Raw genomic sequence first — 56,233 nt, forward strand, 5'->3', positions numbered from 1 at the left:
CGGGGGGGCAGATTTCGTACCCTTCAATTCCGGCTGCGCGCGCCATTTCCGGCAGCGCGGCCAGCGCATTCTGCGCCGAGCCATGTTCGCGCAACAGGCGCCGAAACGTCGCCGGTCCAACTTTGCGCGAACGCAACAGACGGAGCCACGAAAACCGGTCCTCTTCCGTGGTGGGTGGGAGTGGGGGGTGGTTGGAAGAAAGCTGCTCTTCGGTCATCCGATGCTCCGCCTGATTGCAAAACTGGTTTACGGTGCAGCGGGTTAACAGCCTGTAAATCTTGGATAATTAGAACTGAATTATTCGGATTTTGAAATTAGATGTCACGCTATATATATGAAAATAAAGCAAAAATTTGCATGATTTTTTTTGCGCAAGTTACCGTTGATCGGCAACTTCTTCAACCGATGAGGCGCAGCGTTAACCCTGCGCCTCATTCGTCGCACTGAATTTCGACTCAAGCAGCAGAGCCGCCAACCGTCAGTCCGTCCATCAAGACGGTTGGTTGCCCCACTCCCACCGGCACCCATTGCCCGTCCTTGCCGCAGGTGCCCATACCCGGATCAAGCGCCATATCGTTCCCCAGGCCCCTAATACGCTTTAGCGCCGAGGGACCGTCACCAATGAGTGTCGCGCCTTTGACCGGAGCACCGATCTTACCATTTTCGACGCGATAGGCCTCGGTGCAGGAAAAGACGAACTTGCCATTGGTGATATCAACCTGACCGCCGCCAAAACCGACGGCCCAGATGCCGTCCTTGATGTCAGATACCAGCGAGGCTGGGTCTGAATCACCGGCCAACATGATCGTATTGGTCATACGAGGCATGGGTTTGTGGGCATAGCTCTGTCGCCGCCCGTTGCCGGTGGGTGAAACCCCCATCAGACGTGCGTTTTGGCGGTCCTGCATATATCCAGTCAGTATACCGTCTTCGATCAGGACCGTGCGCGAACTGGGGGTACCTTCGTCATCCACCGAAATCGAGCCGCGACGGTCCGCTATCGTGCCGTCATCAACGACGGTCACGCCTTTTGAGGCGATCTGCTGTCCCATCAGCCCGGCGAAGGCAGAGCTGCCCTTGCGGTTGAAATCGCCTTCCAGACCGTGCCCAATGGCCTCGTGCAATAGAATTCCGGGCCAGCCAGGCCCCAATGCGACCTCCATCACGCCCGCTGGGGCCGGTATGGCATCCAGATTAACCAGAGCGATCCGCAGCGATTCGCGCGCTTTATCTTGCCAATCGGCAGGATCAATCAGCCCATCCAGACCCACGCGCCCACCGCCCCCGGCTGAGCCGCTTTCGCGCCGTCCGTTCTGTTCTACAATGACCGAGACGTTCAGGCGGGTCATCGGGCGCACATCGCGCACCCGCACGCCGTCGGGGCGCAGAATCTCGATCTCCTGCACTGCGGCGGCAATCGTGGCGCTGACTTGCACGACCCGAGGGTCCAGATCGCGGGCAAAGGCGTCAATCTCGCGCAGTGTCTCGATCTTGACCGGAAAACTGGCGGATTCGATCGGGTCCTCATCGGTATAAAGCCGTGTGTTGGTGGCCTGTGGCGGTCCGGCGAGCGTCCCACCACCATCACCGACTGCCAGCCGTGCAGTTTCGGCGGCTCGTTTAAGTGAGGGAATCGAAACATCCGTCGAGTGTGCGTACCCCGCAACTTCACCCTGCACTGCACGCAGGCCGAATCCCTCGGATGCATCGTAGGAAGCCGTCCGCAGACGACCGTCATCGAACACCAGTGACTCGGACTTTCGCCGCTCGACAAACAGCTCTCCGTCCTCCGCGCCATTGGTTGCGGCCTGCAGCACAGCAAGCGCCTCGTCCTTCGGAAGAACGCTTTCAAAGGGGCGAAATGGGGCCTGAGACATAGGTTGCGACCTTTCGGGTTTGATCCAGATCAAAAATAGCGTCTGTTTGACGCAAGCATTTTGCTTTATCTACCCGACGGAATATGGTTTTTAACGCGGCCAAAGACAACGGGAGAGGTGCGACCGATTCACACCTTTTCGCCAGAGACGTAAAGATCAAACGATCAGGACAGAAAATGAAGAATGCTTTGATGCTTTCCGGGCTTGCAACAGCCCTCTCCAGCCTTCCCGCCATGGCTCAGGAGCTTGAGATTATTGGCAAGCCGGTGGCAGGCGGCGTTGGTTTCCAGCCTGCGACCACCAGTCTTGCCGAAGGAATTCAGAGTCTCGACAATATGATTCTGGTGATCATCACGGTCATCTGCCTGTTTGTCGCCGGTCTGCTGCTCTACTGCATCGTGCGATACAATCGGCGTGCGAATCCTGAGCCTGCGCGGTTTTCCCACTATACCCCGGTTGAGATAGCGTGGACCCTTGGGCCAATCCTAATTCTGGTTTTCATTGGCGCATTCTCGCTGCCGGTTCTGTTCAAGCAACAAGAGATCCCAGAGGGCGACATCACCATCAAGGTCGTGGGTAACCAGTGGTACTGGACTTACGAATATGTCGATCACGATTTCGCATTCGACAGCTACTTGCTGGGCCACCCGGCCACTTTGGATGAGGGCGCGCGCCCTGCGGATGCAGATGTAACGCCATTTGTGCTGGATGACGCAATGCGCGCCAAGCTGGCCGATGCGGGCTACAGCCAGGATGAGTGGCTGCTAGCGACGGACACGGCGGTAGTTGTTCCAGTTGGTAAGATCATTGTCATGCAGGTTACTGCGTCTGACGTGATCCACTCGTGGACCATCCCATCGTTTGGCGTAAAGCAAGACGGGGTGCCAGGGCGTCTGGCCGAACTGTGGTTCGAAGCAGAAAAAGAGGGCATCTATTTCGGCCAGTGCTCAGAGCTGTGTGGTAAGGACCATGCTTATATGCCGATCACTGTCAAAGTGGTCAGCGAAGAGGCCTACGAGCAGTGGTTGCAGGGCGCTCTGGAAGAGTACGCAGGTAAGCCTGTTTCCTATCAGGTGGCCTCGAACTAAGCCGACTAAGGCCTAGGTAAACATGTGCGGGCTGCGCGGGTTTCGCGCAGCTTTTGCCCCGAAAAGGACCAAAGATGAGCGACGCAAGCTTCAATGCCAGCACCGTTTCCGCGCAGACCCGCGCGGACGAGGCCAGCTTTGGCGATTATTTTGCCCTGCTGAAGCCACGCGTGATGTCGCTGGTGGTGTTTACGGCTTTGGTTGGATTGCTTGCGGCCCCGGTTCCAGTACATCCGTTTGTAGGATTCTGCGCCATCCTGTTTATCGCGATCGGCGGCGGTGCGTCTGGCGCGCTGAACATGTGGTGGGACGCGGATATCGACCGCGTGATGAAGCGCACCAAAGGCCGCCCGATCCCGTCCGGCAAGGTCGAGGAAGGCGAGGCATTGGCATTGGGACTGGCTCTGTCTGGCCTGTCCGTCATCATGCTGGGTCTGGCAACCAACTGGTTCGCCGGCACGTTTCTGGCCTTTACCATCTTCTTCTATGTCGTCGTCTACACGATGTGGCTAAAGCGTTCGACACCGCAGAATATCGTGATCGGTGGTGCCGCAGGGGCGTTCCCTCCGGTGATCGGATGGGTCGCGGCCACAGGTTCGATGACGCTTGAGCCGTGGTTGATGTTCGCCCTGACCTTTATGTGGACGCCGCCGCATTTCTGGGCATTGGCGCTGTTTATGCGCTCGGACTATGACGACGCAGGCGTGCCGATGCTGACCGTTACGCACGGCCGCCGCGCCACACGCTGGCACATTCTGGTCTATACCGCACTGCTTGCGGTGCTGGCGGTGGGCACCGCGTTCTCGGATATCGGAGGCCCGATCTATCTGGTGGTCGCACTGGTTCTGAACGGCTTGTTCCTGCGGGGCGCCTGGCAGATTTCCCGCCGAAACGAAGACGATGCCGCATCCGACAATTTCAAAGTCGAGCGCAGCTTCTTCAAGCTGTCGTTGCTGTATCTCTTCCTGCATTTTGGCGCGATTCTGGCTGAGGCGCTGCTGAAACCCTATGGGCTGGGAGGCTGGTCATGAGCCTGCGCAAAAGCCACGAGCTGCATCAGCGTCGGTTCAGCCGCAATCTGGGCGTGGGCCTAACACTGGCCGCGTTCATCGTGATCATCTTTGGACTGACGATCGTGAAGGTCTCGGGCACTGATTTCAACATGGCACCACAAGAGGTGCAGAACTGATGGCGTTGACCGGTCCTCAGAAAACCGTTGCACAAACGGTTGGCGTGGTTGTCCTGATGGGCAGCCTCGCTTGGGCAGCTGTGCCGTTTTATGACTGGTTTTGCCGGGTCACCGGCTTTGGTGGGACCACCGGCGTGGCCGAAGTGGCACCAGACGAGATTCTGGACCGCACCGTCACCGTGCGTTTTGACGCATCAAAAGCCAAAGACATGGCCTGGGAATTCAAGCCGGTCGAGCGCGAGATGGAAGTCCGCATTGGTGAGACCGGGCTGGCCTTCTACGAAGCCTATAACCCAACTGATCGCCCGATTGCGGGACAGGCGTCATACAATGTCGCCCCGTATTCTGCCGGTGGATATTTCCAGAAGATTGCCTGTTTCTGCTTTGAAGAGCAGGTTCTGCAACCCGGAGAGCGGGTTGAGATGCCGGTGACTTTCTTCGTCGATCCAGAGATGGTCGAAGATTTGGAAGCCAAGTATGTGCATACGATTACTCTGTCGTATACATTCTATGAAATTGACCTGCCCGAGGGCTATGCAGCCCTGGACGTGCAGGCAGAAACAAACAAGAACTAACGCCTGTAGGTGAGGGACGCTGATGGCACACGCAAAAGACCATGATTATCACATTCTGAACCCGTCGATCTGGCCACTGATCGGCGCGGTATCTGGCTTTGTGATGTTGTTCGGGGCTGTTCTGTGGATGCACGGAGTTACTCCGTGGATCTTCTGGATGGGACTGATCGGTGTTCTTTACACCATGTTCGCATGGTGGTCCGAAGTGGTGGTCGAAAGCCGTCAGGGCGACCATACGCCGGTTGTGCGTATTGGTCTGCGCTATGGCTTCATCCTGTTCGTGATGTCCGAAGTGATGTTCTTCTTTGCCTGGTTCTGGTCGTTCTTCAAGCATCGCATGTACCCGATGTACGACTATGCTGGCACCGAGTACATCCAGCCCGACATTCACGCGGTTGACCCGTTCCACCTACCGCTTATCAACACTCTGGTGCTGCTGCTGTCGGGTTGTGCGATCACTTGGGCACACCATGCTCTGGTGCATGACAATGACCGCAAGGCACTGATCAATGGCCTGGCCATTGGCATCGTTCTGGGTATCGCGTTTACTGCATTGCAGGGCTTTGAGTACTATGAGTTGCTGGCCCACGAAGGCTGGAAGTTTGGCGATGACCAGTTCTACTCGAACTTCTTCATGGCAACCGGCTTCCACGGTTTCCACGTCATCATTGGAACCATCTTCCTGTCGGTCTGCTTGATCCGCGCCCTGAAAGGCGATTTTACGCCTGAGAAACACGTCGGGTTCGAAGCGGCAGCCTGGTACTGGCACTTCGTTGACGTCGTCTGGCTGTTCCTGTTCTTCGCCGTTTACATCTGGGGTCAAGCTCCGCTGATGTGACGCCGGTCAGGTGATCCAATTGCAAAAGCCGCCCCAAGGGGCGGCTTTTTCTCTATAAGGTGCGCAAGATTGCGCCCCATACAATTGCGTGGTTGCAATTAGACCAACACGCGCCGTAACAAGACGCCGATTTCTGCAACAAGGTTTGGCCCCGCCATGCGCCGCATTCTGTTTCTGCTGATTTTCGGCCTCGCGGGCTTGGGCGTGCTGATATCGCTCGGCGTGTGGCAAATGCAGCGTCTGGCTTGGAAACAGGGCATTTTGGCCGAGATCGAAGCGCGCATTGCGGCTGATGCGGTTGATCTCCCCGAGACCGTCACGGAAGCAGATGACAAGTATCTTCCTGTCACACTCTTCGGAGAAATGAAGCCAGAGGAAATCCACGTTCTGGTCTCGGTCAAGCAGGTTGGGGCTGGGTACCGGATCATTCAGCCCTTCAGCACCGCGGATCGGACTATTCTTGTGGATCGGGGCTTTGTGACGACGACCGCCAAGAAAGCCGACCGTGTGACCGGTCCGATGGAGGTCTCAGGCAATCTGCACTGGCCTGATGAAATCGACAGCTACACGCCCGAGCCAGATATCGATGGCAACATCTGGTTTGCACGTGACGTGCCCACTCTGGCTGCGGCACTAGGTACAGAGCCTGTGCTGTTGATCGCCCGGTCCAAAACGGACCCTGACATAAAACCTCTTCCGGTGGACACGGCGGGTATCCCGAACGACCACCTTCAATATGCAATCACATGGTTTGGTTTGGCTCTGGTTTGGGCCGCAATGACCGGATACTTCCTGTGGCGCCACCGCGCCCCTTCTGAGAGAGAAGAGCAATGAGATACATCTCGACCCGTGGCCAAGCGCCGGAACTAAGCTTTGAAGAAGCGATGCTGACCGGGCTGGCACGTGATGGTGGGCTGTACCTTCCCGCCGAGATCCCTGTGATGTCGCAGGACGAAATTGCTGCGTTGGCTGGCTTGCCCTACGAAGAAATCGCATTCCGCGTGATGTGGCCCTATGTCAGCGGCTCGTTCGCCGAGGATGAGTTCAAGGCTATCATCGCCCGCGCTTACGATGGTTTTGGACACGACGCCCGCGCGCCGTTGAAGCAGCTGAACGAGAACCATTTTCTGCTGGAGCTGTTTCACGGACCCACGCTGGCCTTCAAAGATTTCGCCATGCAGCTAATCGGCCAGCTGTTTCAGGTAGCGCTGAAACGGCGCGGTGATCGCGTAACTATCGTCGGTGCGACAAGCGGCGATACTGGTTCAGCTGCCATCGAGGCGTTTCGAGGGCTGGACGCGGTGGATGTGTTCATCCTGTTCCCGCATGGCCGTGTTTCGGAAGTGCAGCGCCGTCAGATGACCACGCCCGCCGATAGTAATGTGCACGCGCTGGCCGTTGATGGCGATTTTGATGATTGTCAGGCTGCACTGAAGGATATGTTCAACGATTTCGACTTCCGCGATAGCGTTAAGCTCGCGGGTGTGAACTCGATCAACTTCGCGCGTGTTCTGGCACAGATCGTGTACTATTTCTCGGCAGCTGTCAGTGTGGGCGCGCCGCATCGCAAGGTCAGCTTTACCGTGCCGACTGGCAACTTTGGCGACATCTTCGCAGGCTATCTGGCCAAGCGTATGGGATTGCCCATCGACCGTCTGGTCGTGGCAACCAACCAGAACGACATTCTGCATCGCTGTCTGTCGGGCGAGGGGTATTTCAAGGGCGACACGATCCCCTCGATCAGCCCGTCGATGGATATTCAGGTCAGTTCCAACTTTGAGCGCGCACTGTACTTTGCCTATGGTGAGGATGGTGGTGCCGTTGCACAATTGATGGACGAACTGAAGAACGGTGGCTTCAACGTCAGCCAAGGCGCGATGGAAGCGCTACGGGAAAGCTTCGACTCGGGTCGTGTATCTGAGGATGAGACACTGGCCACAATCAAACACACTCTGAACCACAGCGTTGAACTGGTTTGTCCGCACACTGCCGTTGGTATCAAGGTCGCTGAAGAACATCGCTCTGCCGACGTTCCGATGATCACTCTGGCGACCGCACACCCCGCGAAATTTCCGGCAGCGGTTGAGAAGGCAAGCGGCGAACATCCGCCTCTTCCATCCCGCATGTCTGATCTGTATGAACGTCCGGAACGGGTGACACGGATTGCCAACGATCTGGGTGCCCTTGAGGATCATATCAGAAGGCATATTGCTGAGTGACAGTCAGACAGGACCAACTGAAGAACGGCTTTCGTATCGTCAGTGAACATATGCCGGGGCTGCAATCTGCAGCGATTGGCATCTGGGTAACCGCCGGTGGGCGGCATGAGCGGATCGAACAGAACGGCATCGCGCATTTCCTTGAGCATATGGCATTCAAGGGAACCGAGCGGCGATCCGCGCTGCAAATCGCCGAGGCGATCGAGGATGTGGGCGGCTATATCAATGCCTATACCTCGCGCGAAGTGACGGCCTATTACGCACGTGTTCTTAAAGATGATGTGGCGTTGGCGATGGACGTGATCGGCGACATCGTTCTGAACCCGGTCTTTGATCCGCGCGAGATCGAGGTCGAGCGCGGCGTGATCCTGCAAGAGATTGGTCAGGCTTATGACACGCCCGATGATGTTATCTTCGATTGGTTGCAAGAACAGAGCTACCACGACCAGCCTCTGGGCCGCACCATTCTGGGGCCGACTGAGCGGGTAAGTGCATTCTCGCGTGAAGACCTGTCGGGTTTCGTGGCCGAGCATTACGGGCCGGAACAAATGATCCTGTCCGCTGCGGGTGCGGTGGATCATGACGCCCTGATGAAGATGGCGGAAGAAATGTTCGGCCATCTGCAGCCGCGCAAAGGTCTGACCCCTGAAATTGCCCGCTTTACCGGTGGTGAGGCACGGCAGGAAAAAGATCTGGAACAGGCCCATTTCGCGCTGGCCCTGGAGAGCCCAGGCTATCGCGATGATGCGATCTATACCGCACAGATTTATTCGACGGCTTTAGGCGGCGGCATGTCTTCGCGCCTGTTTCAGGAAGTGCGCGAAACGCGTGGTCTCTGCTACACGATATTTGCACAGACGGGCGCCTATGCCGACACCGGTACGACCACGATCTATGCGGGCACCTCCGCCGATCAAGTTGCCGAACTGGCCACGATCACCATCGACGAGATGAAGCGCGCCGCCGGCGACATGAATGACGAAGAAGTGGCCCGTGCCCGCGCACAGATGAAGGCTGGAATGCTGATGGGGCTGGAAAGCCCCTCGAACCGGGCCGAACGTCTGGCGCGTCTGGTGCAGATTTGGGGGCGGGTGCCGTCGCTTGAGGATACGGTTGCCAAGATCGACGCGGTCAGTACCGAGAATGTGCGCGCCTTTGCTGAAAAGATGGCCATGCAGGCCCCGGCGGCGCTGGCGCTGTACGGGCCGGTTTCGAGTGCGCCATCGCTGGCTGAGCTGCAGGAGAGGCGTGCGGCGTGATGCTACTGGGCAGACGCAAGCTTAAACTCGAAACCGAGCGGCTGAGCCTGCGCCCGCCTGTCCATTCCGATTTCAATGATTGGGCGGCGCTGCGGCGCGCGTCAAAAGAATACCTGATCCCGTGGGAGCCGGTTTGGGCGAAGGATCACCTGAGTCGCAAATCTTTTACCAACCGGGTTTACTGGGCACAGCGCTCGGTTGCCGGCGGTACGGCGATTCCGCTATTTCTGTTTCGCCGTACGGATAATGTCCTGCTGGGGGCCATCACGCTGGATAATATCCGCCGTGGCCCAGCGCAGGCCGGAACGCTGGGATACTGGACCGGGCAATCCTTTGCCCGTCAGGGCTTCATGCGCGAAGCGATTGGAGCGGTGGTTCATCACGCTTTTACCCGTCTGGACCTCAGCCGGATCGAAGCCGCCTGTTTGCCGGAAAACAAGGCCTCGCGCGGGTTGCTGGAAAGCTCGGGCTTCAAATATGAAGGCGTGGCGCAATCCTATCTGCAGATCAACGGGCGGTGGCGGACCCATGTTCTGTATGCGTCTTTGCGGTCTGATCGGCGCGGGAAGACCGACGTAGGTTAGGGGGCGCTGCCCCGTCGCGGCGGGCCACGCCTCCCCCGGAGTATTTTGGCCAGATGAACAAGGGGCATGACTTGCGGGCGTTCTGCGCTACACTCGACGCATGTGGCGGGTTGTTGCGGTATTGATGATGATCTCGGGCGGGGCTGTGGCGCAGGAGCGGCGGCCTAGTCACTGTATCGCTATTGCAGATGCAGCGCCGGGGATTGAATATCTTCACAAAGCGGCCTGGCAGGATCCCGTGCCAGAGTTTTCGGTTCGGATCAGCTATGTCGCGCATGCATCGTTTTTGATCCAGACACAGGGTGGATTGAACGCGGTGACTGATTTCACCGGCTTTATCGGCGGCGCAGCGCTGATTCCAGACGTAGTCACGATGAACCATGCGCACAGCACCCACTGGACCGCCCATCCCGATCCGGCCATCCCGTACGTCCTGCCCGGCTGGGGTGAGTTCGGGCAGGGCATTGAACATCATCTCGATCTGGGAGAGCTGCTTGTGCGTAATGTGTCGACCGATATTCGATCGGCCTACAGTGGGGTGGAAGAGCGCGGGAACTCGATCTTTGTGTTCGAAGTAGAGGGGTTGTGCATCGGTCATCTGGGACATCTGCATCATATACCCTCGGACGAACAATTCGCGGCATTGGGTCGGCTTGATGTGGTCATGGCCGCAGTGGATGGTGGGACGACCATGCCTCTGCCCGAAATGATCCAAGTTCTGAAGCGGCTGAAAAGCTCGATCATTATTCCAATGCACTGGTTTTCAGACTTCTCGCTTGAACGATTTCTAGTGGATATACGTGAGGATTTTCCAGTTGAGCGAGATGGAGTTTCGGAACTCATCGTATCATTGCGGACTTTGCCAGACCGACCGACGGTCGTCGTGTTGGAACCCCAGTATCTGATTGAGCAGGAATAGGGCTTGCCGCTGCCGTTGGCCTTTGGCAGGGAGTGGGTATGACTCTGTACCCCGCCGATGACCGCTTTGCCGAAGCAGTACGCGCCCAGCTGGGCGATGATGTACTGAGGCCCGTTTCCGAACGCTATCTTGAAGAGCCACGTCAGCGGTTTGTGGGGCAGGGCGGGTTGCTGGCCTTGCCTAAGACCGTAGAAGAGGTATCGGCCCTGGTCCGGTTGGCTGCTGACGCGTGCGTGCCCGTTGTTCCATATGGCGGCGGCACCGGTCTGGTGGGTGGGCAGGTTGCGCCGGATGGCCCTACGCCGTTGATCATCTCGCTAGAGCGGATGTCAGCAATCCGTGCGATCTACCCGACCGAAAACATTCTCGTTGCTGAAGCGGGTGCCATTCTGGCTGATGTACAGGCGGCAGCCGAGGATGCCGAACGGTTGTTTCCTCTGTCGCTGGCGGCTCAGGGGTCTTGTCGGATCGGGGGCAATCTGGCCACCAATGCCGGCGGCGTGAATGTGCTGCGCTATGGTAATGCACGCGATCTATGTTTGGGGCTTGAGGTGGTATTGCCAAGCGGTGATATCTGGCATGGGCTTAGTCGTTTGCGCAAAGACAACACCGGTTATGACCTGCGCGACCTGACGATCGGGTCCGAAGGGACGCTGGGGATCATCACTGCGGCGGCACTGAAGCTGTTCCCGCAACCCAAAGGGGTCGGAACGGCGATGCTAGAGGTTGCCTCGCCTGAGGCCGCAATTGATCTGTTATCATTGGCGCGGGATCAGGTGGGCGAGGCGATCAGCACGTTTGAGCTAATCCACAGGCAAGGGCTGCAGTTTCTGACCGAGGTTCTGCCAAACATTCGGCAACCCTTTGCGAAGCCACCGGAATGGAGCGTCCTGATCGAGTTGGGCCTGTCTGCCGGTCAAGACCCTTCGGACATGCTCGAGGAAATCTATGTTGCGGCCGATGAACGCGGTCTGGTGGGGGATGCCGTCATTGCTCAGAGCGAGGCTCAAAGAGCCGAATTATGGGCAGTGCGCGAGCAGATTCCCGAGGCCAACCGCTTGATCGGGTCTGTCTCAAGTCATGATATCTCGGTTCCAATCTCACGAATCCCCGAATTTATCCAGCGCGGCGCGCGTGTGGTTGCCAAACAGGGGCCGTTCCGGGTGAATTGCTTTGGCCATTTGGGTGATGGGAACCTGCACTACAACGTGTTTCCGCCTGCCGGTCACGACAAGGCCGAGTTTGATCCGCAACGCAGTGCCGTTAAACGTGCCGTGCATGATCTGGTACATGAATTTGAAGGATCGGTAAGTGCGGAACATGGTGTTGGTAGGCTCAAGACTGACGATCTTGAAGACTATGGCGATCCGGTAAGATTGCAGGCCATGCGTGCCATCAAGATGGCGCTTGATCCAAAGGGGATCATGAACCCCGGTGCGGTTCTTAAAAACTAAGCGCGACCCGGTCGACTACCGGGCCGCGCCACAAGTTCATGACGCAGGCAGAATAACTTTGTCGATCACATGGATCACGCCGTTCTCGGCCTCAATATCGGCTTGCACCACGTTGGCATCATTTACCATGACGCCATTGTCCAGATCGATAGTAATATCCCCGCCTTGTACGGTTGCGGCGGTCATGTCATCGGACAAATCACCCGACATCACTTTGCCAGGCACAACATGATAGGTAAGGATCGCGACAAGTTGGTCTTTGTTTTCAGGCTTTAGCAGATTTTCTACCGTGCCTTCGGGCAGCGCTGCAAACGCCTCATCCGTGGGCGCGAACACAGTGAACGGCCCGTCACCCTTTAACGTTTCAACCAGTTCGGCGGCCTGTACCGCAGCGACGAGCGTTGCGAAGCTGCCCGCGCCCACTGCAGTATCGACGATATCTTTAGAATGCCCGTCTGCTAGGGCAGAAGTGGTCAACAGAAGACTTGCAACTCCAGCAACAGCGAATTTGCGAAACATGACGTGATTTCCCTTGTTAAGAATGCCTTAGGTGGCATCATTTGGGGTACGCAGTATGTTCACAAAGAGATCAGAGATATTAAGCGTCGCAGTTTCTTGAAATCCGCCTTACCCGGGCTAAGCCTGCGGGTTGCACGAATTCCAGTCACGAGTCCGTGAATCGTGTGATGGTCAGAGCCCTTCGAACTCGCACAGAACGTGCACATCCATACCCAGATCTTCCAGCGCTTTGCGACCACCTAGTTCGGGCAAGTCGATGATGAATGCGCAAGAGATAATCTCGCCCCCCAGTCGTTCGATCAACTTGATGCCAGCGGCAGCGGTGCCGCCTGTAGCGAGCAGGTCGTCAACGACCAGAATTTTTTCACCCGGCTGGATGGCATCATCATGAATCTCAACGATGGCTTCGCCATATTCCAGCTTATAGTCTTGGCTGATCGTAGTGCCGGGCAGCTTGCCTTTCTTGCGAATTGGCACAAATCCAACGCTCAACTGATGTGCTATGGCACCGCCCAGAATGAAGCCGCGTGCCTCAAGACCCACGACCTTATCGATCCGCTCGCCCGCATAGGGGTGCAGCATCTGGTCGATTGCCATACGAAACCCGCGCGGATCAGCAAACAGGGTAGTGACGTCCCGGAACATGATCCCATCATGCGGGAAATCGACAATGGTCCGAATGTAATCCTTGACCGTTTTGTTTCTGGACATGGGCCACCCCTTTGGCATCAAACACGCAGGGGTGTTTGGCCCATCAAAGTCGGTCATGCAAGAAAACTTTGGCGCCTGCGGCTACTTGCGGCGGCGGCCGATGGCATTTGGCAGGCCATGGTAACGAAACTGAGCATTCGAGAGCCACGAGTTGCGCGGTTTACGTCAGCCACGCACAATCCGCCGGTTCATCCGGGCGTTAATGAAGGAAAATGCCAAAGACTGACCTTAGGCAGGGCGGCGCAATACAGCTGTAGCGACGCCCATCCCGATCAGAGTCAGCCCTCCGAACCGGGTCATGGCAGTGATGACGTTTGTACGTCCGATCATGCGGCGCAGCCGATCCGCCAGCAGCGCATAGGCGAGTGCGTTTAGCCCGGCGAGACCGACGAAGGTGGCGATCAGTATTGCGAATTGCGGCCCCAGCGGATCAGTCGGGCGCAGGAACTGCGGTACAAACGCGATGAAGAAAGCGATTGATTTCGGGTTCAGCGCGGTGACGGCGGCGGCATGGCCAAAGACGCTGCGGGCGGTGACATTTCGTTCAGTCTCAATAGCCTGTAAACCACCAGAAGGTGCGCTGCGAAGAAGTTTGATGCCCAGCCAAATCAGATAAACAGCACCCACCCATTTCAGCACAGTGAACAGGGTAGCCGAGGCCAATACCAACGCGCCCAGCCCCAACAGCGATGCAGTCATCGCCACCAGATCTCCCAAAGCCACACCAGTTGCCGAGGCAACCGCAACGCTGCGCCCTTTCGACAGCGCATAGCTGAGAACCAGCAGAACCGTCGGCCCGGGGATCAGCAGCAGAGCGGTCGATGCGGCCACAAAGGCGAGCCAGAGTTCAAGTGACATTGGAAATCCTATCGATGCTTCGCCCACACCAAGCCTCGCCGCAACGGCGAGGTCAAGCCTTTGCGTGTTCTGTTAGGCGGCGCATCACCGTCTCTAATGGTCCGTGCTTGAATTTACTGAACCAAAGCAGGGCAATTAGTGACGACAAGACTCAGAAGAACAGGGCGTACATCGCGATTTGCGGCGCGCTCAGCGATCCGTTTAGCAGTCCGAGTTCTTCCAGCAGCCCCATTCCAATCAGGATATGGGCCATATAAAGCGTCAGGCTTTGTCGTCCCGGCGCGGTCAGAAACGTCGCGATCCCACTCCGCTCGATCATTGGCCAGAGCTTCAATAACAACCCGATCACCATACAGGCGGTCCCAGTCCCCGCCATTATGTAGAATGGCCCGGGCGGGATCGACTCGGTCCCCAAATAGACTGCCAATTCCGGGTCTGATGTTAACATCTGCGGAAACAGAGCCAGCACCGCTGCGCCAAAGCCCCACATGATCAACCGATGCTGAATGCAAAGGGTATGAATGTCGGACCGCCCGATCGCCATTCCGATCAATAGGAATGCTGCCCATGGCAAGACCGGATGCCAGCCGTTGAAAAGTGCGTTGCGAATAAATCCGGGCAAGCTCCAGATATCGGTATACACCAGCGTTTCCCAATCCCAGCCCTGATCATAGTTGAAGATCAGGTTGGCGAATACTGTGAGGATCAGGATTCCCAGCGCTCCCAGCCACAGCCCGCGTTTCGAAGCCGTCAGAAACGCGGCACCGACTACAAAGTAAAGCGCATAAAAATGCAGGATATCGGCGTCGAATATGGTCATATTTATGAGACCGATCACAAACAGAAACGCAGCTCTGCGTAGCAATAATCCTGCTGAGATACGTGACAATCCGATACCAATCCCGGCGAGAACTACGAATAAAGCAGCTGCGCGCCCTTCCAGCGCATCAATCAAAACAGAGGCCCAATCAGTGTCCGGAGCGACTTCGGCTGCGATACGGAAGTTAACCAACACCATACCGCAAAAGGCTAAAAAGCGGGCAGCATCCAGCGCGTCCAATCGTTTCATAACGCCTCTCTATGCTCGGGCTGGGTTGGCTAAGTGTATGCCTTTACATCGATAATTGGCTTCAACATGGCGTGGCATCAGGGCATTTCAACTGCTTCTATCTCAAACGCTAGGGGTTCTTGCATTGCGGCAACAGATTTAAGATTGGATGAAGCTTGGCTCATGCATCTTGAAACGCGCTTAAGACTTCCCACACTCGCAGTGCGACCAAAGGAGGGGGCAATGGTTCAAACACAACATGCAGATACTAAGGCAGGTTCCAGCCACTTTGGCGTTGAACGCGTAAAAAACATTCTGGTTGGGCTGCTGCTGACCGGTGCGATCATCTATGCAGGCATCGTCGGTTACATGTTTCTTAACCAGCAATCCCTGCTTTACAAACCCGATGGTGAATTGCCCGACCCGTCCAGCGTTGGATTGGCAGATGTTGAGATGCAATCGGTCCCGATGACCGATGGCACAGTACTGACAGTCTGGTCCGCGCCGGCTGCGGTGCAGGATGCACCGACAGTCCTGTTTTTCCACGGCCAAAGCGGCAATCTGGGTGATCGCGCTGATCGTTTGCGCGAAATTCTCAACTCAGGCTATGGCTTGCTGGCCCCCAGCTATCGTGGCTTTCCGGGCAGCGAGGGTGAGCCTTCGGAATTAGCCTTGATCTCTGATGGCGTGCAACTGTTCGACCGGCTGACCGGAAAGGGTGAAGCCGTTGTTTTGCACGGGCAAAGCCTTGGCACCGGCATCGCGGCAGCCGTTGCTGCTGAGCGCCCCGAGGCGGAATTGCTTGTGCTCGAAGCCCCATTCACTGCAACCGTCGATGTCGCTGCGGAACGCTATCCGTTTCTTCCTATCTCTGTCCTGATGAAGGATCAGTTTGCTACCCGCGACCTGATCCAACAGATCACGGTGCCGACGTTGATCTTTCACGGCACCGAGGATGAAACCATCCCGCTGCACCACGGACAGGCTCTGGCCGAGATGTCTGATATCGCGCAGCTTTACGTGATCCCGGACGGAACCCACAACGATCTGTGGTCATATGGCCTGTGGGACGAGGTGCAAAAGAACCTGTCTCAGAACTGAGATCATAGGACCCGCCCAGCCACCGCATCCAGCTTGGCCAACAAGGCCGGGTCACGCTTTTCTGGCGCAGTCAGGATGGCATATTCCAGCGCCCGGTCGCAGCCATGAGGGCAGGGTGCGCGCTCTGCCCCCAGCACAGCGGGCAGACCTTTGACCAATGCCCGGCCTTTTTCCGCATTACCGGTCAGCGTGGCGATGATTGCGGTTACGTCGACCTCGCCGTGGTCCGGGTGCCAGCTGTCATAATCGGTGACCATGGCGATCGAGGCATAACAAAGCTCGGCCTCGCGGGCGAGTTTCGCTTCCGGCATATTGGTCATGCCGATCACATCACAGCCCCAGTGCTCGCGGTACATCTTGGATTCCGCCAACGAGGAAAACTGCGGCCCTTCCATCGCCAGATAAGTGCCGCCCCGGTGGATCGTGATGCCTGCCGTCTTGCCGGCGGTCTCGCAAGCGTCCGATAGGCGTGGGCAGGTTGGATGGGCAACGCTCACATGAGCAACGCAGCCGGTTCCGAAAAAGCTCTTTTCGCGGGCAAATGTCCGGTCGATGAACTGATCCACGATCACGAAATCACCCGGCGCCATATGTTCGCGGAATGACCCACAGGCCGAAACCGAAATCACATCCGTTACGCCCAGCCGCTTCAACGCGTCGATATTGGCGCGATAGGGCACTTCGGTCGGTGAATGCACATGACCGCGCCCATGACGCGGTAGAAAGGCCATCTCAATACCGTCCAGTGACCCGGTCAGAATCTGATCTGAGGGATCGCCCCATGGTGTCTCCACAGTGACCCATTCGGCATTTTCCAGACCATCGATGTCATAGATACCCGATCCTCCGATGACGGCGATTTTTGTTTGGGTCACGTTTGCTCTCCATTGAAAATATCTTCTTGGTGAGTTCTGCGGGCCACGGCCTCTTTTGACAAGTAGGTTCAACGGTTTGTGTGCACCTGCGTCAAGCTATGCGCCGGGCGCATATCAGGGTCCCGCTTAGCGCAGTATCTCGAGGCTGGTTTGACCGCTAGAAGGCCCCTTTCGCGCGAACAAAACCGACCAACAGGACCGATCCATGCCCCGAGCCATGCTGGCAAGCTTTGCCAATCGTATAGCCAAACCCGATTTGCGCTGGGTCCCGGACGAAGGGCTAACCTTTTCCCGCCTGCGGATCGAGTTGCTGTCCGGTCTCACCGTCGCCTTGGCGCTGGTCCCCGAAGCCGTGGCCTTTGCCTTTGTCGCCGGGGTGCACCCTCTGGTCGGGCTTTACGCGGCGTTTCTGGTCGGTCTGATCACTGCTTTGATCGGCGGTCGCCCCGGCATGATTTCGGGCGCAACCGGGGCACTAGCGGTTGTCATGGTCGCTCTGGTCGCGGAACACGGGGTCGAATACCTGTTCGCGACCGTTGTCCTGATGGGGATCATGCAGATCATCGCGGGGGCGATGCATTGGGGCCGGTTTATCCGCCTAGTGCCGCATCCGGTCATGCTGGGCTTTGTGAACGGTCTGGCGATTGTGATCTTTCTGGCGCAGCTGGGCCAGTTCAAAGTACCTGGCACCATGGAAAACACCGGCCACGGAATGAGTGGTGGTGAGTGGTTGTCAGGCCTGCAGCTTTATACAATGCTTGGCTTGGTCGGACTGACCATGGCTGTGATTTGGGTCATGCCCCGCATCACTCGCATCATTCCTGCACCTCTGGCCGGGATTTTTGTTGTCGCCGTTCTGGTCATTGGCATTGGGCTAGACGTCCCGCGTGTCGGCGATCTGGCATCGATCGAAGGCGGCTTGCCTAAATTCCATATCCCGATGGTTCCACTGAACTGGGAAACCTTTGAAATCATCCTGCCCTATGCGCTGATCCTTGCGGCAATCGGCCTGATCGAATCTCTGCTGACACTGAACCTTGTGGGTGAAATCACCGGCAAACGCGGCGGTGCTTCGCAGGAGTGCATCGCGCAAGGAACCGCCAACGTGGTCACCGGCTTTTTTGGCGGTATGGGCGGCTGTGCCATGATCGGCCAGTCGATGATCAACGTGAAATCCGGTGGGCGTACGCGTATTGCAGGCATCGCCGCGGCGCTGTTCCTGTTACTGTTTATCCTCGTCGGCTCTCCGCTGATTGAACAAATACCGCTGGCTGCACTGGTGGGCGTGATGTTCATGGTGGTGATCGGCACCTTCGCCTGGAACTCGCTGAAGATCATGCGCAAGGTGCCTTTGATGGACGCGTTCGTGATCGTACTGGTGACAGTCGTGACCGTAATGGAAGACCTTGCAGTGGCTGTTGTGGTCGGGGTGATCGTCTCGGCATTGGCATACGCTTGGAACAACGCGAAACGCATCCATGCGGTCACGCGCGACTCGGAAACGGAAGAGGGCGCGAAGGTCTATGAGATTCAGGGCCCGCTGTTCTTTGGATCGTCCGAAGGATTCGTGGAACTGTTCGAGGTACAAAACGACCCCGAGACCGTCATTATCGATTTCGCCGCCAGCCGTGTGGTGGACCAATCCGCGCTGCAGGCCATCGAAAACATTGCTTCCAAATACGAGACGGCGGGCAAACGGGTTATGCTGCGGCACCTCAGCCGCGACTGTCACACGCTACTGAACAAGGCCGGCCACCTGATGGTCGATAGCGATGATGACCCGGATTACGAACTGGCTGTCGATTATTCAGTTCGGACCGGTATTCTGGGCGGGCATTGATCACGCGAAAAGGCGGCCTACTGGGCCGCCTTATTTCTGCAAAGCGATCTGCTCCAATGCGTTGATATCACCCGAGAGCAGCGCTTCTTCGGCCTGTGCGATGGTATCAGCGGACCAATCCCACCAGCGCAATACTTGCAACCGCTCGATAACATGGCGATCAAAACGGTAGCGTCGGATTTCCGCTGGATTACCGGTAACAATCGCATAGGGTGGAACCTCACCGCGCACGACCGAGCCTGCGCCGATGATTGCGCCATTTCCGATCCGTGCGCCGGGCAGGATTAGCGCCCCGAAACCGATCCAGACATCGTGCCCAATCACCGTGTCACGTGTGTCAGGTTGGTAGCCCGTCATGCGATCCGGATTGAAGATCGGAAACGGAAAGCAGGTCAACCCATCGGTCGCGTGGTTTGCTGAAGCTGTGATAAACCTTACCCCATGAGCGATCTGGCAGAACTTGCCGAGCACCAGTTTTTCTTCCGAGAAGGGAAACAGATACGGTGCAAGCCGCTGCGCCCAGTCCTGCGGCGCATCAAAATCTGAAGCATACGTGTAAGCTCCGGCCTCGAACCGGGGATGATCCACGGCCTGAGATAAGAATACCGTTCCCTTGTGGCTAGAGCCGTCGGGTAGAGAGATCGGATATCTGCGAAGAGGATCGGGCAGCGGCATCAGTCATCCGGTCGTGAAAGGCTGAACAATTCTGTCACTACAGAATAGTCCCGATATCCCAGCCGCGCGAGGGGATTGAACGAGGTCACGTCAAACTTGCCATCGCGAATATGGTCGTCCTGCAGGTGAATGCCGGTGACCTCTCCGAATACCACTCGATTTGCCTCACCCGGTAGGGTCACGATCCGCGTCAGTTTGCATTCCAGCGCTGCGGGTGCGCCTTCGACCCGCGAGCAGGCGATCGTTTCGCATTCAATCGGGGTCAACCCGGCATGGGCGAACTCGTCAATGTGCTTTGCCAGACCTTCCGAGCTGGCATTCATCTCGTCACGATGCGCATGGGCTACGACGTTCACGCAGAACACGCCGGTTGCCTCGATATTGGCGATGCTGTCCTTGCCGCCGTCCTGATCGTGCTTTGTGCCCGTTGTGGCAAACATCACCTGGGGCGGCGTGTAGGCGACGCCGTTAAAGAAGGAATAGGGGGCCAGATTGTTAATTCCATCCGCATCACGCGTTGAAATCCAGCCAATCGGGCGCGGCGTGATGATGGCGTTGAAGGGATTGTGCGGCAGGCCGTGGCCGTCTTCGGGGCGATAGAACATAAGATCTCCAAGCGTTTGCCCAAGGCGTATCGAAGTGCTAGGGCGAATTCCAGCAAGGAAAAGAGGGTGCGCGTGCAGCAATTCAGGATCAGGCCGGAAGAGCCAGAGGACTGGTGGGAGGTCGAGGCACTATATGACCTGTGCTTTGCACCGGGGCGCGAGGCGCTGTCGTCCTATCGGCTGCGCGATGACGTGCCTCCGGTTGCCGGGCTATCGCAGGTTGCGCGCGATGGGCAGGGTATTTTGGCGGGTGCGATCCGGTTTTGGCCCGTGCACATCGAAGATCACGACGCATTGCTGCTAGGTCCGGTGGCTGTGCATCCAACCCATCAGGGAGAGGGGTTGGGCGGCTATCTGATCCATCAAGGCGTTGAAGCCGGGCGCGCCAAAGGCTGGAATCGTGTCATGTTGGTGGGAGATGCGCCCTATTATGCGCGATTTGGTTTCAATCGGCTCACCGGTGTTGAGATGCCTCCACCCACCAACCCAGATCGCGTGCTTGGGTTAGAGCTAATTCCTGGAGTTTGGTCTGGAATCCAAGGAGTTGTCACCCGCTGGACGCGCTGACCCATTGAAAACCCGCCGCAAAGTGCCGATGTTTTCAGAACAGGAGGGCACAGATGCAGGACGTTGTTCTTGTCGAAAAACTCGATCCCGAGGCCGAACTTGACCGGCTGGCGCAACTTTATGGCTCGGCAGGTGGTGCGGGGGTAAACCTGTTGAACAAATTGGGCGGGTCTGCAGAATCCCTACTGGATCAGCTGCCAAAACCGGTGCGGGAAGGCCTGACCGAAGCCACCGAACAGGCGCTTTGGTTGGCCATGCATGCCGCCGAAGGCACGCGCCGGGCGGTGCCGGATCAGAAACCTTGGGTCAATACGGCGCTGACTACCGCCATGGGCGCAGCCGGAGGCCTGGGCGGCGTGTCAACAGCTTTGGTTGAACTGCCCGCGACCACAGCAATGATGCTACGTGCCATCCAAGGCGCGGCAGCACGCGAAGGGTTCGATCCGAAGGCTGAAAACGTGAAATTCGACTCGATCCGGGTGCTGTCAGCCGCAGGACCGCTGGCCGAGGATGATGGGGCTGATCTGGGCTTTTTCTCGATGCGTTTGACCCTGACGGGGCCAACCATGCAGCGCCTGATTGCGCTGGTTGCTCCGCGATTGTCGGTCGTGCTGGGCCAGAAACTCGCGGCGCAGTCCGTACCGCTGCTTGGTGCGCTTGCCGGGGGTGGCACGAACTTTATTTATACCCGCTACTACCAGCAGATCGCGCAGGTGCATTTCGGGCTCCGTCGATTGGCAATTGACGCCGACATCCCTCATGACGAGTTGGTGCGCCGATTGTCGGGACGGATGGCCCTTAGGCAAGGAACTTTCCCGTAATGCTTGGCAGATTCCACCAGATATGATAAATATCACTTTATAAACCGCAACATAAGCGGAGCGAGCAGTAGGAATGAACCGTGTTTGACGGGCGCAGCGGCGTGGCTGGCAGGCTTTCGGCAGAGGGGCTTTCTCTGTCCGGGGCGCTGCCTGTGTTTACCCAATCTGCTGCACTTTGTTATCGCATCAAATGTGGTGCGCCTGAAATTTTGTTGATCACGACCCGTCGGGCGCAACGCTGGATCATTCCAAAAGGGTGGCTGATCAACGGGCTATCTGCGCCAGAAACTGCCGCGCGGGAGGCCTGGGAAGAGGCGGGCGTGCTTGGAAAATGTGGAACTGAAAGCCTGGGCCGATTTGCATACGTAAAGAAGAGATCTAACAATGCCTCTGCGTTGTGTCTGGTCGATGTTTTTCCGCTGTATGTACAGCAAATGGAAACTCGTTTCCCCGAAGCCGGTAAACGCAGAAGGAAGTGGTATTCGCCTGAAAAAGCATCGGCGAAGGTGTCATTCCCTGAGCTTGCTGCACTTTTGGACGGATTCGGCGGCCATTCGCACTAGTGGGTCAAGATCAAGACTTGATATTGCCATGTTGGTCGGTATCTATTCGCCAACCGTAAACTGGAAACACCATGATTCAATACGCATTGAAATGTAGCCAAGGCCACAGCTTTGATAGCTGGTTCCAATCAGCCGCTGCGTTTGACAAGTTGGCAAACACCGGGTTGGTCACCTGCGCCGTTTGTGGTTGCGATCAGGTGGAAAAGGCGATCATGACACCGCGGGTTCGGCCTGCACGAGATACCGTTGCCAAGACAACTCCGGCGCCGACGCCAGCGCCAGCAGATGAGATCAATATGGCAAAACCATCGCCCGAGATCCAAGAAGTGTTGAGCGAACTGCGTCGCAAGGTCGAAGAAAACTCTGACTATGTCGGCAAGGATTTCGCCAGCGAGGCGCGCAAAATACATTTGGGTGATGCGCCCGAGCGCGCCATCTATGGTGAGGCACAGCCCGAAGAGGCGCAGTCGCTGATCGAAGATGGCGTGCCCGTCGCGCCACTGCCGTTTCTCCCCAGCCGTAAGACCAACTGATAAATGCATATCGTTATTACTGGCGCGAACCGGGGGATCGGAAAAACCCTGGCGGATCAATACCGTGCCGCAGGCCAAGATGTGATAGGGACGTCGCGAGACGGTAGTGCCGACATCGTATTAGATGTCACAGATCCGGCCCATCACGCGGCGATGGCGGAGCAATTACAAGGTCGCCCGATCGATCTTCTGATCTGCAATGCGGGTGTGTATTTGGATAAAGGTCACGACCTTAACGGTTATCCTGCTGAGATGTGGGCGCAGAGCTTCGCCACCAATGTGACCGGCGTGTTCCTGACTATTCAATCACTATTGCCGAACCTGCGTGCGGGGCGGGGACGAATTGCGATTCTCTCTTCTCAGATGGCATCACATACGCGCGCACCCGGTGGCAGCTATATCTATCGCGCTTCAAAAGCAGCGGTTCTGAACCTGGGTCGCAACCTTGCGTCGGATCTACAGGCAGATGGAATCGCGGTCGGAATCTATCATCCGGGTTGGGTGCAGACCGATATGGGCGGAACCAGCGCAGAGATCAGCGTAGATCAAGCGGCGGATGGCCTGATCGAGCGCTTTGCGGCGCTTTCGCTCGACACCACCGGTTGTTTTGAAACCTGGGACGGTCGCGCACACCCTTACTGAGTGTTCAAGGCCGCTTTGGGGAGTTCGTAGACTTCTCCGGGCTCGATGAAAATCACCATAATGTCGCCGCGTGTTTCATATGTCAGATTCGATGTCGAACTGCTGGAATCAGGCACGCCCTTGGTAAAATAGATCCGCCGCACCTCGCCGGTGTTCAACTGTACCGCCAGCGTCGCGGTTCCATCTTCACGCTTGCGTAATTCGGCAGGACAGCTGGCCAGTGTGTCACCCGCCAAAGCCGCGCAAGGTACCGTGCCCAGTGAATTCTCACCGTCCGTTCCCGACAGGGTGGCCACTTGGGCATTGGCAGCGGTTGAGATCAGAGTCAGGGCAAGGGCAAAGCGGAACATGGAAATCCTCTTGGAATAAGATGTTGATGGAACGCTTACATCACGTGCGATCAAAGTAAAGCACTGCTGCGCAGACTTTGCCCACTTGCCCTTACGCCCCCCCTCGCATAAGACGCACGGGATCAGAAATTCAAGGCGCGGAGACTTTGGCCTCATGCCCGTACTCGTGATGAAATTCGGCGGCACGTCGGTCGCCAATCTGGACCGGATCCGCCGCGCTGCAAAACGGGTCGGTGTCGAGGTCGCCAAGGGCTATGACGTGATCGTCATCGTTTCGGCCATGTCGGGTAAAACCAACGAGCTGGTAGGTTGGGTCGATGAAATCTCGCCCCTCTATGATGCGCGAGAATACGATGCCGTTGTCTCTTCGGGTGAAAATGTTACCGCAGGCCTGATGGCGTTGACGCTGCAAGAAATGGAAATCCCGGCGCGCAGTTGGCAGGGCTGGCAGGTGCCTCTGATCACGAACGGCGCCCATTCGGCTGCCCGGATCGAAGAGATCCCGCCGGAGAACATTACTCAGAAGTTTGACGAAGGCATGCGTGTTGCGGTGGTGGCAGGCTTTCAGGGCATTAGCCCCGAAGGACGGATCACCACATTGGGCCGCGGTGGGTCTGATACCACCGCCGTGGCATTCGCTGCAGCGTTCGACGCCGAGCGCTGCGATATCTACACAGATGTGGACGGCGTCTACACCACCGACCCGCGCATCTGCGAGAAAGCGCGCAAGCTGGATCGGATCTCGTTTGAGGAAATGCTCGAACTGGCCTCTCTTGGGGCCAAGGTGCTGCAGACCCGCTCGGTCGAGCTGGCGATGCGCTACAAGGTGAAACTGCGCGTTCTCTCAAGCTTTGAGGAACAATCCGACGAGGCTGGTACGCTGGTCGTCGACGAGGAGGAAATCATGGAATCCAATGTAGTCTCGGGCGTGGCCTATTCACGGGATGAGGCAAAGATGACCGTTGTCTCGGTTGCCGACCGTCCCGGAATTGCCTCGATCATCTTCACGGCGCTCAGCGATGAAGGCATCAACGTTGACATGATCGTCCAGAATATCTCGGACGAAGGGCGTACCGACATGACGTTCTCCTGCCCGACCAATCAGGTTGCGCGTGCCGAAAAGGCACTGCTGGCGATCAAGGAACAGGGTGAGCTGAACTATGCCGAACTGGTTGCGGACGAAGACGTCTGCAAGGTGTCGGTTGTGGGGATCGGCATGCGCTCGCAATCCGGTGTTGCGGCCAAGATGTTCAAGATTCTCTCGGATGAGGGGATCAACATCAAGGTCATTACAACCTCCGAGATAAAAATTTCCGTCCTGATCGACAGGAAATACATGGAACTTGCGGTTCAGGCACTGCATGATGCCTTTGAACTGGACAAGGCGGCCTGAGTTTTCAGCCACGTGTCCCGTCTGAAACCGTAACGTGGGTGGGCCATGGCGGAAGGCACGGAAACAGAATCTCGCAAGCTGCTGGGGCGGCTGCGCGAAGAAATGGCCAGCGAGGCCGCCGGTCAGGAACGTCTTGACCGGATCACGCATCTGATCGCAGACAGTACCGAACGCGAAGTGTGCTCGATCTATCTGTTCCGCGATGAAGACACGCTGGAGCTTTGCGCCACAGAAGGTTTATCACCCGAAGCCGTGCACCAGACCCGGATGCGTATGGGGGAGGGGCTGGTTGGACGCGTCGCCAAGTACGGCAAGGTGGTCAACACCGCCGATGCACCGTCAGCCAAGGGGTTTCGGTACATGCCGGAAACCGGCGAGGAACGGTATTCGTCGTTCCTGGGTGTTCCGGTGCAGCGTCTGGGGCAGAAGCTTGGCGTACTGGTTGTGCAGTCACGGGACGCGCGTGAGTTTTCTGCGGATGAGGTCTATGCGCTGGAAGTGGTCGCTATGGTTCTGGCCGAAATGGCCGAGTTGGGCGCATTCGTGGGTGAAGGCGCAGCCTTGTCACCGCTTCATCAGCAGTCGGTGCAATTGAACGGGGGACCTGCGCAGGAAGGGTCTGCTGAAGGTCATGTTTGGCTGCACGAGCCACGCGTCGTCGTCACCAACCCAATCGCCGAAGATCCACACCGCGAGCGTGAGCGGCTGACCGAGGCAGTTGAAGAGCTACGCGTTGGCGTAGACAAGATGCTCGAGATTTCTCAGGGCGGCGACAAGGAGCAGTTGCAGGTTCTGGAAGCTTACCGGATGTTTGCCAACTCCAAGGGCTGGATGCGCCGGATGGAGGAAGACATCGCCCTTGGCCTCAGCGCCGAGGCGGCGGTTGAGAAAGAGCAATCCCAGGCCCGCGCCCGCATGGGGCAGGTCACCGATCCGTATTTGCGTGAACGGCTGGCAGATCTGGATGACCTCAGCAACCGGTTACTGCGGATTCTGACCGGTCAGGGCAATGGCAACGGGGCTGATCTACCGCCCGATCCGATTCTGATCGCCCGCAACATCGGCCCTGGAGACTTGCTGGAATATGGCCGATCGCTCAAAGGCATCGTGTTGGAAGAAGGCTCGGTTGGCAGCCATGCAACCATCGTGGCACGCGCTCTGGCGATCCCGCTAGTGGTGCATGTGGGCCGTATCACAACCGAAGCACTGAATGGTGATCACATTCTGGTTGATGGGATAGCGGCGTTGTGCATCTGCGACCCGAAGACACCGTGGTCAGTGCCTTCCGCGACAAGATCGCTATGGAGGCTAAGGCGCAAGAACGCTACGCGTCGATCCGCGAAACGCCGACAGTGACGCAGGATGGTGCGCGTATCAACATGGTGATGAACGCGGGTTTGATGGCCGATTTGCCATCACTGAATAACTCGGGTGCCGAAGGCGTGGGTCTGTTCCGCACCGAGCTGCAATTCCTGATCCGCAATCAGATGCCGAAACGATCCGAGCTTGTAACGCAATACAAGCGGGTTCTGGATGCGGCGGGTGATAAACGCGTGGTGTTCCGGACACTGGATATCGGGTCAGACAAGGTTCTGCCCTACATGAAGCACGTGGAAGAACCGAATCCGGCGCTGGGCTGGCGCGCGATTCGCGTCGGACTGGACAAACGCGGCGTGATGCGGATGCAGCTACAGGCGCTGATCCGTGCCGCCGATGGAAGACCCCTGACGGTCATGTTCCCGTTTGTCGCGCAGGCAGATGAATTCAGGGAAGCGCGCTGGGAGGTCAAGAAAACCATCGAACGTGAACGTCGGCTGGGTCACGTCTTGCCCGAAACACTCGAGGTTGGGGCGATGCTGGAAACGCCCTCGCTCGCCTTTGCGCCACAGAAGTTCTTTGACGAGGTGGGCTTTATCTCGATCGGTGGCAACGACTTGAAACAATTCTTCTTCGCCGCCGACCGCGAGAATGAGCTGGTGCGTCGTCGTTATGATACGTTGAACGTCAGCTTTCTGAGTTTTATCGAACGTATTGTGGAACGATGCGCGATTTCCGAAACTCCGCTTAGCTTCTGTGGTGAAGATGCCGGTCGCCCGGTCGAGGCGCTGTGCCTCGCTGCGATGGGTATTCGGACGCTGTCGATGCGCCCCGCTTCAATCGGGCCGGTCAAAAGCCTGATGCTGCGATCGAACCTTCAGGAAGTGCGCAAGATTATCGCCGATGCGCGCCATCGCGGCGAACAATCCGTGCGACCTGCGGTGATGGATTGGCTGCGGACACAATCCTGACCGGCCTTCTGCGATGTTGATTGTAAATCCGAGCTTGATTTTTGCGTTCGGGTTTCTTATTCAGCCGATGAATGTTAGCGATAACATGAATTATGACGCACATGCGTTAAGTCCCGGACTGAATCCTTGCCTAATCTGGCGGGGAAGTCGAAAGGAGCCTTGCAATGGTCTCACGCGTAATTCCGGTTGATCCGTTCGACCTTGTTTTGTTCGGCGCGACGGGCGATCTGGCGCAACGCAAGATCCTGCCGGGCCTGTATCACCGGTTCGAGGTCGGCCAGATGCCGGAGGATGCGCGCATCATCGGAACCGCCCGATCCGACATGGACAGTGATGGGTTCCGCGAACAGCTGCGTACTTCGATGCAAGAGTTTGCGCCAGGTTTCAAAAAAGACACGCTTGATCGCTTTCTCTCTCGCGTCGATTATGTTCCGGTTGATGCACTGGGTGATGCGGGTTGGCCCGATTTGGCTAAGGCACTGCGTCCGGATGTGGTGCGCGCATTTTATTTGTCCGTCGGCCCAAGTCTCTTCTCAGGTATCGCACAACGTCTGAACGATAACGGACTGGCCACGCTGGACAGTCGTATCGTAGTCGAGAAACCTTTTGGTCACGATCTTGCATCAGCCAAAGCATTGAATGAGGGCCTGCGCGCCTGTTTCGAAGAGCATCAGATTTACCGTATCGACCATTATCTGGGTAAGGAAACCGTGCAGAACCTGATGGCCCTGCGCTTTGCCAACTCTCTATTCGAACCGCTCTGGAACGCCACCCATGTTGATCACGTCCAGATCACCGTGGCCGAAACCGTAGGCGTCGAAGGGCGCGGTGCTTATTACGATCAGTCCGGAGCAATGCGTGACATGATCCAGAACCATCTGGTTCAATTGCTGTGCCTGACGGCGATGGAGCCGCCTTCGAAATTCTCACCCAACGCTGTGCGCGATGAGAAGGTCAAAGTGATCGAAGCGCTGGAGCCGGTGGAACCCAAGGATATCGCTCGTGGCCAATACCGCACCGAAAAAGGGGGCGATGGGTACCTTGATCACGTTGGTAATCCTGCCAGCCGTACCGAAAGCTTTATTGCGCTCAAGGCCCATATTGGCAATTGGCGTTGGGCCGGAGTGCCATTCTATCTGCGCACGGGCAAGCGCCTGCGGGCGCGCGAATCCGAGATCGCGGTGTTTTTCCGCGACCCACCGCACACGATCTTCCCGAATGTTGGACCTTTGCACGGCAACGTGCTGGTAATCCGCCTGCAACCGGACGAGGGCATAACTCTGCGCACCACGATCAAAGAACCGGGTCAGGGTGGGTTCCGCCTGTCCGATGTGGCGCTGGACATGAGCTTTGCCGACGCGCTGGGCGATGATGGACAATCGCCCGACGCGTACGAACGCCTGATCATGGATGTAATCCGCGGCGACCAGACCCTGTTCATGCGTGGTGACGAGGCCGAGGCCGCCTGGGCTTGGGTTGATCCCATCATTCACGGCTGGGAAGAGCGTGGCGGCAAGCCCGCGAAATACGATCAGGGCAGCTCGGGGCCAGAAGAAGCATTGATGCTGATGCATCGCGATGGGCGCCGCTGGCGTCAGATCGGAGGATAATCATGGTCAACACAGTTATATCCGACGTCACCAAACGCATCATCGACCGCAGCGCTGACCTGCGCGGCCCGCATCTTGAGAGGATGGAACAGGCCCGGTCAAAAGGCCCGGCGCGGGCGCACCTGTCCTGTAGCGGTCAGGCCCACGCCTATGCGGGGGCGGGTGAGGATCAGCAATCGATGGCCACCGGCACGGTGGGCAATCTGGGCATCGTAACCGCCTACAACGATATGCTCTCGGCGCATCAGCCATTCGAACGTTACCCCGGCTTGATCCGTGACGCGATCCGCGCGGCGGGTGGCACTGCGCAGGTTGCAGGTGGGGTGCCTGCCATGTGTGACGGCGTCACTCAGGGTGAGGCGGGGATGGAACTGTCCCTGTTCTCGCGTGACGTGATCGCGCTGGCGACCGGTGTATCGCTCAGCCACAACACCTATGACGCAGCTGTGTTCCTTGGCGTCTGTGACAAGATTGTCCCCGGCCTGATCATCGGCGCGCAGGCGTTTGGCCATTTGCCAGCCGTCTTCCTACCCGCCGGTCCCATGACCAGCGGCCTGCCGAATGACGAAAAGGCCAAGATCCGCCAGAAATTCGCTGCCGGAGAAGTGGGCCGCGAGGAACTTATGAAGGCCGAAATGGCTGCCTATCATGGCCCTGGAACCTGTACGTTTTACGGCACCGCGAACACCAACCAGATGCTGATGGAGTTCATGGGCCTGCACCTGCCGGGCTCCAGCTTTATCAACCCCAACACGCCCCTGCGCGATGCGCTGACCGAAGAAGGCGCGCGCCGCGCCCTTTCCCTCAGTGCGTTGGGCAATCACTACACGCCCGTCTGCCAGATCCTTGATGAGCGTGCTTTCGTCAATGGCATCGTTGGCCTGATGGCCACCGGCGGTTCCACCAACCTACTGATCCACCTGATCGCCATGGCGCGTGCCGGTGGTATCGTGCTAGACTGGGAGGATTTTTCGGACATCTCAGCCGTCGTGCCTCTGGTCGCGCGGGTCTATCCCAACGGTTTGGCTGATGTGAACCATTTCCACGCCGCTGGCGGGTTGGGCTTTGCCATCGGTACTCTGTTGGAAGACGGCCTTCTACACCCCGACACGCTCACCGTCGCCGGTCAGGGCCTGCACAACTACACCAAGGAACCTAAGCTGAAGGACGGCGAATTGATCTGGGAAGACGGCGCGGGCCACAGCCTGAACGAAAAAATCGTTCGCCCCGCCAACGATCCATTCCAGCCCACCGGTGGTCTGTCGCGCCTGACCGGCAATCTGGGCACGGGCGTCATGAAGGTCTCGGCCGTTGCGCCCGAACACCAAGTGGTCGAAGCACCCGTGCGTGTGTTCCACGACCAGAACGCCGTGAAAGCCGCGTTCAAGGCCGGAGAATTCACCGATGACGTTATCGTCGTCGTCCGCTTCCAAGGCCCCAAGGCCAATGGCATGCCCGAGCTCCACTCTCTGACGCCTATCTTGTCAATCCTGCAGGGCAGGGGGCAGAAAGTGGCTCTGGTCACCGATGGCCGGATGTCCGGTGCCTCTGGCAAGGTTCCCGCTGCCATCCATGTTTGCCCCGAGGCGCTGGACGGCGGAGCCATCGCCTATCTGCAGGACGGTGATCTTTTGCGCGTCGATGCGATCAAGGGCGAGTTGGAAATCCTGACCCCCGGCGTTCTCGACCGTGCACCTGCTACTGCAGACCTCACTGCAAACCAACACGGCGTTGGCCGTGACCTCTTCGGCGCCTTCCGCCAGAATGTCGGCTCAGCCGACACCGGCGCCAGCATTTTCGGAGTGTAACCCCATGTCCAAAACTCAACGCACCCGTGAGATCTGCGCGCTGGCCCCGATCGTCCCGGTTCTGGTCGTGGATGACGCCGCCCACGCCCGCCCGTTGGCCGAAGCCTTGGTCGCCGGAGGCCTCCCGGCGCTTGAAGTCACCCTGCGCACCCCCGCCGCGCTCGACGCTATCCGCGCGATGGCCGACGTCCCTGGTAGCGTAGTAGGTGCGGGTACATTGGTTACCCCTGACGATGTCCGCGCTGCCAAAGAGGCTGGCGCGCAATTCGGTGTTTCACCAGGCGCAACCGATGCCCTGATCGCCGCCTGCGAAGCCGAATGCCTGCCCCTTCTGCCCGGCGCGGCTACCGCAAGTGAAGCCATGGCTCTGCTGGAAAAGGGCTATGACATGCTGAAATTCTTTCCTGCTGAGGCCTCAGGCGGAGCGCCCGCTTTGAAAGCAATCGGAGCGCCACTTCCACAAATCACCTTCTGCCCCACGGGCGGTGTGTCGCCCTCAAACGCTCTCGATTACCTGTCTCTGTCGAATGTTGCCTGCGCAGGCGGCAGCTGGGTCGCGCCCAAACAAATGGTACAAACTGGCGACTGGGCTGGAATCGAAACACTTGCGCGCGAGGCCGCCAGTCTGGTGGATTGACGTCGCAGGGCGAAACGCTAGGGTAAGCCTCAATTCAAACAGGTTGCCCTCATGACAAACCAAATCTCCCTCGCGCAAGGGCGCGAGTATCTGGCCATCCCTGGCCCATCGGTCATGCCAGACGCGGTGCTACAGGCGATGCACCGTCCGTCGCCCAATATCTATGACGGCGAATTGATTGAGATGATGCCCGCGCTGACGCATGACCTTAAACGCGTTGCCGGAACCCAGCACAACGTCGCCATCTACATCGCCAACGGCCACGGCACGTGGGAGGCCGCGCTCTCAAACGTGATCGCGCCCGGCGAAACCGTGCTGGCCCCGGCCTCGGGCCGCTTCACCCACGGTTGGGCCGAGATGGCCGAGGGGATCGGCGCCAAGGTCGAATTGATTGATTTCGGCATGTCCTCTCCCTGGGATCTCGAGCGCATCGCCGAAGCATTGCGCGCCGACTCCAGCCACAAAATCAAGGCCGTGCTTGCGGTTCACGTCGATACCTCCACATCGATCCGCAACGATATCCCAGCCCTGCGCGCCTTGCTCGACGACCTCGACCACCCCGCTTTGCTGATGGCCGACTGCATTGCATCCATGGGCTGCGATCGGTTCGAGATGGATGCCTGGGGTGTCGACGTCACGGTGACCGCCTGCCAAAAGGGGCTGATGACCCCGGCGGGCACCGGCTTCGTCTTCTTCAACGACAAAGCGCAAGCCAAACGCGCCACAATGCCCCGCGTCTCGCAATATTGGGACTGGCAGCCGCGCGCAAAACCCGATCTGTTCTACCAGTATTTCAACGGCACCGCGCCAACACACCACCTCTACGGCCTGCGCGCCGCGCTCGACCTGATCCACAGCGAAGGGATCGAACAGGTCTGGGCCCGCCACGAACACCTGGCAAAGGCCATCTGGGCCGCCTGTGAAATCTGGGCGCAAGGTGGCGCGTTGCAATTCAACGTCGCCGATCCGGCCCATCGAAGCCACGCCGTCACTGCCCTTCGCCTGACTAAAGGGCGTGGCACGCCGCTGCGCAGCTATACCGAAACCCAACTGGGTCTGACGCTGGGCATCGGTCTGGGAATGGAAGACTGGGACGGCTGTTTCCGCCTTGGTCACATGGGCCACGTGAATGCCCAGATGGTCATGGCCATGCTGGGTGGCGTCGAAACGGCGATGGCCGCGCTCGACATTCCCCGCGGCAAAGGCGCGCTTGAAGCCGCCGCTGCCGCATTGGCAACCTAATACCCGATCCGCGTCGTCATCTGGCCAATAATATCCTCGGGGGAATCGCGCTTCAGCGCGATGGGGGGCAGACAGCCCTCTAAATAGATCGGGCCTTCACCAAGGCCTTGGGCAAAGCAGCCTCGAATGCGACCATCTCTACCTCTCCCCCACAACTCACGCGAATACAACGGTTCTGGGGTGCCGCGAACGGCATGCGCACAAACACTCCCTGTTCCACCAGCGCGTCCAACACGGCCTTGGCAAACACCCCATCGCGCCCGCAATCAATCGCCACGAAATTCGTGGCTGAGGGCAAAGGTTCCAACCCATTGGACCTTGCAATCTGCGCGATCCGATCCCGAGCGTCGGCGATCCGATCCTGAACCTGCGCCAGCCAATCGCTGTCCTCAAGCGCGGCCAAAGCCCCGGCTTGGGCAGCCCGGTTCATACCGAAATGGTTGCGCACTTTGTTGAAGGCGGAAATCAACCCGGGCGCACCGATGGCATAGCCAACCCGAGCCCCGGCCATCCCATAGACCTTGGAAAACGTCCGCATTCGGATGACCCGCGGATCATCAGCCGCAACAGGCGCGGCGGTGCCCTCTGGGGCGCATTCCACATACGCCTCGTCCAGAACCAGCACGCAGCCTTCTGGTAATGCTTCCATCGCGGCCACGATATCCGCGCCGGAATGCCAAGTGCCCATCGGGTTGTCAGGGTTGGCCAGATAGACCAGCTTTGCGTTCACCTCTGCTGCTTTGGCAAACAACGCCTCCGGGTCCTCGTGATCGTCGCGATAGGGAATCTTGTGCAAATCCCCTCCGAACCCTGCCACATGGTAGTTAAAGGTGGGATACGCCCCGTCCGACGTCACAACCGCATCTCCATGCCCGACCAACAGCCGAACCAGATAGCCCAGCAAGCCATCAATGCCTTCGCCGACAACGATATTCTCGGGCGCTACCCCATGATACGCGGCCAGCGCGTGGCGCAATTCGTAATTCTCAGGATCGCCATACATCCATATCTCATCCGCCGCCCGCTGCATCGCCTCTATGGCGCGCGGCGAGGGGCCAAACACGCTCTCATTTGCACCGATCCGGGCGATAAAGGGCGCGCCACGCTGACGCTCCTGCGTTTCGGGGCCGACAAATGGCACGGTTGCGGGCAGGGATTGGGCAAGCGGGGTGTAACGAGGACCGGTCATGGCGGCAGATAAGCGCAACCGCCGCAGTGGGGCAAGCCTTGCACGCAGATGCAATCACAGTCAGTGTGCCCGCAACCGCAGTTCGGAGGCGTTATGCGTTATATACTGGCACTTGTCCTTATCGGTCTTGCCTATCTCGTGTTCTGGCCGGTCCCGGTTGACCCAGTGGCCTACGAGCCACCCGAACCGCCCGGATTCACGGGCGATTTTGCCGAAAACAACTATCTCGACACAGCGCAGTTGATCTCGCTACCGGCGGGGGAGATTGGCCCAGAAGACATCGCAGTGATGCCAGACGACGCAGTTTATACCACCGGCCAATCCGGCGCCCTCTACCGCATCGACGGTGACCAGCCGGCCGAGGTCGATCAACTTGGCGGCCGCCCCCTGGGTCTGCGGGCGGGACCAGATGGCGCGATTTATATCGCCGACAGCTTTCGAGGGCTGATGCGCTGGGCCGGGCCCGGAACGCTGGAAACACTGGTCTCCGAGATCGATGGCGCGCCTATCATCTATGCCAACAACCTCGACGTGGCACAGGACGGCACGGTCTATTTCTCGAACTCCTCAAACCGGTTCGATCCTGAAACCATGGGCGGCACCAAACCCACCTCGGTCATGACGATCTGGGAGCAATCGCCAACCGGCTATGTGGCACGTTATTCGCCTGACGGCACTGCCGAAAAAATCGCCGAAGGGTTCGTCTACACCAACGGCATTGCCCTTTCACCGGATGAAGATTTCCTGCTGATTGCCGAGACGGGTCGGGCAAGGGTGCACAAGCTGTGGCTGGTCGGCCCCAAAGCCGGAGCACAAGAGGTTCTTTTGGATAACCTGCCGGGTTATCCGGACAACATCAAAGCGCAAGGTGACGGCACCTATTGGATGGCATTCGCCAGCCCGCGCGTGCCCGCGGAAAAGCTGATGCCCTATCCCTTCCTACGCAAGGTGATCTGGCGGTTGGGACCCAAGGTGCGCCCCGCGCCGATCCACCGCGGTATGCTGGTGCAGTTTGATGGTGACGGAATCATCCTGCGTACGCTGCAAGACCCCCAAGGGCGGCTGGGCATCACCACTGCGGGCCAGGCGGCTGGCGACCAGTTCTATGTAATGACACTGGACTCTCCTTGGTTTGGTCGGATGCCGATCGCCGATTTGCCCTGACGTCGTTGTAGCGCTGCTTGCCTCTTACTGGCATGCTTAACGCAACAAAGAACGCACCGGAGGTCCCATGTCCCGCGTATCCGTCGAATACAAAGATCACATCGCCCATGTCACGCTGACTCGCGGCGACAAGATGAACGCTTTGGACGATGCGATGATCAAGGCGATCCTCTCGGCTGGGCAAGAGGTCGCCGCCGCCGATATCCGGGCGGTGGTGCTGTCGGGAGAGGGCAAAAGCTTCTGTGCCGGGCTCGATATGGCCAGCTTTGCCAGCATGGCCCAAACAGACCCGACCGAATGGCTGATGACCCGCAGCCACGAAGATGCCAATGAGTTGCAGGAGATTGCCCTGATCTGGCGGCGTGTCCCGGTCCCGGTAATCTGCGCCATTCAGGGCGTGGCCTATGGCGGTGGCCTGCAGATCGCGCTGGGTGCGGATATCCGCATCGCGCACCCCGAGGCCAAGCTGTCTGTGATGGAGATGAAATGGGGTCTCATTCCCGACATGGGCGGGATGGTGCTGCTGCCTGAGCTTGTTCGCTCGGACGTTCTGCGCCTTCTGACTTATACCGCCCGTCCGATCGGTGCGCCGCAGGCCGCAGACTGGGGACTAGTGACGAAACTCTCGGATGACCCGCTGACCGAGGCACTTGCGCTGGCCGAGGATATCGCGGGCAAAAGCCCCTCGGCCATCCGTGCCGCCAAGCGTCTGATCGATGTGGCCGAAACCCGAGACCGCGCACATGTTTTGATGGCCGAATCCTCAGAGCAGGTCGACCTGATTGGAAAGCCAGATCAGATGGAGGTTGTCATGGCGCAGATGCAGGGCCGCAAGCCCGAGTTCAAGTAGTCACCGCATAAAACTGCGTCGCGCATCGCGGGCCATATTGTATCGCATCTCCAGATCGGCGATGCGGGACATCGCCGACTTGCGCTCTTCGGGATCCGTCAGAACAGCGTAATCCTTGCGTGCCGCGTCGAGCTGTTTCTTGATGCTGAACTCTTCCGGCAGAACCCCGGCCTGCGCCATGATCCGGTGACCAGCGGCAATGGCAGGATCACCTTGCGCCTCACTTGAACGGTCAGGAAGCGGCGCACCTTCGCCTTCAAGCCCCTGTAACTGGCCCTCGGCCTGTGCCTTCTTAATCTGGCGTTCCACCAGTTTTCCAAGCGATCCGAACATGTTTGTATTCTACTGCCTGTGACAGTCGGGCGAAAGGGATTACCGCACTCTGTTTGTCACGAAATACGCTATTCCGCCGGCCAAAAGCCCCCAGACCGCCGCACCCAATCCAAAGACCGTGATACCAGAGGCGGTGATGACCAAGGTCAGAATGGCCGCCTCGCGCTCGGCAGGGATATCCAACGCGGCATGCATGGCGTTGGCCATGACCCCGATCAGAGCAACCCCTGCCAGAGTACCCATCAGCAATGGGTTGGCATGGGCAGCAAAGCTTGTGATTGCCACCGCAAAGACGCCGAACAGGCAGTAAAACACGCCCCCCATTACGGCGGACCAATAGCGCTGCGCCGGGTCAGGATGGCTGTCCTCATTGGAACACATCGCCGCGGTGATCGCAGCCAGACAGGTTGCGGGCGCTCCAAAGGGGGCCGAGAGCATGCTTGCGCCACCGACGGATGAAAACAACCGGCCGGGAACTGGATCGAAGCCAAAGCTGCGCATCACAGCGACGCCGGGAATGTTCTGTGTCGCCATCGTGACGATAAACAGCGGTACGCCGATTCCGATGGCAGACGCGACCGAGAAGGATGGCATGGTCCAGACCGGAGCAGCGATCAGACGATCTGGCATCAATTGAGCATCTCCGGCGTTCAGCGACACAATGATAGCCGCTGCGACCACAGCTGCCGGAACCGCGATCAACCGATTGAAGCGGCCCGTAATAAACCATGTTAGGATTACCGGCAACGCCTGCCATGGGATCTCGACCGCCGCTTTGAATGGTACAAGGCAAAGCGGCAAGAGCACGCCTGCCAGCATCGCTTGCGCCAGAGTGATTGGGATTGCTGCAGCCAACCGACCAAGCGGTTTCCACAGCCCTGCCAGAACGGTCAGGGCTCCGGCGCAAAGGAATGCGCCGATTGCGCCTGAAAACCCTTCGGTCGGTGTAGCAGACACAGCCAGCAGCGCGACACCTGGCGTGGACCAGGCAACGCTGATTGGTAGCTTGTGAAACAGGCTCAACACAATGGCGGCCAGCCCCATAGCGATGGCTGCACTCATCAGGCCCGAGGCGGCTTCCTGCGATGAGGCTCCCATCGCGTTCAGCCCCTGCAACACAATTGGGAATGAGCTGAAGAACCCGACGATGGCCACGACCAGCCCTGTCGAAACGGTCTGCATTGGGGGAAATGCGCGTGTCATCCTGTCCTCGACTATAACCACCCGCACTTGCTAACAATCACAAGCTGCTGCGAACAAGGTGAAATACGTCATTGCACAGTAAAAACCCGCCGGGAGAACGGCGGGCTTTTGAACTTTGAGTGCTTATGAAAAGTAGAGGATCAGGCGATCTCGGCCAGACGTGCAAGCGCCTCGTTCAGCTTGGCTTCTTCTTCCTCACGGGCTGCAAGGTTGGCTTTGGCTTCAGCAACAACCTCTTCCGGAGCCGAAGCCACGAATTTGGGGTTGTTCAATCGCCCGCGCAGACCACCAAGCTCTTTTACTAGCTTGCCCATGGCTTTCTCCAGCCGTTCCTTTTCCGCGCCGATATCGATGATGTCCGCCAGCGGCAGGCCAAAGCTCGCACCTGGGGCAGCAATCGAGATGGTCCCCTTGGGCAATTCATCGGCCTTGGTCAGGCTGTCGATCCGCGCAAGACGCTTGATCAGCGCTTCATTGCGGTCCCATGCAGCCTGCCCGTGGGCGTCGATCTCGGTCACCAGCATAGGGACATAAAGGCCTGCTGGAACACGCATCTGCGCCCGTGCCGAACGGGTGTTTTCGATAACCGAGATCACCCAGTTCATCTCACGATCCGCATCGGCATCCACCAAGTCAGCGGCAGAATAGCTCGGCCAGTCGGCGTGAACGACCATCTTGGCGCGGCTGCCTGTCAGGCCCCACAGCTCTTCGGTGATGAAGGGCATGATCGGATGGAGCAGGACCATGCACTGATCCAGAACCCAACGCATGGTGGCGCGGGTTTCGGCCTGCGCTTCTGCATCGTCGCCTTGCAGCAGCGGCTTGGACAACTCCACATACCAGTCGCAGACCTTGCCCCAGACAAAGGCATAAAGCCCGTTCGCCGCGTCGTTGAAGCGATAGCTTTCCAGCGCCGCGTCGACCTCTTCCCGTACGCGTGCGGTTTCGCCAATGATCCAGCGGTTAACGGCGGCTTTGGGTTTCAGATCAGCCACATCCAGTTGCGGGACGCTGTCGGTGAAGACCTCGTTCATCTCGGCAAAGCGGACGGCATTCCAAAGCTTGGTGCCGAAGTTGCGATAGCCGGTGATGCGCTCTTTGGACAGTTTCAGCACGCCGCCAATCGCCGCCATTGAGGCGTTGGTGAACCGCAGAGCGTCGGCGCCGAATTCGTCCACGATCTCAAGCGGGTCGATGACGTTGCCGGTGGTCTTGGACATCTTCTTGCCCTTCTCGTCGCGGACGAGTTGGTGCAGGTAAACGGTGTGGAATGGGATTTGATCGACCACGGCCAGTTGCATCATCATCATTCGGGCGACCCAGAAGAACAGGATGTCGAAGCCGGTGATCAGAACGTCCGTAGGGAAGTAACGCTCCAGCTCTTCGGTCTTCTCGGGCCAGCCCAGCGTGCCGATGGGCCAGAGGCCGGAGGAGAACCAGGTGTCGAGGACATCGGGATCGCGCCAGACCGGATACACCAGCTTGGTCGGGTCCTGTTCGACTGCGTACTGAGCAAGGCTTTCAGCGAATTGATGGATGGCCGCATGCTTGTCGGCGACCTCAATAACGGTCGCATGGCTCAGCGGGCTGGGGATATTGGCATTGTCGTCCAGGAATTTATCGACAACAGCATCAAAGTTGGGCGCACATTCCATGACGTTGCCACGGTGGAGCATGCCGCCTTCGTTTAGCAGACGTCCCAATTCGACTAGATCAAGGTCGCCGTCGTTTTCGTCGTCCTTGAAGTTCTCAGCCGATAGATCAAGGCCATACCAAACCGGAATCTGATGTCCCCACCATAGCTGGCGAGAGATGCACCACGGTTCGATGTTTTCCAACCAATGGTAATACGTCTTTTCACCGGACTCGGGGATGATCTTGACGGTGCCGTCCTTGACCGCATCCAGTGCAGGGCCAACGACCTTTTCAGCATCGACGAACCACTGATCGGTCAGCATCGGCTCGATCACGACTTTTGAGCGGTCGCCGAATGGCTGCATGATTGGTTTGGATTCGACCAGCGGAACGGTTTTGTCCGCGCCTTCGTGGTCCGGCTTCAGCGCGGTCGATCCCAGACGCGGGTCATCAGCACGGGTCATGACAGCCAGACCTTCGCTGGTGATCTCGTCGATCACTTTGGCGCGCGCCTCGAACCGGTCCAATCCGCGCAGGTGGTCGGGAACAAGGTTGATCGCGTCGATCTCACCTTCGGTAAAGGACTGACCGCGTGCGTATTGACCGGCTTTGTACGCCTCATTCGCGTAAGGTGCGCCATCGGCCCGCATGTGCCCGCTTGTATCCATCAGGCGATACAGCGGTATGCCACCACGTTTGGCGACCTGATAGTCGTTGAAATCATGCGCGCCAGTGATCTTCACCGCGCCCGAGCCAAATTCGGGGTCGGGGTAATCATCGGTGATGATCGGAATCTGACGGCGGTGTTCTTTCGGACCAACCGGGATTTCGCAAAGCTTGCCGACGATGGGGGCGTACCGTTCGTCCGAGGGATGAACCGCAACCGCGCCATCACCCAGCATGGTTTCGGGGCGCGTTGTGGCGATCGAGATGTAATCGCGCTCTTCCTCAAGCACTACGTTCTCGTCTTCGTCCTTCTCGACGTAAGTGTATGTCTCGCCCCCGGCCAGCGGGTATTTGAAGTGCCACATGTGGCCGGCGACTTCGATATTCTCGACTTCCAAGTCCGAAATGGCAGTTTCGAAATGCGGATCCCAGTTGACCAGCCGCTTACCGCGATAGATCAGGCCTTTTTCGTACATCTCGACGAAGACCTTGATGACCGCGTCGTGAAAATTCGCAGAATTTTCGTGTCCGGTACGCGGATCGCGCGGCGCGCCAGCCATGGTGAAAGCATTGCGCGACCAATCACAGGACGACCCCAGTCGTTTCAACTGTTCGATGATCGTGCCGCCGTATTCGCCTTTCCATTCCCAGACCTTGTCCAGAAATGCCTCACGCCCTAGTTCGCGCCGACCAGGTTGCTGAGTGGCCGCCAGCATCTTTTCGACCTGCATCTGCGTGGCGATACCAGCGTGGTCCTGACCGGGCTGCCACAGAGTGTCGAAGCCGCGCATCCGGTGCCAACGGGTCAGAATATCCTGCAACGTGTTGTTGAACGCATGGCCCACATGCAAGGCGCCCGTCACGTTGGGCGGCGGGATCATGATGGTAAAGCTCTCGTCGCGCGATTTGTTCGCGCCTGCCTTGAAGGCTCCGGCCTGTTCCCAGGCCTGATAGATGCGGGCCTCGGCCTCGGCCGCGTTGAATGTCTTTTCCATCGCCATGGGATGCGTCCTGCGTCAACAAATTCGGGTCAGCGCCTGCAATAGCGAATGGACGCGGGAAGGGGAAGGCCCTGCGCGGCAGTCGGGCCCGTCTCAGCCCGGATTCGATGGGGCCTGATCGTAAAGCTGCAGTTTCTCGCTGGCCCCCTGGGCCATCGCTTTGGCCTGATCGGCGCGAATGCGCGCGTGAAGGTCCAGAGCGTCTTGTGCAAACAATTCCTTCGGCGCCGGGATGTGAATGAAATTCCCCACCCGGTCTTCGCCGCGCGCCAGAATGGCGTAGTCACGGTCGGCGACCTTTTGCTGCGCGTTGGGGTTGAGATAGCGGATGGCCAGACCGATCCGACGATCATCCGACGCGTTTGGACCTGATCCGTGGATCGTCAGCCCGTGATGCAGTGACATCTGACCGGGCTGTAGCTCGATATGCGTCTTGTCCTCATCTGCAACGTCCACTGCAACTTCCTGCCCACGCGACAGCAGGTTGTTGTCGGAAAACGTATCATTATGCGGCAGGATCGGATTCTTGTGGCTGGCTTTCACAAAATCCATGCAACCGCTTTCGACTGTTGCGGGGGACAGGGCGATCCATGCGGTCAACTGGTCCGAGGTTTCACCCATCCCCCAATAGGTCAGGTCCTGATGCATGCCCACCACCTGCGTCGTACGCGGTTCCTTGATGAACAGTTCAGCCGACCACAGCAGCAGATCGGGACCCAGCACACCTTCGACCACGTCCAGAACGCGCGGGTCCAGAGCAATGCGCGTGGCCAGAGGCATCACCACATGCGCGTTGATGCGTTTGTACATGTTCAATGGCAGTGGCAGGTCCGCCTCGCGCCAATTGGCTTCGACATCTTCCAACTCGGCACGGAACCCAGCGGCTTCTGCGGCAGAGAACACGGGGATCGGAAAGATAAACCCCTCATCCCAATAGGCCTCGACAGCTTGGCTCTTCAATCGGCCATTCGTCAGCTTGATTTCTGTGGTCACGGGAACCTCCGCAAGACTGAATATGGGTTCAGCCTAGGCGTGCCCAAGTTGGGCGCGCAACGCGGTTTCCAGACATGAATGTCGCTTTCAGACCGCGCGCAGGGAAATTTTCAGCCTCTGGACAAGGAGCAGCTTCACGCTAGGGTCGCGCATTCAGGCAGCCAAAGGATCATCCCATGGAAAAATTCGGCAAAAGCCAGCCCGTCAAACGAACCGAAGATCAGCGGTTTCTGACCGGGCAGGGGCGGTACATGGATGATGCGGTGCCCGAGAATGCCCTGTTTGCTGCTTTCTTTCGAAGCTCTGTGGCGCATGCCACGATAACTGCGCTGGACCTTGAAGAGGCGCGTGCGGCTGATGGGGTGCGTCTGGTTATGGCACTCGAGCATCTGACCGATGCCGGGATCGATACAGTGATGAATGCCACGACGGTTGCCAACCGCGACGGCACTCAAGGCGCAGCGTCCGAACGGAACATGTTGGCCAAGGATCGCGTGCGTTTCGTCGGGGAACCCGTTGCGGTCGTCATTGCCGACTCATTGTTGCAGGCGCGCGATGCAGTCGAATTGATCTGGATGGAAACCGAAGACCTGCCGGTCAAGACGGATGTCGCTGCGGGTGGGGAACCTTTGCATCCACAAGCCCCCGACAACCGCGCCTTTGACTGGGGGTTGGGTGATGAAGAGGCGACCAATGTGGCCTTTCAGGCAGCAGCGCATAGCGTTGCGCTGAGCGTTCATGACAACCGGGTCATTGTGAGTTCGATCGAACCGCGCGGCTGTCAGGCCGATTGGTCAGATGGCCGTTTGCATTTCTCCTATGGCGGGCAGGGCGTCTGGGGGATGAAAGCGCAACTGGCACATAAGTTGAAACTGGATCCCGAGGCGATCCGCGTCACCACACCCGATGTCGGCGGCGGGTTCGGTATGAAGGCGATGCCTTATCCCGAATATTTCACCATTGCTGTAGCTGCTATGAAACTGGGCCAGCCCGTTCACTGGATGTCGGACCGGTCCGAAGCGATGCTGTCCGATCAACATGGCCGTGACCTGACCTCGCTGGCGGAACTTGCATTTGATGCGGATCACAAGATCACCGCATACCGGGTCCACAGCAAGATCAACCTTGGTGCCTATAACAGCCACTTCGCGCAGGCCATCCAAACCCAATTGTTCAGCCGCGTTCTGATGGGCGTCTACGATGTGCAAACCACCTATTTGCGGGTCGAGGGCTTCTACACCAATACCACGCAGGTTGATGCCTACCGCGGCGCAGGTCGACCCGAGGCGATCTATGTGCTGGAACGCGCCATGGACCGTGCTGCGCGTGAGTTGGGCGTCGACCCGTGGGAACTGCGGCGCAAGAACTTCATTCGGCCCGAGGCTTTCCCCTACAAGACCGCAACCGGTGAAACCTATGATGTGGGTGAGTTCGACATGGTCCTCAGCCGCGCCGCCGAGCAGACCACCGGCTTTGAGGCCCGCAAGGCGGCGGATGCCGAAAACGGCCTGATCCGGGGGCAGGGGCTTTGTTACTATATCGAAAGTATTTTGGGGGATCCTTCCGAGGGGGCAAAGGTCGAGTTTTGCGAGGATGGAACGGTGAACCTCTATGTCGGCACGCAGTCCAACGGGCAGGGGCATGAAACAGTCTATGCCCAGTTCCTGTCAGATCAAACGGGCATTCCGGCGCACCTGATCAATGTTGTGCAAGGCGACACGGACAGGCTGGCGCAAGGTGGCGGGACTGGCGGGTCACGCTCGGTCACGACCCAAAGCAACGCGACACTGGTGACGGTTGATACGATGATTGCCGCATTCACGCCCTATCTTGCGGATAAGATGGGGGTCGAGGAAAGCGATGTGACCTTCGACCATGAAACCTTCCGCGCGCCGGGGTCCAACCTGACCCCCACGCTGACCGAGGCGGCTGAGATGGCGCGCGCAGACGGGCGCACCGATCTGTTGCAACACGAGGCGCGCGCCAAGTTAGAGGCGCGCAGCTATCCCAACGGCGCACATGTTGCTGAAGTTGTTATTGATTCTTTCACTGGTGAAACATGGGTCGATCGCTACACGGTCGTGGATGATTTCGGTAACCTTATCAATCCGATGCTCGCCGAAGGGCAAGTGCATGGAGGAGTGGTGCAGGGCATCGGTCAGGCGCTGAATGAACATGTTGTGCATGATGCCGAGGGGCAACTGCTCACGGCATCGTTCATGGACTACTCCTTGCCCCGTGCGGCGGGGATACCCATGATAGAGTTTATCTCGGTGCCAATTCCATCAACCGCCAACCCGATGGGGATGAAAGGCTGTGGCGAGGCCGGCACCGTGGGCGCATTGGCCGCTGTGGCAAACGCGGTTCAGGATGCGCTCTGGGATCACGGTGTGCGGCAGGCGGATATGCCTTTCACACCTCATAGAGTTTGGGAATTGTTGACGCATGGTTCTGTCGCGGCTGAGTAGAAAGGTACTGGGATGGCTCGGGCGGCCTCTGCGGTCCGAGCACTCGGCCGAAACACGCCATCGCGAACCGATCAGCCATGTCATCATCCTTGATGGCACCATGTCGACACTTGTACCGGGTTATGAAACTCACGCCGGCCAGACTCTGCGTCTGTGCTGCGAGATGGGCAGTAAGGTTTCGGTCTTCTACGAATCAGGTGTGCAGTGGGAAAGCTGGAAGTCCACTATGGATGTGATGATGGGCCGGGGCATCAATCGCCAGATCCGCCGCGCCTACGGCTACCTCGCATCTCGCTATAAGCCCGGCGACAAGATCTTTTTCATCGGCTATTCACGCGGCGCTTACGGGGTGCGCAGCCTTGCGGGCGTGATTGACGCGATCGGGCTGCTCAAGGCCGAACACGCCACGGTTCGCAATATCAAGCAGGCCTACCGACATTACGAATGCACCGCCAACGGCAAGGCGGCGGCTGAATTCCGGCAAGCCTTCTGTCACGAGGATGTCGCCATCGAGATGGTCGGTGTCTGGGATACGGTCAAAGCGCTGGGCCTGCGCCTGCCGCTGCTCTGGCGCTGGGCCGAGGAACGCCACGCCTTCCACAACCACCGGCTTGGCCCCGCCACCCGCCACGGTTATCACGCCATGGGTCTGGACGAGACTCGCGAGGTGTTCGAGCCGGTATTGTGGAAATGTACCCCCGATTTTAAGGGCCATATCGAGCAGGTCTGGTTCCGCGGCACCCACGGCGATGTCGGAGGTCAGCTGAACGGTTTTGAGGAGGCCCGCCCCCTCAGCAACATCTCGCTGATTTGGATGCTGGACAAGGCCGAGCTGCACGGCCTGCCCCTGCCCGAAGGGTGGCGCGACCGTTTCCCCACCGACCCCCACGCCCGTTCGGTCGGCACGTGGCGCGGCTGGGGCAAGATTTTCTTGCTGCGTAAGCATCGCAGAGTGGGACGTGACCGGTCAGAGAAGCTGCATGTTTCGGTCTCACCCGATGAACTGCCCCGATGGGTGCCGATGCCGAATTTGCCATCGCATCCGGCGCAGTAAAGCACAGCACTAATCGAAAATTGCCTGCTGCGTCTTGTTCCGATGCGCCTTGAAGGCTTCGGTGATATCCGCAGAAATTACCCTGTTCAGTGATAGTTGCGGCAACGCTCCCTCGGCAAAGTAATCAACATCATCTGTTTCTAATCCAGATGCTGGGTCTGCCTCGTCAATCTGTGTGCACAGAAAGAAAATCTTATAAAAATCCTTTGGACTTGGAGGATATGGATGGCGCGCTTTGTGCCGCAGGGCAAAGATGCGATCCGCTTTCACACGCAGCCCGGCTTCTTCCCAAACCTCGCGCTCAATGTTTTCCGCCGGAGAGCTTCCGATATCCGCAAATCCACCGGGCATCGTCCATCTCCCGTCTCGGCGCTCGCGCACCAGCAGAATACGATCATTCCGGATAATCGCACCCCGAACGTCGACACTGGGTGTCGCATACCCACCAGAGTGCTCCGTGATCAGCCCGTCAATATGTGCTAGAGGAACGCGACCCAGATCAGCCAACATTTCGCAGGCCATACTTGCGATCTCGTCGTAGCGCTCGCGCTCAAACGGGTCCTTGGTAAAGTGCTGGCCGGTTTCAGCCAGCGCCAAAAGCCGCTTTGCTCGGGTCAGCCAGATATCCTCCATCGCTGTCGGATTCTGGCGCATCGGATATTACCGCCGACGATCCCGACGCGAGCTCATCGGCTGGAACGCCACGCCCACATGCGCCTCGCAATAAGGTTTGCCCGCCTCAACTGGCAGGCCGCAGAACCAGAAATCCTCGGTCGCGGGGTCGCCGACGGGCCATTTGCAGGTTTTCTCGGTCAGCTCCATCAAGGTCAGCTTCTTGGCTTTCTTCTCAACCTCGTTGACCTTCGCCAGCGCCTCGGGGCTGATCTCGTTCGCTGAGGGCTGCGGTGGCAACGGCTGACCGGCCGGAATGATTTGGCGGCGAGCAGGGATAGCGGGTTTCGCTTCCGGAGCAGGCGCCGGGCGGGCCGGTTCTGTTTTGGGTGCCGGTTTTGGCTTGGCCTCGGCCTTGGGCGCGGGCGCCGGTTTTTCCTTGGGCTCGGTCTTTGCCGGGCTGGCGCCGGTTGCACGGTTCGACAGACCCAGACGGTGAACCTTACCGATCACCGCGTTGCGGGTCACGCCGCCCAGTTCCTTGGCGATCTGGCTGGCCGACTGGCCCTCGCCCCACATCTTTTTCAGCAGCTCTACACGCTCGTCAGTCCAGGACATCATTTGCCTTTCAAAAGCGGAAAGCGGCCCCGGATTCGGGCCGCCTTGGGAATTCGTCTCAGCCCCCTATTCTAAACACTGCGGCCCGAGTTACAAGCGGTCTTCGAATCAGGTATGGGGCAGACATGCAGAATCTCATGGATCAGGACGCGCGCCGCTTTGGCGCGGTGAATTGGATGGGCCTCTATACGCTGGCGCAGCGCGAAACCCTGCGGTTTTTGGCGGTGTGGACGCAGACCTTACTAGCCCCGCTGGTGACTGCCGGTTTATTCCTGCTGATCTTCAACATTGCCATCGGCCCCAGCCGGTCTGACGTGATGGGGGTGCCGTTCCTGACCTTTCTGGCCCCCGGCATCATGATGATGACGGTGATCCAGAACGCCTTTGCCAATACTTCGTCCTCGATGGTGATCGCCAAGGTGCAGGGCAATATCGTGGATACGCTGATGCCGCCGCTGTCACCGCTGGAAATCCTGCTGGGTTATCTGGCTGGCGGCATCGTTCGCGGTATCCTGATCGCCCTTGTCGTTGCAACTGCAATGGCGCTGGTTCTGGGTATCGTGCCGAAAAACCCGTTGATCGCACTGACCTTCGTGGTTCTGGGCGGGGCTTTCATGGGCGCTCTGGGCCTTTTTGCCGGCATATTTGCCAATAAGTTCGATCAGATGGCTGCGATTACTAACTTTATCGTCACGCCACTGGCCTTCCTGTCGGGCACTTTCTATTCGGTCGAGGCCCTGCCGCCGGTGCTGAACCGGCTCAGCCATGTGAACCCGGTCTTCTACCTGATCGACGGGTTGCGATATGGCATGATTGGTGTCTCTGACAGTTCGCCTTGGCTGGGGATGTTGATTTGCACGAGCGCGACTTTGCTGGTTGGCGCGCTGACCTGGCAAATGTTGCGTACCGGCTATCGGCTCAAGGCCTGACGCTGTCGCGCCTCACGCCAGACCAGGATTAGGCCACCAGTTAGGACGATGGCCGATCCGATCATGCTGACGCTGTCCGGGACAACCTGAAACACAGCGAAATCATAAAACGCGGCGAATATCAGCGTGGCATAGCTGATCGGCGCCACAAAGGACGCATCCGCCCGCGCCATTCCGTTGACGAAACAGGCCTGAGCGCAGGCCATCAACACGCCGATCGCCGCCAAGGCCGCCCATTGCTGCGGGGTCGGCATTTGGAACACAAAGCTGACCGCAACCGTTGCAATGGTCAGCCCCATCGCATTGTTGACCAGCAAGATCTGAATTGGAATTTCGCGGCCAGAGAGTTTATTGATGAAAATCAGCTCCATCCCAATCACTGCTGCCGCGGTTAAGGCTAGCAAGGCGGCGGGTTGAAAACTCGCGGGTGTTGGGCGCAACAGTACCAGTGCACCGATCAGCGCTACAATGGCTGCCATCCAGCGCCACGGACCGACGCCTTCTTTCAGCAGCGGGATCGCCAGCACCATCGCAAAGACCGGGTTCAGGAAGGATATTGCCGTCGCATCCGCAATAGGGATGGACGCAACCGAGGCGAACATCAACGTAATCCCAAGCCAGCCAAAACTCGTCCGCCCGACATGAAGGCCCCAATGGACACGCCCGAGGCGCGGGCGCAGGAATCCTACGGTCGTGACGATCACCAGAAAGGCGAACAAGAACCGCCCGTGGCTAATCTGCATTGGATTCAGCGCAGGCCCAAGAACATCTGTGCCCAGCGCCTTGGCTAGTAATGTGGTGCCTGCCAGAATGGCGCTGGCCACAAGAATCAACAGGGCCGCAAGGGCAGGGTTCTGGCGTATCGGAGTCATGGCCCACCCGTGCGTTAGCGCAGGACAAATGGCAAGCAGCAAATCCCGGTCTCAGAATGATTTTTGCCTTATTCGCAAAAACGGGGTTTTCAGACTAAACGTACACCGCTATACGACCCGCCATGATCAAAGCCGCACATATCCTGCGCCTCCGACGCCGGCGCTCTACCGCGTAACCGGCCCGTTTGATCTATTTGCGCTGTCTAAATCCGCGCAATCCCCACCAAATCAGTTGACGACCATGGCCCCAGTGTATCACTCACAGGGCTCAACCTATTCGAAAAGGATGATCCGATGATCCCGTCCGTTCTGCCGACTTATAATCGTGCGCCCCTGACATTTGTGAAGGGCGAAGGCGCCTGGCTGACCGAGGCGGATGGCCGACGTTTTCTGGACCTTGGCGCGGGCATCGCGGTGAACGCGCTGGGCCATGCGCATCCAGCGCTGGTGGCCGCGCTGACCGAGCAGGCGCATGCGCTGTGGCATGTCTCGAACCTCTACAACATCCCGCAGCAGCAGGCGTTGGCGGACAAACTGGTCGAACATACCTTTGCCGACACGGTGTTCTTCACCAATTCGGGCACGGAATCCTGCGAACTGGCTGTGAAAATGGCTCGCAAGTATTTCTATGACAAAGGTCAGGCCGAAAAGGTCGAGATCATCACCTTCGATGGCTCATTCCACGGCCGTTCCTCAGCAGGCATCGCCGCCGCAGGGTCTGAGAAGATGACCAAAGGCTTTGGCCCGCTGCTGCCCGGCTTCGTGCACCTGACATTCGGAGATCTCGATGGCGTCACCAATGCGATCAACGAAAATACTGCCGCGATCCTGATCGAGCCGGTTCAGGGCGAAGGCGGCATTCGCCCAGTCCCCGACGCCGAGCTTAAGGCTCTGCGCCAGATTTGCGATGACAACGGCCTCTTGCTAATCCTCGACGAAGTTCAGTGTGGCGTGGGCCGCACCGGCAAGCTTTTCGCCCATGAATGGGCCGGTATCACACCGGATATCATGATGGTCGCCAAGGGTATCGGCGGCGGCTTTCCTCTGGGTGCTGTTCTGGCCACTGAAGAGGCCGCCAGCGGCATGACCGCAGGCACCCACGGATCGACCTATGGGGGCAATCCCCTCGGTTGCGCCGTCGGCTGCGCAGTAATCGATCAGGTCGCGACACCCGCTTTCCTCGAAGGTGTCAACCGCAAGGCAGGCCTGTTGCGCCAGAAACTCGAAGGCCTGATCGCCGATCACCCCGAGGTGTTCGAAGAGGTGCGCGGTTCCGGTCTGATGCTCGGTCTGAAATGCAAGCCGACCAATATCGACGTGGTCAACGCAGGCTATGACAATGAGGTCATCACCGTTCCTGCTGCCGACAATGTGATCCGCTTGCTGCCTCCGCTAACCCTGACTGAGGATGATATCGCCCAGGCCATGATCCGCCTCGACAAGGCTGCGGCGCAAGTTGAAAACGCAATGGCTTCGGCCTGAATGTGCCTGATTGAAAAGCGAAATAAAATGAACCACTTCCTTGATATCCACAAAACCGACGCAACCGCCTTGCGGGGCATGATCGATCAGGCTGGTGCCATGAAACAGGCCCGTCTTGGCCGTCCCAAAGCCGCGCCGGATGATGAGCAGCCGCTGAAGGATCGCATGGTGGCTCTGATCTTCGAAAAGCCCTCAACCCGCACCCGCGTATCCTTTGACGTGGGCGTGCGCCAGATGGGCGGGCAGACCATGGTGCTGTCGGGCAAGGACATGCAGCTGGGTCACGGCGAAACCATTGCCGACACGGCCCGCGTGCTGTCGCGCTATGTCGACATGATCATGATCCGGACCTTTGATGAAACCATCCTGACCGAGATGGCGGAATATTCGGACGTGCCCGTGATCAACGGCCTGACCGACCGCACCCATCCCTGCCAGATCATGGCCGACGTGCTGACTTTCGAGGAACATCGCGGTCCGATCAAAGGCAAAAAGGTCGTCTGGACTGGTGATGGCAACAATGTCTGCGCCTCTTTCCTGCATGCTGCCGGTCAATTCGGGTTCGATTTCACCTTCACCGGCCCGGCCCAGCTAGACCCGGAAGAAGAGTTCATGGGGCTCGCCCGCCAGCAGGGCTCGAAGGTCGTGATCGAACGGGACCCGCACAAAGCGGTTGAGGGCGCCGATCTGGTGGTCGCCGATACCTGGGTGTCGATGCACGACAGCCAGTCCGCCAAGGAGCGCCGCCACAACATGCTACGCCCCTATCAGGTCAACGCCGAGCTGATGGCGCATGCCAAACCCGACGCGCTGTTTATGCACTGTCTGCCCGCCCACCGCGAGGAGGAGGCCACCTCAGAAGTCATGGATGGCCCGAACTCGGTGATCTTCGATGAGGCCGAGAACCGTCTGCATGCGCAAAAGGCGGTCATGCGCTGGTGCCTGGGCGTCTGAGATTCACAGAAAGTACCGAGAGAGCCACATGGCTCTCTCAAATCACGGAGCTTCCCATGCCGCACGTCACTCTCGAATTTTCTGCTGGTCTTGAACAGTCTCATGATTTTCAAACCATCTGCGAACAGCTTTACACCGTTCTCGCCGGGCATGAAGAGTTTGACCCGCCAACGCTCAAAATCCGCGCCACCCCGGTTCCGTTTTCTCATATTGGGACCGAACCGCAGACCTTCATCCATGCCATGCTTTTGCTGATGCAGGGCCGGGATGAGGCGACGCGAGCCGAGTTGAATGCTATCATCATGAATGTTCTGGCCGAGGCTGCGCCCACGGTCGGCAGCATCACCGTGCAAGATGTCGAAATGAACCGCACCACATATGCCAAGCGCCTATCAGCCTGATGCAACCCCGGCACGCGCATGCGGCGTCTAGGCGCGCTGTTTCACATCCCAAACCCGCAATCTGACAAGCGTTGCGAGGCTCGCCAGAACCACCAGAACGCACAATGCGAACTTGGTCATGATCTCCATCGTGCCCTCAATCAGCAGTGCGTGAATGACGCTACCTAGAATCGTCACTATGGCCAACCCTGCATGGCCCATGCGCCAGACCCGAAACCGCAAGCTTAGTCGTTGCCGTAAAACCCCCATTGCCGCTGCCGCAAAACCCGCCCACATGGCGGTGACTCCCCATGTTGAAAAAGGTGTTGCAGACACAAAAAGCAATGCGTCCACGACGTCAGGCGGGCTTGTGATCCACAAGCCGATCACATGGATCACAATGCTTACGACAAGGACCAAGCCACACCGCCTGTGCCAATGGCGACTGTTAACCGGAGAAAGCCCGGGCAACCAACGCCCGGCCAACAAGGGTTGCAGCAGAAGAAGGCACATCCCGATGATGCCCGCAAAACCGGCGAGGATGTAAATCGGCTCACGCCACGCCAGATACGGGCTGAAAGCCGCTGCTATGACCGGTATAAGAAGTGTGGCAACCAATGCCGCCCAGATCGCAGCTTGCCTTAACACCCGTCAGACAGGCTGCAAGACAAAATGTGCGGCAAGGGTCTTGTCCTTCGCGCTCGACATCACTGGGCGCAGGAATACCGTCTCAAATTCACCGCTGTCATAGGCCAAATGCCCGTGTGGTTGACCAAAGGCGGGCACAATCTGAGGCATTTCCAACCGGAACTCTCCGTTCGCATCGGTGAGTGTCGCCCCATGGCTGCGCTGATCGCGTTCATGCCCTTCGGTTGTATGGGCCCAGATCTGGATGCGTTGACCGGGCAGGGGGGCTCCGTCACCCGCACGCCGCACGGTGCCGGTCATCCAAAACCCGCCACCGCCGATTCGCTCCACGATCGGCGCGCCGGGTCGATAATTGTTCGACCCGCCCCGCATCGACGGTGTCGGCGCAAGACCAGAGGCGTGCGCAGGTGTGATTACGCCGGTCAAACCGGCTACAATTGTGCCAACCCCTGTCGCAATTAACTTACGGCGATTGATTTCGAGTCGAGTCATTGCATCCACTCCTGTCGGCTGAACCTCGTCTTTGACCGGCTTCCCTGATCCGGCGACACCCGATTTCTAAGGATAGCACGATTGTTTATGATTCCGAGAGTCGGCGAAGGTGAGCTTCAGGTGCTCCGTTCCACGCCTTGGTGAGTAACCGCAAGTCGTTCCAAGGACTTCACGATCATTGTGCGAAAATGCACTTTTCTTGCGATATTTTTCCAATACATTCAGCATTGGCAAACATGAACGCGTCTTATGGGACCGAAAAAACGGAGATCAGGAATGAGTTGGAACCCCACCCATAACCCCGAATGCGCCTCCGAAAAAGATGCTCTCGAAACCTTGATCATCCCACGTGCCCGAGATCTCGGCGGGTTCGAGGTGCGCCGCGCGCTGCCCTCGGTCAAGCGTCAGCTCGTTGGCCCATTCATCTTCTTTGACCAGATGGGTCCTGCCGAATTCATCACCGAGGGTGGCATTGATGTTCGCCCGCATCCTCATATCGGGCTGGGCACCGTAACCTATCTGTATCAGGGAGAGTTCGAACATCGCGACAGCCTCGGCACCCATCAGATGATTCACCCCGGTGAGGTCAACTGGATGGTCGCGGGCCGTGGTATAACTCATTCCGAACGCACGAGCGCAGAAACGCGCGGCAATCGTCACAACCTGTTCGGCATCCAGACCTGGCTCGCGCTGCCAGAAGCCCATGAGGACATGGCCCCTGACTTCGAGCATCACAAGCAGGGCGCGCTGCCCCATATCGAAGACAAGGGTGTCAGCGCTCGCCTGATCCTTGGTGCCGCCTATGGTGAAACCAGCCCGGTGACCATGTTGTCCGAGACCTTCTATGTCGACGTGCAACTGGACCCCGGCGCATCTTTCCCATTGCCCGACGATCACGAGGATCGGGGTGTTTATGTCACGCAAGGCTCGGTCGAGGTAGCCGGTGATACCTTTGACGAAGGGCGTATGATGGTGTTTAGGCCCGGTGACAAGCTCTCGGTCAGGGCGGGGCCTTTGGGTGCGCGATTGATGCTGCTGGGCGGCGCAACCCTGAGCGAGGATCGCTACATCTGGTGGAATTTCGTCTCGTCCTCAAAGGAAAAGATCGAAACCGCAACGCGCGAATGGAACACCGCCGACTGGGCCAACGGTGCGTTCCATCTTCCGCCCGGAGACGATCAGGAGTTCATTACCATCCCAGACGAGCTTGAACGTACCCGGCCACGGTTGGCGCGTGTATGACTTGACGTCACTCTGGCGCCACTGAACCATCCCGGTGATCATTGGGCCACAGCGGAGGAGTTCAATGAGAATCGTCATCGCGGGCGCAGGCAGCATAGGCTGTTATTGCGGTGCATTGTTGGCAGATGCGGGCCACGCAGTCACGCTGCTGGGCCGCGCCCGCGTGCTGCAGCCGATCCGCGATCAGGGACTGACCGTCACCGATTTCGCAGATCTGGACTGCCATGTGCCCACCGCGAAATTGATGCTCAGCGAAGATCCCGCCTGTCTAGTGGGCGCTGAATTGGTCATCGTCACGGTTAAATCCGGCGCAACAGCCGAGATGGCAGCGTTGATTGCGGCGCACGCGCCGGCGAATGCCCCGGTTCTGTCCTGGCAAAACGGGCTGGAAAACGCCCGCGGACTACGTGCGGTCCTTGACGGCCGCGACGTGCGGGCCGGAATGGTGCCCTTTAATGTGGTGCCAACCAATACCGCGTCCTATCATCGCGCCACTTCCGGCGATATCGTCATCGAACAAGGTCCGGGTGATCTCGCCCGACATCTCAGCGCCCCGGATTTGCCCGTCACCGAAAGCGACCGGATCGAGGCGGTGCAATGGGGCAAACTGGTGATCAATCTCAACAATGCACTGAACGCGTTATCAGGTCTGACCCTGCAAAACCAACTGCTTGATCGAAGCTGGCGTTGCTTGATGGCCGATCAAATGGCCGAGGCTTTGCGCGTTTTGAAAGCCGCGGGAAACGAAGTCGCCTCAACGACGCCACTGCCAGCATGGACGACCCCGCATCTACTGCGGTTGCCAACACCAATCTTTTCGCGGATTGCAGCAAAGATGCTTACCATCGACCCCAACGCGCGTACCTCGATGGCCTACGATCTGATGGAGGGTCGCCCGACCGAAATCGACAGTCTGCAAGGCGAAATCATCAAGCTCGGGCAAATTCACGCGATTCCAACCCCGATCAACAGCCACATCTGCGGCCTTATTCATCAAGCACCGCGCGGGCCACTTGCGGTCGATCAGGTAATACCCCCGATCAACCAAATGCGGTCAGTAGCCAGAAGATAACTGCCGACAGGGCTGCGGCTGCAGGAACCGTAATTACCCACGCAGCTACGATCGTCATAAAATGGGATCGCCGTACCAACTTACGCCGCCGACGTTCTTCCCGTGCAAGACGCAGTTCAGCGGGTCGTTGCAGGTTCGAATATTTCCAGCGCCGTTCTGCATGCCATTCCCGATAGAACCCCACGCCAAACACGGCCCCAACTGCGATATGGGTTGAGCTGACGGGTAAGCCCAGCCAACTGGCTACGATAACTGTAATCGCTGCTGAAAGCGCAACACAGAACGCGCGCATCGGGTTCAATTTGGTGATCTGGCTGCCTACCATGCGGATCAGCTTGGGCCCAAACAGGAACAAACCGAAAGAGATGCCAAAGGCTCCGATTACCATGACCCATGTCGGGATTGACACTTTCGATGCAAAATCTCCGAATTCGGCGGCATGGACGATCGCGGCCAGCGGGCCCACCGCATTGGCCACATCGTTTGCGCCATGGGCGAAGCTCAAAAACCCTGCGGAGATCACCAATGGCAAACCAAACAGCGTTTTCAACGACCGGGTTCTGTTCTCAAGGCCTTCGGATTTCCGTCGCACCCAAGGCACGGTCGCGGCCCAGATCAATCCGCCCGAGGCCAGCCCGATCAGCAGGGCGAACTCAATATCGATTTTGACGATGCGTTTCAGGCCCTTGACCGAAAGGTAGGTGGCAAAAGCCCCGGCCATCACGGCGACCAGAATGGGAACCCAGCGACGTGCAGCTGCGATTTTATCGTCCTGGTATTGAATCTTGTGTTTGATCAGCGCCAGAAATCCCGCAGCGATCACGCCACCCAACACGGGTGAGATAACCCAGCTCGCGGCAATTGCGCTCATCGTGCCCCAGCTTACGGCACCAAGCCCGGCAGCAGCAATGCCGGCGCCCATAACGCCCCCTACGACCGAATGCGTGGTTGAAACAGGCGCGCCCACCCAGGTGGCTAGGTTTACCCACAACGCGGAAGATATCAGTGCGGCCATCATCGCCCAAATGAAGACATCACTGTTTTGCACCGACATTGGATCGATGATCCCTTTGGAGATGGTCGAAACCACGTCTCCACCCGCGAGCAATGCGCCAGCACTTTCGGCAATTGCGGCGATCAGAATCGCGCCCCCCATTGTCAGTGCATTTGCACCAACCGCCGGTCCCATGTTGTTGGCGACGTCGTTGGCCCCGATGTTGATCGCCATATAGGCCCCGAAGGCTGCAGCGGCGACAACGATTAATCCGCCATCGGCGCGACCAAACATAACTGCGGCGGCCAAACCTGCCAGAGCGATAAAGACGAGCGCGATACCGGGCGCCAGCAGCGGGCGCGCCACATGTGCATTGGCATACTCAAGACGAGAAATGCGGTGGAGGTCGCTGTCGAGCGCGTGCCAGCGAGCTTTGGGTGGTAGATCAGACATCGGTTTTCACAGGCCGTTCGATTTGACGCCCGCCGCTACCCTGTTCCGTCGAAAGCGGCAACCTTTGTCATGAGAAATATACGTAATTGTTACATTTGCAGCAGCAGATCGCGCAATTCAGGCTCCTGCACCCGTCCAGCCGCCACTTTGGGCGAAACCCAGCAGCGTTCGCGCTGATTGGCCTCAGGATAGTCGTCGGCCAGATTCGTCACCTGAACACGATATACGCTGGTGACCACAT

Annotated in this window: 56 protein-coding genes and 1 pseudogene (2 of these 57 running past the window's edge); 34 read left to right on the top strand and 23 right to left on the bottom strand. The window is 58.4% G+C overall.

Annotated features, from left to right (window positions below):
• Positions 1-217 carry the start of a DNA-processing protein DprA gene (gene dprA, locus ACR3EJ_RS08620; protein WP_170541600.1) on the bottom strand. Its footprint begins 920 nt before the window's first position, so 217 of the gene's 1,137 nt are visible here — the first part of the coding sequence; the start codon lies at positions 215-217; its stop codon lies beyond the left edge, outside the window.
• A 238-nt stretch (positions 218-455) separates the two neighbouring features.
• On the bottom strand, positions 456-1,877 hold the full coding sequence (tldD, locus tag ACR3EJ_RS08625; RefSeq protein WP_170541597.1) for a metalloprotease TldD: 1,422 nt from the start codon (positions 1,875-1,877) through the stop codon (positions 456-458).
• Between the two features lie 176 nt (positions 1,878-2,053).
• Between tldD and coxB the strand changes: the two genes are divergently transcribed.
• The 11 genes from coxB (at position 2,054) to ACR3EJ_RS08680 (ending at position 12,002) form a co-directional block, all read left to right on the top strand.
• The gene (gene coxB, locus ACR3EJ_RS08630; protein WP_170541594.1) at positions 2,054-2,965 is read left to right on the top strand and encodes a cytochrome c oxidase subunit II; all 912 of its coding nucleotides are present in this window, start codon (positions 2,054-2,056) and stop codon (positions 2,963-2,965) included.
• 74 nt (positions 2,966-3,039) lie between these two features.
• Positions 3,040-3,996: a heme o synthase gene (gene cyoE, locus ACR3EJ_RS08635; protein WP_170541590.1), complete on the top strand. Its 957-nt coding sequence runs from the start codon at positions 3,040-3,042 to the stop codon at positions 3,994-3,996.
• A complete protein-coding gene (locus ACR3EJ_RS08640; protein ID WP_010441671.1) occupies positions 3,993-4,154 on the top strand; it encodes a hypothetical protein in 162 nt (53 codons plus the stop codon). Before cyoE ends, ACR3EJ_RS08640 begins: the two co-directional genes overlap by 4 nt.
• Entirely contained in the window at positions 4,154-4,729 is a 576-nt protein-coding gene (locus ACR3EJ_RS08645; RefSeq protein WP_170541589.1) for a cytochrome c oxidase assembly protein, read from the top strand. Before ACR3EJ_RS08640 ends, ACR3EJ_RS08645 begins: the two co-directional genes overlap by 1 nt.
• Before the next feature lie 22 nt (positions 4,730-4,751).
• Positions 4,752-5,567: a cytochrome c oxidase subunit 3 gene (locus tag ACR3EJ_RS08650; protein ID WP_170541585.1), complete on the top strand. Its 816-nt coding sequence runs from the start codon at positions 4,752-4,754 to the stop codon at positions 5,565-5,567.
• A gap of 156 nt (positions 5,568-5,723) precedes the next feature.
• Positions 5,724-6,401 (top strand): SURF1 family protein, encoded by a 678-nt coding sequence (locus ACR3EJ_RS08655; RefSeq protein ID WP_170541582.1) that lies wholly within the window; start codon positions 5,724-5,726, stop codon positions 6,399-6,401.
• Positions 6,398-7,786, top strand: coding sequence for a threonine synthase (gene thrC, locus ACR3EJ_RS08660; protein WP_170541579.1), 1,389 nt, complete (start codon positions 6,398-6,400; stop codon positions 7,784-7,786). The genes ACR3EJ_RS08655 and thrC overlap by 4 nt, the downstream gene beginning before the upstream one ends.
• On the top strand, positions 7,783-9,045 hold the full coding sequence (locus ACR3EJ_RS08665; RefSeq protein WP_170541576.1) for a M16 family metallopeptidase: 1,263 nt from the start codon (positions 7,783-7,785) through the stop codon (positions 9,043-9,045). Before thrC ends, ACR3EJ_RS08665 begins: the two co-directional genes overlap by 4 nt.
• The gene (locus ACR3EJ_RS08670; RefSeq protein ID WP_170541702.1) at positions 9,045-9,629 is read left to right on the top strand and encodes a GNAT family N-acetyltransferase; all 585 of its coding nucleotides are present in this window, start codon (positions 9,045-9,047) and stop codon (positions 9,627-9,629) included. The genes ACR3EJ_RS08665 and ACR3EJ_RS08670 overlap by 1 nt, the downstream gene beginning before the upstream one ends.
• A gap of 100 nt (positions 9,630-9,729) precedes the next feature.
• Positions 9,730-10,548 carry an MBL fold metallo-hydrolase gene (locus ACR3EJ_RS08675; RefSeq protein ID WP_170473247.1) on the top strand — a complete coding sequence of 273 codons (819 nt, stop codon included), beginning with the start codon at positions 9,730-9,732 and terminating at the stop codon, positions 10,546-10,548.
• A 38-nt stretch (positions 10,549-10,586) separates the two neighbouring features.
• Positions 10,587-12,002, top strand: coding sequence for an FAD-binding oxidoreductase (locus ACR3EJ_RS08680; RefSeq protein ID WP_170541573.1), 1,416 nt, complete (start codon positions 10,587-10,589; stop codon positions 12,000-12,002).
• Between the two features lie 36 nt (positions 12,003-12,038).
• On the opposite strand, the gene ACR3EJ_RS08685 is transcribed toward ACR3EJ_RS08680, so the two are convergent.
• The 5 genes from ACR3EJ_RS08685 to ACR3EJ_RS08705 all read right to left on the bottom strand — a co-directional run bounded on the left by ACR3EJ_RS08685 (position 12,039) and on the right by ACR3EJ_RS08705 (position 15,159).
• Complete coding sequence (locus ACR3EJ_RS08685; RefSeq protein ID WP_170473241.1) at positions 12,039-12,521, bottom strand: fasciclin domain-containing protein; 483 nt, start codon at positions 12,519-12,521, stop codon at positions 12,039-12,041.
• Between the two features lie 171 nt (positions 12,522-12,692).
• Positions 12,693-13,232, bottom strand: coding sequence for an adenine phosphoribosyltransferase (locus tag ACR3EJ_RS08690; protein WP_170541570.1), 540 nt, complete (start codon positions 13,230-13,232; stop codon positions 12,693-12,695).
• 228 nt (positions 13,233-13,460) lie between these two features.
• Complete coding sequence (locus ACR3EJ_RS08695; RefSeq protein ID WP_170541567.1) at positions 13,461-14,090, bottom strand: LysE family translocator; 630 nt, start codon at positions 14,088-14,090, stop codon at positions 13,461-13,463.
• A gap of 52 nt (positions 14,091-14,142) precedes the next feature.
• Complete coding sequence (locus ACR3EJ_RS08700; protein WP_480422912.1) at positions 14,143-14,238, bottom strand: DUF418 domain-containing protein; 96 nt, start codon at positions 14,236-14,238, stop codon at positions 14,143-14,145.
• 3 nt (positions 14,239-14,241) lie between these two features.
• Entirely contained in the window at positions 14,242-15,159 is a 918-nt protein-coding gene (locus ACR3EJ_RS08705) for a DUF418 domain-containing protein (protein WP_480422913.1), read from the bottom strand.
• A 222-nt stretch (positions 15,160-15,381) separates the two neighbouring features.
• On the opposite strand from ACR3EJ_RS08705, the gene ACR3EJ_RS08710 reads away from it, so the two are divergent.
• Positions 15,382-16,239, top strand: a complete 858-nt coding sequence (locus ACR3EJ_RS08710) for an alpha/beta hydrolase (RefSeq protein WP_170541564.1) — start codon at positions 15,382-15,384, stop codon at positions 16,237-16,239.
• Between the two features lie 2 nt (positions 16,240-16,241).
• Here ACR3EJ_RS08710 and ACR3EJ_RS08715 read toward each other — a convergent pair whose 3' ends face one another.
• Positions 16,242-17,114, bottom strand: a complete 873-nt coding sequence (locus ACR3EJ_RS08715) for an S-methyl-5'-thioadenosine phosphorylase (RefSeq protein WP_170541561.1) — start codon at positions 17,112-17,114, stop codon at positions 16,242-16,244.
• 205 nt (positions 17,115-17,319) lie between these two features.
• On the opposite strand from ACR3EJ_RS08715, the gene ACR3EJ_RS08720 reads away from it, so the two are divergent.
• Positions 17,320-18,954, top strand: a complete 1,635-nt coding sequence (locus ACR3EJ_RS08720; protein ID WP_170541557.1) for a SulP family inorganic anion transporter — start codon at positions 17,320-17,322, stop codon at positions 18,952-18,954.
• A gap of 30 nt (positions 18,955-18,984) precedes the next feature.
• On the opposite strand, the gene ACR3EJ_RS08725 is transcribed toward ACR3EJ_RS08720, so the two are convergent.
• Together ACR3EJ_RS08725 and ACR3EJ_RS08730 are read right to left on the bottom strand one after the other, a co-directional pair.
• Positions 18,985-19,629 carry a CatB-related O-acetyltransferase gene (locus ACR3EJ_RS08725; RefSeq protein ID WP_480422914.1) on the bottom strand — a complete coding sequence of 215 codons (645 nt, stop codon included), beginning with the start codon at positions 19,627-19,629 and terminating at the stop codon, positions 18,985-18,987.
• Positions 19,629-20,234 (bottom strand): flavin reductase family protein, encoded by a 606-nt coding sequence (locus ACR3EJ_RS08730; protein WP_170541552.1) that lies wholly within the window; start codon positions 20,232-20,234, stop codon positions 19,629-19,631. Before ACR3EJ_RS08730 ends, ACR3EJ_RS08725 begins: the two co-directional genes overlap by 1 nt.
• A gap of 72 nt (positions 20,235-20,306) precedes the next feature.
• On the opposite strand from ACR3EJ_RS08730, the gene ACR3EJ_RS08735 reads away from it, so the two are divergent.
• From ACR3EJ_RS08735 to ACR3EJ_RS08755, 5 genes are all read left to right on the top strand, one after another.
• On the top strand, positions 20,307-20,801 hold the full coding sequence (locus ACR3EJ_RS08735; protein ID WP_170541549.1) for a GNAT family N-acetyltransferase: 495 nt from the start codon (positions 20,307-20,309) through the stop codon (positions 20,799-20,801).
• A 53-nt stretch (positions 20,802-20,854) separates the two neighbouring features.
• On the top strand, positions 20,855-21,622 hold the full coding sequence (locus ACR3EJ_RS08740) for an EcsC family protein (RefSeq protein WP_010441689.1): 768 nt from the start codon (positions 20,855-20,857) through the stop codon (positions 21,620-21,622).
• An 80-nt stretch (positions 21,623-21,702) separates the two neighbouring features.
• Positions 21,703-22,185: an NUDIX hydrolase gene (locus tag ACR3EJ_RS08745; RefSeq protein ID WP_170541546.1), complete on the top strand. Its 483-nt coding sequence runs from the start codon at positions 21,703-21,705 to the stop codon at positions 22,183-22,185.
• A gap of 71 nt (positions 22,186-22,256) precedes the next feature.
• Entirely contained in the window at positions 22,257-22,718 is a 462-nt protein-coding gene (locus ACR3EJ_RS08750) for a DUF1178 family protein (RefSeq protein ID WP_170541542.1), read from the top strand.
• Between the two features lie 3 nt (positions 22,719-22,721).
• Positions 22,722-23,360: an SDR family NAD(P)-dependent oxidoreductase gene (locus tag ACR3EJ_RS08755; RefSeq protein WP_170541539.1), complete on the top strand. Its 639-nt coding sequence runs from the start codon at positions 22,722-22,724 to the stop codon at positions 23,358-23,360.
• On the opposite strand, the gene ACR3EJ_RS08760 is transcribed toward ACR3EJ_RS08755, so the two are convergent.
• Positions 23,354-23,710, bottom strand: a complete 357-nt coding sequence (locus tag ACR3EJ_RS08760) for a hypothetical protein (RefSeq protein WP_010441693.1) — start codon at positions 23,708-23,710, stop codon at positions 23,354-23,356. The two genes, ACR3EJ_RS08755 and ACR3EJ_RS08760, sit on opposite strands and share 7 nt — an antisense overlap.
• A gap of 154 nt (positions 23,711-23,864) precedes the next feature.
• Between ACR3EJ_RS08760 and ACR3EJ_RS08765 the strand changes: the two genes are divergently transcribed.
• The 6 genes and pseudogenes from ACR3EJ_RS08765 (at position 23,865) to ACR3EJ_RS08790 (ending at position 32,688) form a co-directional block, all read left to right on the top strand.
• Complete coding sequence (locus ACR3EJ_RS08765) at positions 23,865-25,103, top strand: aspartate kinase (protein ID WP_010441694.1); 1,239 nt, start codon at positions 23,865-23,867, stop codon at positions 25,101-25,103.
• A gap of 45 nt (positions 25,104-25,148) precedes the next feature.
• Positions 25,149-27,391: pseudogene (ptsP, locus tag ACR3EJ_RS08770) on the top strand (phosphoenolpyruvate--protein phosphotransferase).
• Positions 27,392-27,555: 164 nt separating this feature from the next.
• On the top strand, positions 27,556-29,001 hold the full coding sequence (zwf, locus tag ACR3EJ_RS08775) for a glucose-6-phosphate dehydrogenase (RefSeq protein ID WP_170541533.1): 1,446 nt from the start codon (positions 27,556-27,558) through the stop codon (positions 28,999-29,001).
• A gap of 2 nt (positions 29,002-29,003) precedes the next feature.
• Positions 29,004-30,809, top strand: coding sequence for a phosphogluconate dehydratase (gene edd / locus ACR3EJ_RS08780; RefSeq protein WP_480422915.1), 1,806 nt, complete (start codon positions 29,004-29,006; stop codon positions 30,807-30,809).
• A gap of 4 nt (positions 30,810-30,813) precedes the next feature.
• A complete protein-coding gene (locus tag ACR3EJ_RS08785; RefSeq protein ID WP_170541530.1) occupies positions 30,814-31,446 on the top strand; it encodes a bifunctional 4-hydroxy-2-oxoglutarate aldolase/2-dehydro-3-deoxy-phosphogluconate aldolase in 633 nt (210 codons plus the stop codon).
• A gap of 51 nt (positions 31,447-31,497) precedes the next feature.
• Positions 31,498-32,688, top strand: a complete 1,191-nt coding sequence (locus ACR3EJ_RS08790) for an aminotransferase class V-fold PLP-dependent enzyme (protein WP_170541527.1) — start codon at positions 31,498-31,500, stop codon at positions 32,686-32,688.
• Positions 32,689-32,767: 79 nt separating this feature from the next.
• Here the strand turns inward: ACR3EJ_RS08790 and ACR3EJ_RS08795 are convergent, their stop codons facing one another.
• Complete coding sequence (locus ACR3EJ_RS08795) at positions 32,768-33,877, bottom strand: pyridoxal phosphate-dependent aminotransferase (RefSeq protein WP_170541525.1); 1,110 nt, start codon at positions 33,875-33,877, stop codon at positions 32,768-32,770.
• Between the two features lie 93 nt (positions 33,878-33,970).
• Between ACR3EJ_RS08795 and ACR3EJ_RS08800 the strand changes: the two genes are divergently transcribed.
• On the top strand, positions 33,971-35,041 hold the full coding sequence (locus tag ACR3EJ_RS08800) for an SMP-30/gluconolactonase/LRE family protein (protein ID WP_170541522.1): 1,071 nt from the start codon (positions 33,971-33,973) through the stop codon (positions 35,039-35,041).
• A 67-nt stretch (positions 35,042-35,108) separates the two neighbouring features.
• Entirely contained in the window at positions 35,109-35,891 is a 783-nt protein-coding gene (locus ACR3EJ_RS08805) for a crotonase/enoyl-CoA hydratase family protein (protein ID WP_170473180.1), read from the top strand.
• Here ACR3EJ_RS08805 and ACR3EJ_RS08810 read toward each other — a convergent pair whose 3' ends face one another.
• The 4 genes from ACR3EJ_RS08810 to ACR3EJ_RS08825 all read right to left on the bottom strand — a co-directional run bounded on the left by ACR3EJ_RS08810 (position 35,892) and on the right by ACR3EJ_RS08825 (position 41,722).
• Positions 35,892-36,224, bottom strand: a complete 333-nt coding sequence (locus tag ACR3EJ_RS08810; RefSeq protein WP_170541519.1) for a DnaJ family domain-containing protein — start codon at positions 36,222-36,224, stop codon at positions 35,892-35,894.
• A 39-nt stretch (positions 36,225-36,263) separates the two neighbouring features.
• On the bottom strand, positions 36,264-37,427 hold the full coding sequence (locus ACR3EJ_RS08815; protein ID WP_480422916.1) for a benzoate/H(+) symporter BenE family transporter: 1,164 nt from the start codon (positions 37,425-37,427) through the stop codon (positions 36,264-36,266).
• Positions 37,428-37,567: 140 nt separating this feature from the next.
• Positions 37,568-40,729, bottom strand: coding sequence for a valine--tRNA ligase (locus tag ACR3EJ_RS08820; protein ID WP_170541515.1), 3,162 nt, complete (start codon positions 40,727-40,729; stop codon positions 37,568-37,570).
• A gap of 93 nt (positions 40,730-40,822) precedes the next feature.
• A complete protein-coding gene (locus tag ACR3EJ_RS08825) occupies positions 40,823-41,722 on the bottom strand; it encodes a phytanoyl-CoA dioxygenase family protein (protein WP_170541512.1) in 900 nt (299 codons plus the stop codon).
• A 176-nt stretch (positions 41,723-41,898) separates the two neighbouring features.
• Between ACR3EJ_RS08825 and ACR3EJ_RS08830 the strand changes: the two genes are divergently transcribed.
• Complete coding sequence (locus tag ACR3EJ_RS08830; protein ID WP_170541509.1) at positions 41,899-44,190, top strand: xanthine dehydrogenase family protein molybdopterin-binding subunit; 2,292 nt, start codon at positions 41,899-41,901, stop codon at positions 44,188-44,190.
• Positions 44,168-45,244: a T6SS phospholipase effector Tle1-like catalytic domain-containing protein gene (locus tag ACR3EJ_RS08835; RefSeq protein WP_170541504.1), complete on the top strand. Its 1,077-nt coding sequence runs from the start codon at positions 44,168-44,170 to the stop codon at positions 45,242-45,244. The genes ACR3EJ_RS08830 and ACR3EJ_RS08835 overlap by 23 nt, the downstream gene beginning before the upstream one ends.
• 9 nt (positions 45,245-45,253) lie before the next feature.
• Here ACR3EJ_RS08835 and ACR3EJ_RS08840 read toward each other — a convergent pair whose 3' ends face one another.
• The gene (locus ACR3EJ_RS08840; RefSeq protein WP_480422917.1) at positions 45,254-45,898 is read right to left on the bottom strand and encodes an NUDIX hydrolase; all 645 of its coding nucleotides are present in this window, start codon (positions 45,896-45,898) and stop codon (positions 45,254-45,256) included.
• Between the two features lie 6 nt (positions 45,899-45,904).
• Complete coding sequence (locus ACR3EJ_RS08845) at positions 45,905-46,474, bottom strand: GcrA family cell cycle regulator (RefSeq protein WP_170541501.1); 570 nt, start codon at positions 46,472-46,474, stop codon at positions 45,905-45,907.
• Positions 46,475-46,599: 125 nt separating this feature from the next.
• Here ACR3EJ_RS08845 and ACR3EJ_RS08850 point away from each other — a divergent pair, with 125 nt between their 5' ends.
• Complete coding sequence (locus ACR3EJ_RS08850) at positions 46,600-47,403, top strand: ABC transporter permease (RefSeq protein WP_170541498.1); 804 nt, start codon at positions 46,600-46,602, stop codon at positions 47,401-47,403.
• Here the strand turns inward: ACR3EJ_RS08850 and ACR3EJ_RS08855 are convergent.
• The gene (locus tag ACR3EJ_RS08855; RefSeq protein ID WP_170541495.1) at positions 47,385-48,275 is read right to left on the bottom strand and encodes a DMT family transporter; all 891 of its coding nucleotides are present in this window, start codon (positions 48,273-48,275) and stop codon (positions 47,385-47,387) included. The two genes, ACR3EJ_RS08850 and ACR3EJ_RS08855, sit on opposite strands and share 19 nt — an antisense overlap.
• A gap of 294 nt (positions 48,276-48,569) precedes the next feature.
• On the opposite strand from ACR3EJ_RS08855, the gene ACR3EJ_RS08860 reads away from it, so the two are divergent.
• Genes ACR3EJ_RS08860 through ACR3EJ_RS08870 form a run of 3 tightly spaced genes read left to right on the top strand, consistent with a single transcriptional unit; the run spans position 48,570 to position 51,112 of the window.
• Positions 48,570-49,757: an aspartate aminotransferase family protein gene (locus ACR3EJ_RS08860; RefSeq protein WP_170541491.1), complete on the top strand. Its 1,188-nt coding sequence runs from the start codon at positions 48,570-48,572 to the stop codon at positions 49,755-49,757.
• 27 nt (positions 49,758-49,784) lie between these two features.
• Positions 49,785-50,711, top strand: coding sequence for an ornithine carbamoyltransferase (argF, locus tag ACR3EJ_RS08865; RefSeq protein ID WP_010441714.1), 927 nt, complete (start codon positions 49,785-49,787; stop codon positions 50,709-50,711).
• Between the two features lie 56 nt (positions 50,712-50,767).
• Positions 50,768-51,112 carry a 5-carboxymethyl-2-hydroxymuconate Delta-isomerase gene (locus tag ACR3EJ_RS08870; RefSeq protein ID WP_170541488.1) on the top strand — a complete coding sequence of 115 codons (345 nt, stop codon included), beginning with the start codon at positions 50,768-50,770 and terminating at the stop codon, positions 51,110-51,112.
• 27 nt (positions 51,113-51,139) lie between these two features.
• Here the strand turns inward: ACR3EJ_RS08870 and ACR3EJ_RS08875 are convergent, their stop codons facing one another.
• The gene (locus ACR3EJ_RS08875; protein WP_480422918.1) at positions 51,140-51,709 is read right to left on the bottom strand and encodes a ferric reductase-like transmembrane domain-containing protein; all 570 of its coding nucleotides are present in this window, start codon (positions 51,707-51,709) and stop codon (positions 51,140-51,142) included.
• Positions 51,710-51,742: 33 nt separating this feature from the next.
• A complete protein-coding gene (locus ACR3EJ_RS08880) occupies positions 51,743-52,231 on the bottom strand; it encodes a peptidase associated/transthyretin-like domain-containing protein (protein WP_170541482.1) in 489 nt (162 codons plus the stop codon).
• 276 nt (positions 52,232-52,507) lie between these two features.
• Between ACR3EJ_RS08880 and ACR3EJ_RS08885 the strand changes: the two genes are divergently transcribed.
• Entirely contained in the window at positions 52,508-53,473 is a 966-nt protein-coding gene (locus ACR3EJ_RS08885) for a pirin family protein (protein ID WP_170541479.1), read from the top strand.
• A gap of 64 nt (positions 53,474-53,537) precedes the next feature.
• Positions 53,538-54,545 (top strand): 2-dehydropantoate 2-reductase, encoded by a 1,008-nt coding sequence (locus tag ACR3EJ_RS08890; protein WP_170703343.1) that lies wholly within the window; start codon positions 53,538-53,540, stop codon positions 54,543-54,545.
• Here the strand turns inward: ACR3EJ_RS08890 and ACR3EJ_RS08895 are convergent.
• Positions 54,514-55,992: an inorganic phosphate transporter gene (locus ACR3EJ_RS08895; RefSeq protein WP_170541473.1), complete on the bottom strand. Its 1,479-nt coding sequence runs from the start codon at positions 55,990-55,992 to the stop codon at positions 54,514-54,516. The two genes, ACR3EJ_RS08890 and ACR3EJ_RS08895, sit on opposite strands and share 32 nt — an antisense overlap.
• A gap of 89 nt (positions 55,993-56,081) precedes the next feature.
• Positions 56,082-56,233 carry the 3' end of an NUDIX hydrolase gene (locus ACR3EJ_RS08900; RefSeq protein ID WP_170541471.1) on the bottom strand. 307 nt of this gene lie beyond the right edge of the window, so 152 of the gene's 459 nt are visible here — the last part of the coding sequence; its start codon lies beyond the right edge, outside the window; its stop codon occupies positions 56,082-56,084.

The organism is Ruegeria sp. AB11 (assembly GCF_056536325.1).

Excerpts from the sequence above, each read along its gene's own strand:
- tldD (WP_170541597.1), bottom strand. The coding sequence starts at position 1,877 with ATGTCTCAGGCCCCATTTCGCCCCTTTGAAAGCGTTCTTCCGAAGGAC.
- coxB (WP_170541594.1), top strand. The coding sequence starts at position 2,054 with ATGAAGAATGCTTTGATGCTTTCCGGGCTTGCAACAGCCCTCTCCAGC.
- cyoE (WP_170541590.1), top strand. The coding sequence starts at position 3,040 with ATGAGCGACGCAAGCTTCAATGCCAGCACCGTTTCCGCGCAGACCCGC.
- ACR3EJ_RS08640 (WP_010441671.1), top strand. The coding sequence starts at position 3,993 with ATGAGCCTGCGCAAAAGCCACGAGCTGCATCAGCGTCGGTTCAGCCGC.
- ACR3EJ_RS08645 (WP_170541589.1), top strand. The coding sequence starts at position 4,154 with ATGGCGTTGACCGGTCCTCAGAAAACCGTTGCACAAACGGTTGGCGTG.
- ACR3EJ_RS08650 (WP_170541585.1), top strand. The coding sequence starts at position 4,752 with ATGGCACACGCAAAAGACCATGATTATCACATTCTGAACCCGTCGATC.
- ACR3EJ_RS08655 (WP_170541582.1), top strand. The coding sequence starts at position 5,724 with ATGCGCCGCATTCTGTTTCTGCTGATTTTCGGCCTCGCGGGCTTGGGC.
- thrC (WP_170541579.1), top strand. The coding sequence starts at position 6,398 with ATGAGATACATCTCGACCCGTGGCCAAGCGCCGGAACTAAGCTTTGAA.
- ACR3EJ_RS08670 (WP_170541702.1), top strand. The coding sequence starts at position 9,045 with ATGCTACTGGGCAGACGCAAGCTTAAACTCGAAACCGAGCGGCTGAGC.
- ACR3EJ_RS08675 (WP_170473247.1), top strand. The coding sequence starts at position 9,730 with ATGTGGCGGGTTGTTGCGGTATTGATGATGATCTCGGGCGGGGCTGTG.
- ACR3EJ_RS08680 (WP_170541573.1), top strand. The coding sequence starts at position 10,587 with ATGACTCTGTACCCCGCCGATGACCGCTTTGCCGAAGCAGTACGCGCC.
- ACR3EJ_RS08685 (WP_170473241.1), bottom strand. The coding sequence starts at position 12,521 with ATGTTTCGCAAATTCGCTGTTGCTGGAGTTGCAAGTCTTCTGTTGACC.
- ACR3EJ_RS08690 (WP_170541570.1), bottom strand. The coding sequence starts at position 13,232 with ATGTCCAGAAACAAAACGGTCAAGGATTACATTCGGACCATTGTCGAT.
- ACR3EJ_RS08695 (WP_170541567.1), bottom strand. The coding sequence starts at position 14,090 with ATGTCACTTGAACTCTGGCTCGCCTTTGTGGCCGCATCGACCGCTCTG.
- ACR3EJ_RS08705 (WP_480422913.1), bottom strand. The coding sequence starts at position 15,159 with ATGAAACGATTGGACGCGCTGGATGCTGCCCGCTTTTTAGCCTTTTGC.
- ACR3EJ_RS08710 (WP_170541564.1), top strand. The coding sequence starts at position 15,382 with ATGGTTCAAACACAACATGCAGATACTAAGGCAGGTTCCAGCCACTTT.
- ACR3EJ_RS08720 (WP_170541557.1), top strand. The coding sequence starts at position 17,320 with ATGCCCCGAGCCATGCTGGCAAGCTTTGCCAATCGTATAGCCAAACCC.
- ACR3EJ_RS08725 (WP_480422914.1), bottom strand. The coding sequence starts at position 19,629 with ATGCCGCTGCCCGATCCTCTTCGCAGATATCCGATCTCTCTACCCGAC.
- ACR3EJ_RS08730 (WP_170541552.1), bottom strand. The coding sequence starts at position 20,234 with ATGTTCTATCGCCCCGAAGACGGCCACGGCCTGCCGCACAATCCCTTC.
- ACR3EJ_RS08740 (WP_010441689.1), top strand. The coding sequence starts at position 20,855 with ATGCAGGACGTTGTTCTTGTCGAAAAACTCGATCCCGAGGCCGAACTT.
- ACR3EJ_RS08750 (WP_170541542.1), top strand. The coding sequence starts at position 22,257 with ATGATTCAATACGCATTGAAATGTAGCCAAGGCCACAGCTTTGATAGC.
- ACR3EJ_RS08755 (WP_170541539.1), top strand. The coding sequence starts at position 22,722 with ATGCATATCGTTATTACTGGCGCGAACCGGGGGATCGGAAAAACCCTG.
- ACR3EJ_RS08760 (WP_010441693.1), bottom strand. The coding sequence starts at position 23,710 with ATGTTCCGCTTTGCCCTTGCCCTGACTCTGATCTCAACCGCTGCCAAT.
- ACR3EJ_RS08765 (WP_010441694.1), top strand. The coding sequence starts at position 23,865 with ATGCCCGTACTCGTGATGAAATTCGGCGGCACGTCGGTCGCCAATCTG.
- zwf (WP_170541533.1), top strand. The coding sequence starts at position 27,556 with ATGGTCTCACGCGTAATTCCGGTTGATCCGTTCGACCTTGTTTTGTTC.
- edd (WP_480422915.1), top strand. The coding sequence starts at position 29,004 with ATGGTCAACACAGTTATATCCGACGTCACCAAACGCATCATCGACCGC.
- ACR3EJ_RS08785 (WP_170541530.1), top strand. The coding sequence starts at position 30,814 with ATGTCCAAAACTCAACGCACCCGTGAGATCTGCGCGCTGGCCCCGATC.
- ACR3EJ_RS08790 (WP_170541527.1), top strand. The coding sequence starts at position 31,498 with ATGACAAACCAAATCTCCCTCGCGCAAGGGCGCGAGTATCTGGCCATC.
- ACR3EJ_RS08795 (WP_170541525.1), bottom strand. The coding sequence starts at position 33,877 with ATGACCGGTCCTCGTTACACCCCGCTTGCCCAATCCCTGCCCGCAACC.
- ACR3EJ_RS08800 (WP_170541522.1), top strand. The coding sequence starts at position 33,971 with ATGCGTTATATACTGGCACTTGTCCTTATCGGTCTTGCCTATCTCGTG.
- ACR3EJ_RS08805 (WP_170473180.1), top strand. The coding sequence starts at position 35,109 with ATGTCCCGCGTATCCGTCGAATACAAAGATCACATCGCCCATGTCACG.
- ACR3EJ_RS08810 (WP_170541519.1), bottom strand. The coding sequence starts at position 36,224 with ATGTTCGGATCGCTTGGAAAACTGGTGGAACGCCAGATTAAGAAGGCA.
- ACR3EJ_RS08815 (WP_480422916.1), bottom strand. The coding sequence starts at position 37,427 with ATGACACGCGCATTTCCCCCAATGCAGACCGTTTCGACAGGGCTGGTC.
- ACR3EJ_RS08820 (WP_170541515.1), bottom strand. The coding sequence starts at position 40,729 with ATGGCGATGGAAAAGACATTCAACGCGGCCGAGGCCGAGGCCCGCATC.
- ACR3EJ_RS08830 (WP_170541509.1), top strand. The coding sequence starts at position 41,899 with ATGGAAAAATTCGGCAAAAGCCAGCCCGTCAAACGAACCGAAGATCAG.
- ACR3EJ_RS08835 (WP_170541504.1), top strand. The coding sequence starts at position 44,168 with ATGGTTCTGTCGCGGCTGAGTAGAAAGGTACTGGGATGGCTCGGGCGG.
- ACR3EJ_RS08840 (WP_480422917.1), bottom strand. The coding sequence starts at position 45,898 with ATGCGCCAGAATCCGACAGCGATGGAGGATATCTGGCTGACCCGAGCA.
- ACR3EJ_RS08845 (WP_170541501.1), bottom strand. The coding sequence starts at position 46,474 with ATGTCCTGGACTGACGAGCGTGTAGAGCTGCTGAAAAAGATGTGGGGC.
- ACR3EJ_RS08850 (WP_170541498.1), top strand. The coding sequence starts at position 46,600 with ATGCAGAATCTCATGGATCAGGACGCGCGCCGCTTTGGCGCGGTGAAT.
- ACR3EJ_RS08855 (WP_170541495.1), bottom strand. The coding sequence starts at position 48,275 with ATGACTCCGATACGCCAGAACCCTGCCCTTGCGGCCCTGTTGATTCTT.
- ACR3EJ_RS08860 (WP_170541491.1), top strand. The coding sequence starts at position 48,570 with ATGATCCCGTCCGTTCTGCCGACTTATAATCGTGCGCCCCTGACATTT.
- argF (WP_010441714.1), top strand. The coding sequence starts at position 49,785 with ATGAACCACTTCCTTGATATCCACAAAACCGACGCAACCGCCTTGCGG.
- ACR3EJ_RS08870 (WP_170541488.1), top strand. The coding sequence starts at position 50,768 with ATGCCGCACGTCACTCTCGAATTTTCTGCTGGTCTTGAACAGTCTCAT.
- ACR3EJ_RS08880 (WP_170541482.1), bottom strand. The coding sequence starts at position 52,231 with ATGACTCGACTCGAAATCAATCGCCGTAAGTTAATTGCGACAGGGGTT.
- ACR3EJ_RS08885 (WP_170541479.1), top strand. The coding sequence starts at position 52,508 with ATGAGTTGGAACCCCACCCATAACCCCGAATGCGCCTCCGAAAAAGAT.
- ACR3EJ_RS08890 (WP_170703343.1), top strand. The coding sequence starts at position 53,538 with ATGAGAATCGTCATCGCGGGCGCAGGCAGCATAGGCTGTTATTGCGGT.
- ACR3EJ_RS08895 (WP_170541473.1), bottom strand. The coding sequence starts at position 55,992 with ATGTCTGATCTACCACCCAAAGCTCGCTGGCACGCGCTCGACAGCGAC.